This is a genomic window from uncultured Coprobacter sp. (assembly GCF_947855755.1).
Taxonomy (GTDB): Bacteria; Bacteroidota; Bacteroidia; order Bacteroidales; family Coprobacteraceae; genus Coprobacter.
The window spans coordinates 1-57,671 of the sequence record NZ_CANUAR010000017.1; the positions used below are offsets into that span (position 1 = coordinate 1).

The window sequence follows — 57,671 nt, forward strand, 5'->3', positions numbered from 1 at the left end:
TTTCTAATAAAGTCAGTTCTTTCATTTTTGAATGTTGTTTTTAGATTTAAATAGTCTTTATGTTTTTTAATTTAGTTTTTTCAGGGTATCCCAAGTGAGTATAAGTGATAAAGCTAAAATGAAAATTCCCCAAATATATCCCCAAGCGATCTGTTTATTGATTTTAGGGTTATTGCAAAATTTAGGTTTCTTTTTAATGATCTCTTTATATTTGCCTTTTGCGTATAACATGCGGTAAAATATGAAATATAATAAAGGGAGAGGGAATAATGATAAACAAAAAAGAGAAACGTTCTCTGCTAAATTTATGTCATAATATATGCATATAGTTTGTATTACTATAACAAAAAACAAGCTGGTAATAACTGATAATGCAGAAAGAGCCATTATTTCCGGGTCTGGGTTATTTTTTTTATAACTCAAATAACAGTAATAGAAAACCGTTTCGAAAAAGTGCCTCATATCAGTGCATTTAAGGTATTTTGCAAATGAAATAATTAACAGTTCTTTTTCTTCCGGAATTCTTTGATCATGGAGTCGATCTTTTGGGCAGCCGGAGTATCATCGTTTAATTCTATTCTGTATTTCGATAAAAAAGAATATTCGCTTTTCGAGGAGATATGGTCTTTTTGTAACAGAGCCTTTATTTTTCCCTCGAATTCCTGAAGTACGGTTTCTGCCCTTTTTATCTCAACTTCATCGGTTGTTTGGCAGATATAGTCATCGACCATACGAGCTTCCTCGGCATCCCGTATTCCCCGTTTCAGGATTGTCCGTATTTTCCGGTTCATTTTCCATTTTTCGGGAGCTAACCCTTCTCCTTCTCCGAAATTTTCGATTAATAACCGATCTATTTCTCGAAGGTCTTCAGAGTCTTCGATTCTTGTATCGGCAAGTTCGTGCCCATCTAAGAAGTCATGCCATACCATCTCGATTTGTCTTTTTGTATATTTTTTTAGTTTGATATTATTTATGATATCCGTTAAAATGTTTTTTGAGATTGTATCAGATATGTTGCTTATCTCATAAGTCAACAAAATGATTACTTTTTTTTCTAATAAAGTCAGTTCTTTCATTTTTTTGTATTTTTAGTTGTATATTGTTTTTGTTTTCAATATCCGGAATAAGGCGCTAATTGTCCAAAATATTTGTTTGATTGACGATGAAAATATCTTCCATTGGGATTATATTTAGAAACAGCTCGAATAGAATTTCCTAAAAAAGGAGAGCCTATTCCTCCGTAATGATCGATTAACTGTTGTTCTCTTCCTCGTATAGCATGTTTGCCTTCAGTTCCAAATGCAGCACAGTCTAATTGGGGATTTCCATAACCCAAACTTCGTCTATATTGATGATGATAATATCTGTTCATCATTACTTTATAAGGATCTCCGTTCCCACTGGCTCTTCCAACATATTTCATTCCGTCCGGTCGACTTAAAACATAAGTTACATAGGTACGGGTTTGGCGTTCTATGATTTCTTCTGCAACAGATACAACACCATAGGCAACTCCTATACTCGCAAGCTCGTATCCTAAAATCGATTTTTTCGGTAATCCTGCTATTGCCCCGTATCCTGACTGTGGGATCACCAATGCTACGGCAGCTGTTTCCATGTCGGATTTCATGAAGCGTATTTCTTGAAGCCATCTTTCATTACGCTCTGATTGTTCCGGTTTTGGAGCAATGATAGCCATACGGCTTTCACCGTTCAATGTATATCCCACAGAAACACCGTTATCCCAACCGGCATTTATCATATAGTTGTTGTTGAATCCTATACCGGCATTGCCTGATATTTTTCCTGAGGTATTATACCCTGCACTTACGATAATGTTCGTTCTTTTCCAATCCCATTTAAACGGATTCAGCTTGCCGTGATTGGCTTTAACGCCATCGTAATAGACTTTACCCATCATTAGGCCGATACCGATACCTGTGGCTACTCCCAAAAATTCTCCCGATGGATCGTTGAATTGTATGGGATTGTTCAATGCATAGGCATACCGGTTGTATGCCAACGGATTGTCCGGATCGGATATATACGGGTCGGGAGAGAGAAAGCGTCCGGTAAGCGGATCATAGAGCCGCGCGTTCATGTTGATAAGCCCGAACTCGCGGATATGCTCATGTCCGGAAAATCCCCGTCCGAACAGAAGCGGAGCTTCTCTTCCTGCAGGAGAAATGTCTCCGAACTCTGAATCGCGCAATTTCCCCCACGGGTCATAATAATATGTGCCTATTGCCGTATTCCCACGAGCTTGTATTATGCTGCCGAGATGGTCGCGAAACAGCCGGAATATCTGGTAAGAACCTCTGTTCGCCAGATCGATCTCCAGCACATTCGTTGCGGTATAGGGCGTTCCGTCCAAATATACATAGATTTTCTCGTTTCCGGTATCGGTGCGTACATGTTTTTGATAGATGCCTTCGGCAAGGTATTTGTTCTCTTCGGTCAGTACGTCATCTATATACAGCCTTGACGAGGATCGGAAGCAGTCCGGCCCATATCGGAATATCAGTCGCTTATTTCCCATCGACAGTGTGTCGGGACGGTCGAAAGAAGTGTACGACACCGACAGTTGCTGTTCGGGAATCAATCCTTCCGGGTTTTCTGCTTCGGTGATGGCATAGGGATTTGCCCCGTTATAAGACATGTTTCCTGTTTCCGGTTTGAATATTATGTTGCCGAACTTGTCATATCGGTATTCTTTTGTTTTTCCTGAAAGTGCGGCTCTTTGCAGTTGATTAAAGCCATCGTATTCGAAAGTTTCGGGTATTCGGATGTTTTTTTCGATCAACTGTCCGGTATAGGAATCGTATTTGTAGCTGTCCCTCCTCACTATTTTTTTTCCATTGGCAGTCTCTACCAATACCGGTCTTCCCATGCAGTCGTATTCCTGCCGGTGGATATGGTATCCGGTACTGTATTGTTCGGCTTGTCCGGCCGCATTGCATTTATGGAGCGACCATAGGTCTTCGGTTTTGCCGTTAGGAAGAGAGAACCGGATATCGGTCAAGGTAGAGTTATCGCTATATTCGTATAGTAAAGTGCCGATGATTCCCCGGTTATCGGAAAGTTCTTTGGATAGAATCAGCCCGTCTTTTCCGTATGAGAATTTTTCTCGGTAAAACAGACCGTCTTGTTCCCATTTGGTTTCGACAGGTCTCTGCAGGTCATCATAAACGAATGTTTTTTTATCGCCTGTAGAAGATATGATCGAAAGCGGTTGGAATGATTTCGGGTGGTATGAACAGGAGACCGAAAACTCAGGCGTCTGTATATCGGAGAGCAGTCCGAACGAATCGTATTGATAGAGAATCGATTTCCCGTTTCTCGTTTTTTTATATAACTGTCCTTCCCGATTATATTCCCAGAGGGTTTCACCGGCCGAAGTATCGGTAAGTTTTGTTCTCCGTCCTAAGCCATCATATTCGTATTGTACCGTTCCACCGGGAATCGCTCTCTTTATGCGGGGTTGTCCGTCGGGCCTGTAAAAGTGACGGACCGTGATCCCGTTTAAACCGCTTATCATTGTTTCACCGTTCAGGTCTGTCGTGTGCGAGGTGGTTATTCCTCCTCCTGTACTTCGGGTGATATTCCCTTGATAAGATATGGCTTTTGTCGTCAGATCGGGATATATGATACGGGTTATCCGGTCGGCACGGTCATATATGTATTGAGTCCAGTTTATCTCATCATTCTTGCGGTATGGCGTCGATTCGTGCCGTAGCCGTCCGATGTCATCATACCTGTATTGCGTGATGATCGTGTCGTTTTTTTCTATTCCCTCTTTTTCGACGCGTACCGTATTTCCGAAAATATCGGTGTAAGAGGTTTGTGCGGGGAGGTTGGTCTCCCTGACGGTTTCCCTGATAAAATTTTCTCCGTTTATCTCTACCCACATTCGGGATATTTCGGTGCGGGTACTGTCCGGACGCAAGACAAGGGTAGGTTCTCCGGAAAGGTCATGATTCAGGTAAACGGTCTTTTTCCCGAGATTATCCGTCATGCTCAGCAAAAAAAGTTTTTCCCGGTCGTATTCATAAGACTCGGAGTCGTAAACAGTCCCGTCTTCGATTGTTTTCGTTATCCGGTCGACCAACAGCCTGTCGGCATCGGAATAGGAATATACTGTCTTTTTTGCTGATCCGGTGAAATGCCGGGTCTCTTCGGAGATTTTGTTCGAGTAGGCATCATAGGCGGTTTCAGTCAATCTTTCCTGTTCTCCGTTTCGGGTTACGGATTCTTTGATGACATTTCCTTCCGGACTGTATTTATACTCGGTAACTGTTACATCTTTTTCTGAGATTCTGGTAAGTATTGTCGTTTGTTCCCGAGGTAGATTATAGGCGGTAAATTCGTCTTTCGTAAGGTTCGAGTATTCGATTTCCGTTTCGCTGACGATACTTTCGTTTGAGGAGGTCTGTCGTGTGACACGTTTCAGCTCCGGAGCTTCGTTTTCATTATAATTCAGTAATTCCTGTGTTTCCGTTATACGTGTAATGCGGTCGAAGATTTTTTTTGTAGAAGATACGGGCTTTATTGTCTTATCTGTATTGATTACAAAAACGGAAGTCTGATCTATATTCTGGTGTTGAGGCTCATTGGAAATAAAGGACGATCGATTTTGTGTCTCGACCGGATATCTTCCTTGAGAAAGCGCATTGATATAGCCGGACATGTCGCTGTCCTGAATTTCTTCATCGCCCCTTAGTAAGTCGATTGCACGGAATGAACTGAATCCGAGGAATCCCAGTCCTTCTTTATGGAAAACGCCATGTCCGTATTGATACTCAAATGATGAATGAATCTTTTCGTCGGATGTCATTATTGCGTGTCCGACCGGAAGGTATTGGTGAGTAAGGTATGCCGTGAAGGGGTGCGGATATTCTTTGTATCCGGTAGTACTCGAAATCTCGGACAGGCTTTTATATCGGGTTTTTAGGATTCTTCCGTAACTGTCGATTACCGTTGTAATGAGAGATTCCCGAGACAAGTTTTTTTTGCGAGTATATTTGAATACGCGGTAATCGTCGAGAATGTATAGCCCGTTGCTGAATGTCGTTATCCTGAAATTAGGAGAGACGTTGATTTGTTTATTGTCCTCGATATATAATATTCCGCCTTTATAGCAACAATGTATTACTTCGGCGGTATTGTCGCAGTCGATATCTACCGAATAGAAAAGATGAATGTCTTCGGTCGGGGAATTAAATGTTTTTCCGCTGACGCTCATTACGGGCGAACCGGCGCTGTCGTCTGTGTACAAATCTCCGGCAAGATAAGCAATTCCCGGTAATCGGGTGAGGAAGTCTTCCGTTATATAGGTGCCTGCGGATATACCTTCATATCGGCATTGCGTACAGGATTCATGGATGGAGGTATCAGTGGGCGTAAATGTTTCTCCTAAAAAAGTATTATGCTTTTTGCAAAATATCTTATATCTTCTTTGAGTGTATGCGGCTCGTTGCAAGTCGGCACATCCATCACCGTTATAGTCGCAGAAAGAACATCCGTCACCTAATGACCTTGAGGTGCGGGTACGCTCGGTGAAATAAAATTTTCCGTCATTACCCTTTATATAATTGCAAACCGATGTGAAATTATCTCCGGATATGATAATTTCGTGCTTACCGTCACCGTCGAGGTCGGCGGTATAAAATCGTTGTCCGGTAAAGGATTCGTTGATCGGATAATTTCCGGTAGCTACTTGATATCCCGATCCGGTATGGGCATACATATTGTAGTATCCCGTAGAAGCGTCGATTACCCGTTCGATTATTTCTGTTTTTCCGTCACCGTTAAAGTCTCCTGGTAAGAAAACCGGTTTTTTCTGTATCGGGTCTCTCTTATAACTGAAAGCTTCTAACACTTTGTCTCCTTGCATTGTGAACAGGTCGTAAATATGGATTACATATATGTCTTTTTTCGATTTGTTATAGGAGCGTATGAGAATGACTTCGTCTGTGCCGTCGCCATTAACATCTCCGGTCAATATTTGTTCTACTTTACTGTGGCTGTTTCCCGGTATTTCTATTTTTTTTATTTCCCGAGTATCACCGTGGGTAAAGACAAATATTTGTCCGTGAGGTTTGGAATAGACAAGAAACCCTTCTGTCATGGAATTTTTCAAGAAATGCCCGCTTATGATTTCTGCGGAAGGATCGTTATGAGAAGACCCTATATTTCGTTGTTCCAGTGTATTTGTATTATTATTGTACTCATATCTGAAACGGATAGGGATAAGCTCTTTTCCGTTGATCGTGTTATGAATGGATGTCAGTTTCCGGTCATTACCATATTCCAGTTTGTATTCGGCACGGATGTGGTTTTTGAAACGGGAAGTTACCTTGGTCAGTTTTTTCCCGAGCGTAAACTTGGTTCCCATTTTAAAATCGAATCGTGATTCTCCGTTGATATAGTCGAATTGAATGGATGCGAAATGATCGAGATCTTTATTTTTTCCGTATGATATTTTTGAAATGAATAACATGTTGCCGAATGTGATGTATTCGAAATCCATGATGTCTCCCTTGATACTTGTTTTTCGAACGATCGGATATTCTATCCGGCTTTCCGGTCCGTTGGGCGTTTCGTAATCTCCGATTATTCCGTCCGGAAAGAAGACTTTGAAACGTTCTATATCTCCGTTGCTCACGTATCCGGTTACCCTGATATTACCGGAGACGGTGCGGAAATAGATTTCGTTTTCGTTTTCTTCTGTTTTTATCAGTCGTATCCCGTCTAAAGAGAAAGGACAGTCTTTCCCTCTCGAAATAGCTCCGTTTTCTCCGTCATAATAAATGCATTTGTTTGTTCTGGCAATAGAGGACAGTCCTCCGATAGACCACCCTGTACCCATATTATTATAACGGTATATGCTTTGGTAGTTGAACGATAGGTCGGGTTGGAAGCCATTTCTCCCGGGAATTGTCGATATGGGAATATTATATTCCATTATGCCCGATGGCGATACTTGATAATTGAGTGGAATACCTGTCGTCTCTTTTCCTTCGACAGGTAGGGGCGTAAAGTAATCTTCTCCGCTTTCCGGCAATTCGTGTCCCCATATTCCGGCTTGAATAGCTTTATGGTCGGCATAAAACGGAGTAGGGGAGTCGGCGTAATAATTATGGTTTAGTTGTATAGATTTCAGATAATCTCTGCTGTATCCGTTATTGGCTTGAGCTTGGGATACATTACGATAGGGGGTGAATTTTTTGTCCCAGCTCTTTGCGTTTCCTAAATAATGGACCTCGTCAACCAGAGAAAAAAGCGAATTCTTAAGATAGACACTACCTCTTTTGTTGGCGAGTATGAATTTGTCGTGATAGAATATTCGAGATTCTTGCTCTGCACTTATATCGGGAAATAGATCGGAGAGCTTAAATGTTCGGTCTTTTGTGGAGTCTTTGTGGCATATAATGGCTGTTTCTCCTGATTTGAGAATAGAACCTTTTGGAAATTGGAAAGAAAATTGTCGTGCATATCTGTATTTAGAGAGAATACCCCACCCTGACAGATCTACATCATAGGGTTCGAGGTTACAGATCTCTATAAATTCTCCATTATGGCTTACATTGATGCTGTCGTTATCGTCTTCTTCATAAGGAGTGTCGTAGAATACTTCTGATATTTTTATGTTCTGAGCTGTCGAACAAAATGCCCAGATTGACAGTAACAGACATGCTAATATTTTTGATATGTTGTGATTCATGATAATCGAAGATTAAGGTTGTCGAAATATCGGCCGATCAGATGTGGTTATTATTGACAAATCGATCTTGAGGAGACAGAGCGATTATCTTGTTTTTGATTCTCGAGTATCCGGCAGAATCATTTTTCTTTATATAAAGACGGGCTAATGCATAATAAACGGAAAGTATTTCTTGTGTATGCACCGGCTGTTTATCATCCAACCGATGGTAGAATGATATTTCTTCATTTATAAAAGGATCGGGATAGATGTACTTGATGATCGGATCATCGGAGAGCTCTTCGGTATTCGGCTGATGTTTTAGGCATTTTGTCAGTATTAAGTTCAAAATATTTTCAGCTGCTTCATAATTCTCTTCAAATATATATGTCTTGGCATAATGAATCGAGAGTCCACGGGCGATACCGCCTATACCGTTCAGCAGTTCGATCCCTTGCAACAATGTTTCACGTGCACTGCTGTAATTCTTTTCTTGTATAAGGCAAGTGGCTTTACCTCCATATAACGCACCTATTTTTTTAGGTTGTAGTGCCTTGCTTTTTTTCTCGGCTTCTTGGTATAAGACTAATGCTTGGGATGCTGTATCTTTATTTTGTTTTAGTGAGTCTGCATAAGATATGGTTCTCCAGAACGTTTTTGATCGGTTGTATCTGTTTTTGGTCAGTTCGATGAGGAATTTTTGTAATTTGTATTGTTTGGCGTATTTTTTTATCTCTCCGAATAAGGAATCTGTTATTAAGTGCGGAGATAAGGTCGAAATATAGGTATATACAGTTTTGTAAACCGGATTTTGGAGGAGGTTTGATAATGTTATCGTTGTTACCCATTGTAAATGGGCTGTTATTTGTTTTGCCCTAAGTTGTTCTTCTTCAGGGAAAAACATTGTTCTTCTTTTTTTCGGTGGAATAGTGGTCGTTTTTCCGATATGACGGGCTTTATTGATAGGAGAATTCTTTTTTATCGAGGTTCTGCTATGTTCCCATGATTCTTTTATTTCCGATGTAAGTTCCGGAATTTTCGATAAAATTGCAATATCCGGCCGATGAATGGAAACTCGAGAACGGGAAGATGTATATATTCCGATTTTCTTTTGAATATCCAGTAATCCTGTTTTTAAATATTGTTTGTCAGGGAATTTGGAGATGGCTTCTATATATAGTTTTAAAGAGTAGTCGACCGGGTCGATGCCTGTCTCTTGTTCATATTTAGACCTTTGAATTTTATTTCCTCCGGATAGTGCGGTTAAAGCCCGTGCATAACGATCGTAGAATATCGGATTGTCCTGATTCTTTTTTAGACCCTCGGCATAAAGAACGCAAATATCCGATATTCTGTTTTGAGCTCCCAATACTTTTCTTAAACCGTCATAATAGTTTACTTTATCGGGATGGGCTGAGATTAATTTATTAAACAGATTTTCTGCGTTTTTGTATTCTTTTTTATAAAAATATGTAAGAGCTTGTTGCCTTGTAATTTCATCGGTCGGTAGATTGCTTGCCTTGTCTGTTATAGCTTTTCCGGGTGTGGAAAACGTTATGGGGTTTACGTATAATAGTGCGCTACCCCAGAAAAATTGTTTAAGAAAATCTCTTCTTTTTGTTTTTTTCATGGTATCGGATTCTCTTGGTTATAATATAAGTTGAAATAACCTCTTAAAATGGTTGCTTTCATCGAAAAAAAGGATTCCAGGAAGATTTTAACTTCCAACCCCCGGGACAGAGCCTGTCGCTTTTATATAATTTAAGCTATGGAATCCTATTAATGCAAATATATGTATAATTTTATTATAAACAATGTTTTTGATTAAAAAATGCAATTTATTTAAGAATCGGCCTGATTTTTCCCTAAAAGATATTATCAGCTCATCTTTGTATTTTCTTCCGAATCTATAATGATATTGGTGGTATCGACACGCTTCCTTTCTCAAGAGCGGAACTGACTATTCGTGTGTGTTTTATCCAAGCAAAATTTAAACAGGTTCTTAGACAGGCACTTAGTTTTCTGCGTTTTTATTGATTCCCGATTTTGTATTCGGTTTAAATAGCTTTCGTTGCATGAAGAGTACCCATACGGTTATTAAAGTCGCTATTCCGTCGGCAGTGGGAGATGCAGACCATACGCCGTCGAGACCCCATATTCTGGGTAATAACAAGATTGCCGGAATCAAGAATAATACTTGTCGGGAAAGACTTAAAAATATCGATATGGACGCTTTCCCTATTGATTGGAAAAAATTTGTAATGACAATTTGTGCACCGACAATGGGAAACATCATCATGGTAATTCTTAGCCCGACCGAAGAAACATCGATAAGGTGTGAGTCGGTAGTGAATGCTCTTGCAAGGTAATGCGGGAAAAAGGTCGAGCCGATAAATCCTAAAGAAGTAATGATTGTGGCGACTGTTGCCGTTAAGGTCAGAGCTTTTTGCATTCTTTGCAGATTCCCTGCTCCGAAATTGAATCCTACGATGGGTTGCATGCCTTGGCACAGGCCGATGATGAGCATGACAATCAACATACCGTAACTATTGATAATGCCGAATGCCCCGATTGCCGTATCTCCTCCGTATTTTTGTAGCGAAGTGTTCATGAAAACGGCGACAGCGCTTGCCGTGAGATTGATTAGGAACGGAGACATCCCGATAGATACGATGTTGCGTATGATCTGTCCTTGTAACCGGAATGAATGTTTGTGAAAACGAATCGAACTTTCTTTCCCGATAAAGTGGTACATAACGAATGCCGTGGATACGGCCATGGAAATGACCGTGGCGATGGCTGCGCCCTTGATTCCCATTTTGAACCAAAATATGAAAATCGGATCGAGAATAACATTCATAACAGCCCCGATCAACATCGTAATCATTGCTTTTTGGGGATATCCTGATGCTCGCATCATATTGTTGAAACTGTAACATAAATTGGTGAGAGCCATGCCGGGTAACAGATAAAACAAAAATTCCCGTGCGTAGGGAATTGTTTTATCGCTTCCTCCGAATTGCCTCAGTATATCGTCCATAAAAAAAATGAAAAACAGAATATAGCAGGCTGCTAAAGCAAGTGTGAGAACAAGGCTGTTTCCCAATATTTTTTCTGCTCGTACCGGGTCTTTCTGTCCCAGTACGATCGATATGCGTGCAGATGCCCCGGCTCCGACCAACATTCCGACAGCTGCCGTAAGATTCATGATCGGAAATGTCAGAGCCAATCCCGAAATGGCGTCCGGACCTACTCCTTGACCGATGAAAATACGGTCTATAATGGTATAGAGAGACATAACCATAGTTCCGACAATAGCCGGAACAGCATATTGCCATAGAAGTTTCCCGACCGGTTCGGTTCCGAGTTTATTGCTGGGCAGAGTACTTTGTGTCATAATATAATGTGGAGTCGAATATTTCCTACCTTGCTACTTACTTAATTTTATTTATCTTTCCAATCTCCGTTTATTTTTATTAATTCTATCAATTTTTCTACGGCTTGTTCTTCAGGGATATTCTTTTCAATGCATACTTTATTTTTGTACAGGCTGATTCGATCTCGTCCTGCTCCTACATATCCGTAGTCTGCATCCGCCATTTCTCCCGGACCGTTTACGATACATCCCATAATTCCTATTTTCAGACCTTTTAAGTGAGAAGTGGCAGCTTTTACTTTGGCGATTGTTTTTTGCAGGTCGAACAACGTCCGTCCGCATCCGGGACAGGAGATGTATTCGGTTTTGCTGATACGTTGTCTTACTGCCTGAAGGATTCCGTACATACAGCGTATCTCGGCCTCTGTCGAGATATTTCCCTGATTTTGCAGCCAAACTCCGTCTCCGAATCCATCGGATAATAAAGCCCCGAAATCAGCTCCTGCTTTGATCTGCAGGTCTTCATTATCGTTTTCTGTGTAGTTCTGTTGAAGAATTACCGGAGTATTTAAACCCCGACATAATAATTCGTGGAAAAACGCTCTTTGCTCCCCGACCGGGTTTTTGTGGTCGGAGGTCAGAACCGCTACGATGTCGTCATTTTCTTTTAATATCCTCCATAGCGTTTCGTTGAGTTGGGGATAAGAAAAGAGTAGAAATTTTGTCTTTGCTTTTACTGAAGGGATAAGCCCGACGGATTTTGCTGTAAATAACGGATATACGTTCGGTTGAGGAACATAAACATCTGCATCGACAATTCGTGCGGCAGCGTCCGGATATTTCTTCGGGTCATTATTCCCTATGTACCAATAATCAGGATATTGTTCTCCGATTATGCCTATTATGTCGACATTTTTTTCAAGTGCATTGGCTATGGTAACGGGAACATTGTTACCTCCAATATTCCCGATGATTTTACTTTTTCTTCTTTCCATGCGGAGAAAGTCGAAGTGTGGGTATGTTTTCCCTTTAATCGGGGTGTGGTTTTCTCTGTCGGTAATATAATCGACAAGTTTGCGAGCTACCGGAATTTCCGCTTCGGGAGCTTCACTAAGAGAAACCCGTATCGTGTCTCCGATTCCGTCGGCGAGAAGTGTCCCTATACCTACGGCAGATTTTATTCGTCCATCTTCTCCGTCGCCGGCTTCCGTCACTCCGAGATGTAAAGGGTAGTTCATGCCTTCTTGTTCCATTTTTGCAATCAACAATCGTACGGACTTTATCATGATTCCGGTATTCGATGCTTTAATCGATAGTACGACGTCATTGAAATTTTCTTCTTTACATACTCGTAAGAATTCCATACATGATTCTACGATTCCGGCCGGAGTGTCTCCATATCGGCTCATGATGCGATCGGATAGCGATCCGTGATTTACACCTATACGTACGGCAGTATGGTGTTCTTTGCATATATCGAGGAATTGAATAAAACGGGCACGTAATTTTTTGATTTCTTCTGCATATTCTTCATCGGTATATTCGAGATGAACGAATGTTCTGGCACTGTCAACGAAGTTTCCCGGGTTGATACGGACTTTTTCAACGATTCGTGCGGCGGCGTCTGCAACGTTCGGATTGAAGTGTATGTCGGCAATCAGCGGAGTATGGTATCCTCGTTTGTGAAGTTCTTTTTCTATGTTTGCGAGATTTTCTGCTTCTTTTGTCCCTTGAGCTGTCAGCCTGACATAGTCTGCTCCGGCATCGATGATACGAATACTTTGCTCTACACAAGGTAAAGTTTCTTGTGTGCGAGTATTAGTCATAGATTGTATGCGAATCGGATTTTCCCCACCTAACGGTGTATTGCCTATTCGGGTAACAGAACTTTTCCGACGATGATAATTGAAATAGTCCATACGGGTAAGATGATGATAAAGAGCGGAAAAAATCCGGTTAGGATTTTTCACCGCTCTGAAAATCGTTATTTTTAATTTGTTTTGAATTTATATTCTATTTTGGACAATTGTTGGTTGGCATCTACGATCTTTTGGGCTAAACCTTGTTTATACGCTTTTAAGCGGGCGTTGATTTTTTCGTCTCCGAGAGCGAGCATTTGAGTTGCAAGAATAGCTGCGTTCAGAGATGCGTTGATTCCGACTGTTGCGACAGGAATACCCGGGGGCATCTGTACGATAGCATAAAGGGCGTCTATTCCTTCCAGACTTGATTTGATCGGGACTCCGATAACCGGAAGGGTAGTCATAGAGGCAATAACTCCGGGCAAATGAGCTGCCATTCCCGCTGCCGCAATGATTACTTTGATCCCTCTCGACTCTGCATTTTTAGCAAATTGTTCCACTTCTACGGGAGTGCGATGTGCAGATAATGCATTCATCTCGAACGGAATCTCAAAGTCGTTGAGCAGTTGTGCTGCTTTTTCCATGATAGGCAGGTCTGAAGTGCTGCCCATGATGATGCTGACAATAGGTTTCATCTTTTTGTGGTATTATTTTATTGTTTAAGTAATATTAAAGTAAAATGAAATCAGGAGTATCGATCCGAATACCCATACGAATCCGTTCATAGTACCTGCTGCGACCTGCATTAATGTGTGGCGTCCTAAACCGATGCGGGAACTCCCCAATATTCCGGCCAGCATGATGAGGGAACAAAACAGTACGATCGGAAATGTCATTTGTATGCTCGCTAATCCGAAAGCTAATCCTGTCAGTCCGCCTATTCCTGTCAGATGTGCACTGATTTTCCAGCGTATATTTATTAATAGAGCTGTAATTATCGAACCGATGCAGCCGATAAAAAATCCGAGAACCCATATCGGAAGCCGGGTCTTATATAAGAAGTAAAGACAAAATCCATATCCGAACAGATTTATCAGATACGGAATTTCCCGGTCGTTGCGGTCATTCAGTCCTATGCTTTTTACTTTTTTTGTTTTATACATCCATAAAATAGTCATTGCAGGAATAATTGCCGTAAAGAACAGAACGCCGGATGCTATGAATAATTTGAAGGAAATAGGCAGGATATAAAGATAAGAAAAGAAAAAAATGATGCAGATGCCGTAAAACGGCATCAATAACGGGGTCAAGACAGCTGAAAAAAAGTGAGCCAGCGTTTTCATTCTGTATGTTGAGTTTTATAGATTTATATTTCTTTCCTTAAACGGGCTACCGGAATGCCTAATTGTTCTCGATATTTAGCAACTGTACGGCGGGCAATAACATAGCCCTTTTCTTTTAGCAGATCGCAGAGTTTGTCATCTGCCAGAGGTTTTCGTTTGTCCTCGTTCTCGATACATTGTTGTAAAATTTTCTTTATTTCCCGGGATGAAACTTCTTCTCCCGATTCGTTTTGCATCGATTCGGAGAAAAAATATTTCAAAGGAAATATTCCGAAATTCGTTTGTACATATTTACTGTTGCTTACTCGGGAGATGGTAGATATATCATATCCCGTACGTTCGGCAACATCTTTGAGTATCATCGGTTTCAGATTGCTTTCGTCTCCTGTCAGGAAAAAATCTCTTTGTAAATCGATAATTACCTGCATCGTATTCAACATTGTTTGTTGTCGTTGCTTGATAGCGTCGATAAACCATTGAGCAGAATCTAATTTTTGTTTTACGAATAATAACGCGTCTTTTTTATCCCGGGTTTGGTTTTGTTTATTTCCCATGTAATCTTCTAACATGTGAGTATAAGAGCGGTTGACCCTTAATTCCGGTATATTGCTGTTATTAAGGCTCAATGTCAATTCTCCGTCATGAGAATCGACTATGAAATCGGGGATAATATGGCTCATCCCGTCAGAAAACGAGTCGCTCCATGAACTTCCCGGTTTCGGATTGAGCACCGTGATTTCGTGAATTGCCTTTTTCAGTTCTTCTTCAGAAACATTATATTGTTTTTGTATTTTGTCATAATGCTTTTTTGTGAATTCATCGAAAGATTTGTCTATGATTTTATAGGCTAATAGTGCTGCCGGAGTACCTTCATGGCGTTCTAACTGTAATAACAGACATTCGCGCAGATTGGACGCTCCGACTCCTGCCGGTTCGAAATCCTGAATCATTTGTAACAGATCTTCGAGTCGTTCGGTGGAAATGTCTATTCCTACCTGAAAAATGAGATCGTCTGATATTGCAGACAACGGACGTTGCAAATAACCGTTGTCATCGATATTACCGATAATGTATTCTGCTATTTTGGCATCTTGTTCCGACAGGTTTCGTTCTCCTAATTGTTTCAAGAGAAAATCATGAAAAGTCGATCCGCCGGAAAAAGGAATATCCTCATGCTTTTGGTCTTTTGAGAAATTGTCTGCCTCGAGTTTGTAATCGGGAATATCGTCTTCTGTCAAGTAGTCTCCCATGGAGATGTCTTCCGCACTTTCGGCAGATGCATCGGTATCTTCGTTTCCGAATTCGTCGGTATCGGGATTTTCATGTTCTTCTGCTCCTTCGTCAAGTGCCGGATTATCGATCAGTTCTTGTTTGATGCGTTCCTCCAGCTCAATAGCCGTCAGTTCAAGTAGTCGTATCACCTGTATCTGTTGGGGTGACAGCTTCTGTTGCAGCTTTTGTTGTAGTTGTTGTTTCAGCATCGGTTTCCTCTTGAAATTTTCGAACGAAGATAGCTTATTTTATTGGAAAGAGGGAATTTTTACTTAATTTTTAGCCGTTAAAAATCGTGACAACGAAAAATTATCTTTACCTTGAATTTTTGTCTGGAGTTTAGAGCCTGTCTGAATATTCCGATAATGTAATTGGTCCAAATTATCTTTTTTTCAGCCATCCGGGAATGACACATACACCTATGGCTAAATAGAGGTAATAGGTGATGATTCGCCATATAAACGCGATAACCAATGCTGTTCCTGCAATAGGAAAGAAATCTGCATAATATTGATTGAACATATATTCGCTAAATCCGCTTCCTCCCGGAGTCGGACTTACGGTCATAACGATCCATAAGATAAATTGTCTGCCGAATGCCAATAGTTGTTTTCCGGTAACAGGAGAAAATGCAAGAAGCAATGCATTCACGACAAGGTAACGAGATACCCAAGAAAAGGCCGTAGCTCCGAATGCCGAAATCCAAAAAGAAAAGGGCTTTTTTCCTATTGCATGAGAACTAATGACCAGATTGTCTCCTAATTCGGAAATTTGCTTTTTCCATCGTTTGAGCATCCTAATCTTGAATATTTTGTTTAATGAGTCTCGTATCCATTCCGGTTTTTTGAAAAGCCCTATGTACAATATAAACGTCCAAATCACTATGAGTATATAGACGAGAAAAAAAAGGTTCATGATACTTTTAGATAGGATTGTCGTTGTTCCGAAAAGTTCGGGAATAGAGATGCTGATTAGAATTATCGGGATGGAAATTACGAAAAACAGTTCGTCTAAAAATAGACTGGCGAACATCATTGCCGTACTGCGTCCGGCATTGATTCCTTCTTTGTTGAGAAATACGACGATGAGGCTGCTGCCTCCTACTGCAGAGGGTGTGACTGCCGATGTGAATTCGCAAAGGATATTGACTCGTATTGCCTGCCACCAACTCAATGTATTTCCCGATATTTTACGATAACGCCAAATCAGTCCCGCATCTCTTCCCAGCATGAATAAAACAGCTATTGCGACGAATGTTGCTGTTTTGAGGGAAAAAGATACATGCGTAAAAATGTGCGGATCAAACTCCTTCCAAAATAAATAACATATCACTGTCAGTCCGATAAGTACCGGTAATAAGATATAAGCAACAGTTTGTAGCGGCTTTGTTCGTATATCGGTTATTTCAGGCATAACGTTTTAGTAAAGATTTATATCGGTCTTGTACTTCTTCTGTTACATTCTCCCATGACCGAGCTATTGTATTGGATGCTGTTATTCCTGTCTGACGAACTTTTTCTGGGGATTGTATGAGGTCTGTTAGTTTTTGTGCAAATTCTGAAACAGATCGTCCCGATAAAAATCCGTTTTGCATGTCTTTAACAATTTCGGCAGAGGTTGCTCCGGATATTAATAGCGACGGAGTTTGCATGGAAGCGGCTTCTCTAACGACTAAGGGTGCATTATCGTATAGTGACGGGAATAAAAAAAGATCGGCGGCGGCATAGTATCGCTTTAATTGTTCTCTGTCGGTGAGATTTCCTACAAACTTGATTTTGTCGGTTAGTTTAAGGTTTTTAACTTGTTCATGTAATTCTTTTTCGGCATATCCTGATCCGATGAAGAACATTTTAAAAGGCTTTTCTCTTATAAGTGATAGTGCGTCAATGATCAATTCCGGATTTTTTTCTCTGATATGTTGTCCGACAAAAAGAAACATTAATTCACGATCGGTAATATTTAATTCTTTTCGCATGTCGAATCTTAGAGTCGGAATGTCTGTCGATCCTGAAAATTCAGTTCCGTTGTCCACTATTTCTACTTTCCCTTTATATCCGTATTCCCGTATTGTGTCTTCTACGGCAGCTTGGGGTATCCATACTTCGTCTGCAGCTTCGTAAAAACGGATTATTTTGCGAATGAGCAGGGCTAAAAGAGTTTTATTGGGGATGATTCTTTTGAAATCATCCCGGTATTTTGAATGAAAAGTTGCAATTATAGGTATATGCTGGCTATGGGCTATACGCATGGCCAGCTCTCCCGAAGAAAAAGGACAGTGTGCGTGTACTAAAGAGAAAGGCTTTTGGCAAATATGCTCATAAAAAGGCAGGTCGATACGAGGAAATCCTAATCTATAAGGTTTTCTCATAGGTATCGGGATAGATGTGTAACTATATATCGGGTATTTTTCTGTGTATCGAGTTCCCGGTATTTTAGGTGTTACGACACATACATTTTCATTTTTTCGATTCAGCCAGTAAGCATAATTTTTGACGGTAAGAGATACTCCGTCCATAATGGGCGGGAATCCGTCATTAAAAAGTCCGATCAATCGTTTATCCATATCAATTCATTAGTCTATGCTAAATAAACAATGAAATGTTACGATCGTTTAACGAAAGGGTGACAATTTAAAGACTGTTTATAGTTAGACAGCTATTTTAGATAAAGAACATGAGAATTACTTGTGCGATAATTACCCGCAAAAACATACATAACGGATATACCGTGGCGTATGAAACAGCGGGATTGTCTCCCGGAATAGTATCGTTTGCATAATTCAGAGCCATCGGATTCGCCATGCTGCCGCACATCATTCCGGCTACCGATCCGAAATCGAGCTTGGTAATGCGCAAAGCAATTAATGCAACGATGATTACCGGAATAAACGTAATAGCGAATCCGAGAAGTATCCATATTAATCCTTCCGGGCGGATTACCGTTTCGAAAAAATGTTGTCCTGCATCCAGTCCCAGACATGCCAGATACATAGATAATCCTAATGCTCGTAACATTAAGTTAGCGCTGCGGGTAGTATAAGTGATCATGTGTAAACGCGGTCCGAAACTTCCGATAAGGATTCCTATAACGATAGGTCCTCCTGCAATTCCCAGTTTTACGGGTGTACTTATACCCGGAATCGAGAATGGTATAGCTCCGAGAGCTAAGCCCAATACGATTCCGATAAATACAGAGATCAAATTAGGTTCGTTTAAGCTTTTGACAGCATTCCCCAGAACTTTTTCTACATTTTGTATGGCGGCTGCTTCGCCTATGACCGTCAGTCGGTCTCCCATTTGCAATATAAGATCCGGAGTGGCTAACAATTGTACTCCCGAACGATATACCCTACTTATATTTATACCGTAATGATTTCGTAATCGTAAGGAGCTGAGTCGTTTCCCGTTAATTTCAGGGCGAGTTACGACGATTCTTTGAGAAATGAGCTGACTGTCGATGGCATTCCAGTCTATATCTTCTTTATTCCAGTCTTTATTTTCGTGCTCTCCGAAAAGAACCGTAAGTGCATCGACATCTTTTTCGGAAGTGATCACCAGCAGCCGATCTTTAGCTTCCAGTTTTTTTTCAGATGTGGGAATGCTCACTTTGCCATCTCTCCAAAGTCGGGAAATAACGAATTTTTTTTGACTGAGAGATGCTGCTTCTCGTATGCTTTTTCCTATAATACCGGGGTTGTTGACTTGGAACTCTGCGATATATACAGGTTTTTTCTTGTCTTTCTCTTGCTCGGGAATATCCGATGCCCGTGTAAATATTTTTCGTGTGGCGAATATTGCGAGAATTACGCCTAAAACACCTAAAGGATAGGTAACCGCACAACTTAGTGCCGGAGAATTAGACGGCAACCCCATTTGCTTCAAAGTTTGTTGCGCCGCACCTAAAGCCGGAGTATTGGTTGTTGCGCCACATAGGATACCGATCATGTCGGGTAGAGAAATACCGCAAGTGAGATGAAAAATTACCGTCATGATAGTACCAATGAACACGACACCTAAAGCGAGAGCATTGAGCGTAATGCCTCCTTTTCGAAATAATCCGAAAAATCCCGGACCGACTTGCAGACCTAAGGCATATACAAAGACGATGAGTCCGAAACTTTCTGCATAATTGAGCATTTGCGGATCAACCGTGATTCCGATGTGTCCGGCCATGATTCCGATGAAAAAGACGAATGTCACGCCTAAAGAGATGCCGGCTATACGGATTTTTCCTAATACCAATCCTATGGCGGATATTAAAGATACGACAATAACGGCCTGCATTGCCGAATGTTCGGAAAATAGACTATATAACCAATTCATCATTCTTTTTGCTTTTAGGCAAGAGCTTGCAAAGATAGAAACAAAATCTTTGCTTTTATATAGAAATACCGTTTAAAAAAGGAAATAGTTTTTCCCGTAGATTGTCTTCCGGACATACTTGGCATACTTGAAAACCGGCTTGTCGTGCCCCTTCGATATTTTCTATTTTGTCATCTAAGAATAACGATTCGGATGGATTTACTTTTGTGTCATCGATTACTTTGCTATAAAATTCTGCATCGGGTTTTGATGCGCCTATCTTGTAAGACAAATATAGCTTATCGAAATAGTCGTCTATGGTGAGCCCGTTTTCCCGGAACAAAAATTTTCTTGTATATTCGATGTGAGTTATATTCGTGTTACTAACCATATAAATGGGGAAATTCTCTTTTAAAGTGCGAAGAATTTTTAGTTTATAAGTCGGGATCGTTTGTATGATCTTGTTCCATGCTTTCCGTATCTCGTTATCTGAAGCTTTTATGTTCAGAGAGATCCTTAATTGTTCGAAGAAATCTTTTTCTTCTGTTTGCCCGTTTTCAAAATCTCTGAGGATTTTATGGAAACTTTTCGAATTAAAGGTTTCGGGAACAGTTGCACCTAACTTGCAGAATGCCTCGATTGTTCCGTTAAAGTCTAAATCGACTAAAACTCCTCCGAAATCGAAAAAAAATTGTTTTACCGGTATCATAATGGAATTAATATTTGAAACTGCTGCCTCCTAAAAATTCTCGTAATAAAGATGTCGGGGGAATTTCATGCTCGTTAAGAGGCAAAAAGAAATCCAGAAACTTGAGTAAGCGGTTTGCTTCTCCATATTCGGTACAATCTCTGGGGACGGCGTTTAGGATAGGCATTGCCCTCCGTTTTAAAACGGCGAGTTCAAATAATAGCGATGAGTTGAACATGGCGTCGGCATTCTCCTGATAAGGAAAAATCCATTTTTCTTCACCTCTGCGCACACTCGGCCAACGGGCTATTGTACTTTGTGCCGTGCTTCCTCGATATTTTGCATCTCTGATGATGCGACGCAATAGCCGATTGTCTGTTGTCGGTACCCAGTTATGGTCATCTATGGATATAGATGTCAGTGCCGATACATATATTTTGAACTTTAATTTATCTTCGATTTGTGGGGTTAAATCCGGATTTAAAGCGTGGATACCTTCTAATATAAGAACTTCCGATTCTTTTAATCTTAGTTTGTTTCCTCGATATATTTTTTTACCTGTTTCAAAATTATAAGTGGGCAGGTCTATTTCTTCTCCTTTTAAAAGTCTGTTGATGTCGTTATTGAATAATTCCAGATCGAGGGCATATAAAGATTCATAATCGTATTCTCCGTTTTCATCGAGAGGAGTTTCTTCCCGTTCTACGAAATAGTTGTCCAGAGAAATGGTTACCGGACGTATCAGGTTTGTCATTAATTGTATTGCCAGTCGTTTTGAAAAAGTTGTTTTACCAGAAGATGAGGGTCCTGATATTAAGATAATTCGTGCTCCATCTCCGTTTCGGTTACGTCTGGTTATTTCATCGGCGATATTGCTGATTTTCTTTTCATGTAAAGCTTCCGAAACTTTGATCAAATCTGTTGCCTGACGGTTTTCTATGGCGAGATTTAAATCACCGACGTTATTCAATCCGATAATGGAATTGAAATGTATATATTCTTTGAATGCAGCCAACATTTTATCTTGCTTTACTACAGTGCCCAAAACCGAAGGATTTTCAGCCGAAGGGGGAACTAACAATAACCCGCCGTCATATTTGATCAGATCAAATAAGTTCAGGTATCCGGTAGAAGGAACCAGACAGCTGTAATAGTAGTCGATGAGGTTATCGAGTCTGTAAAAAGTCGTATATAAAGATTTTGAAGTTTCCAGTAAGTCGACCTTATCCAACAGATTTTGTTCTTGGAAAAGTTTTATGGCATCAGACGTTTTACATTCGATTCGCTGGAAAGGCAGATTATCTGTTATGATTTTTCGCATTCGGGCTTTTATGCGATCGGTGGTCTCTTGAGAAATTTCTTGTCGGTTGTTGATCCCGCAGAAATAACCTCTCGATATAGAGTGCTCGATCCGTAACCGAGCTCCGGGCATTACGTCTTCCAACGCTTTATAAAAGACAAAGCAGAGAGAGCGTACGTACGTTCGCATACCGGATGGATGAGAGGCATCGATAAATTCTATATCTTTAGGACGAAATACTCGATAATCGAGATCTTCGGTTTTATTATTGACTCGTGCACAGAGCACTTGATATGGCAGTTTTACCCCTGATTGACCATATATTTGAAGCAGAGAATCGCCTTCGTTTATTTCAAGAATTTGGTCGGTGTTTTTACAGTGGACCAGCACTTTATTACTCATAGTTTATTTGTTATAGTATGTTTGATTTGCAACAGAGATTGAATAAATATTACATTCTCAAGAAAATTCAATGATCTACTCTGTCGTAAATTCTCTTATTTTTTTTATTTTTGCCTCAAATTTGCATTCAGCTATTATGCACGCTAAATATATTATATTCTTGCGGATTAAACAAAATATCAAATAAAGTAAATCGAGATGGAGTACACATTTTTTGACTTTTTGACGCTTATTGGCTCATTGGGTTTATTCTTGTACGGGATGAAAGTTATGAGTGAAGGGCTTCAAAAAGTGGCAGGAGACCGGTTGAGAGGAATTCTTACTGCGATGACTACCAATCGGGTGACCGGTGTGCTTACCGGAGTGTTGATTACCGCTCTTATACAATCTTCTTCCGCAACGACGGTGATGGTTGTCAGTTTTGTAAATGCAGGCTTACTTTCTTTGACACAGTCGGTGTCGGTTATTATGGGTGCCAATGTGGGTACTACCGTAACGGCGTGGATAATTTCTATTTTTGGCTTTAAGGTAAACATCAGTTTATTCGCTATTCCATTGATCGGTTTGGCGATTCCTTTTATTTTTTCCGGAAATAGTCGGAGGAGATCTTGGGGAGAGTTTATTATCGGTTTCGCTTTTTTGTTTATGGGACTTGAGTTTCTTAAAAATTCAGTTCCTGACATTCAAAATAATCCGGAGATACTTTCGTTTCTTACCGAGTACACCAATATGGGCTATCTGTCGGTATTGCTTTTTCTATTGATAGGGACGATTGTTACTATTGTCGTTCAATCTTCCAGTGCGACAATGGCAATTACTCTGATTATGTGCAGTAAGGGTTGGATTTCGTTCGATATAGCTGCCGCAATGGTTTTGGGCGAAAATATCGGAACGACTATTACGGCTAATCTGGCGGCTTTGTCGGCTAATGTTTCGGCAAAGCGTGCAGCTTTTGCGCACTTTATGTTTAATATTTTCGGAGTATGCTGGATGCTTATTCTCTTTTTCCCGTTTACTCATTTTATCGGTTTTTTGGTAAAAGAACTTACGGGGGGATCTCCGACAGACTTGATGACTTTTATTCAACATCATAGTCCTGCAGTTGTGAATCGTATTTCTGCAGAGAGTGCAGCCGGACTGTCTGCTGATGAGTTGGCATTGCGAGCACAATATCAAGGAATGCAGGTTACAGTGTCTTATGCTTTGTCTCTTTTTCATACGGTGTTCAATATTCTGAATGTTTTGGTGATGATTTGGTTTGTAAACTTGTATGTGAAAATCGTTACTCGGGTTATTAAACTGAAGCATAGTGATGATGAAGAGTTTCAACTTAAATTCATTTCCGGCGGAATGCTTTCTACATCGGAGCTGTCTCTTTTACAGGCGAAAAAGGAGATTGCTTTATATGGGCAGAGAACACAGCGGATGTTCGGAATGGTAAAAGATTTGATTCACGAAAGGGAGGGGAGCGAGACTTTTTCTAAGATATATAGTCGGATCGAAAAATATGAGAAGATCAGCGATAGGATGGAATTGGAGATTGCGGCATATCTGAATCAAGTTGCAGACGGGCGTTTAAGTTACGATGGAAAATTGCAGGTAAGCGCGATGTTGACGATGACTACCGAAATAGAAAGTATCGGAGATAGTTGCTTTCATTTGGCTCGGACCGTGATTCGGAAGCAGGAAGCAAAAGTCGAATTTAATGAAGGTATAGAAAAAGATATAGATTTGATGTTCAAACTGGTAAGCGAAGCTCTTGATAATATGAATGTTATTCTTGATAAGAATGACATGGCAGAATCTGATTTGAATAAATCCTATAATAAGGAGATGGAAATTAACAATTTCCGGAATCAGCTCAGAATGGAGAACATCGAAAATATTAATTCTAAAAAATATGAATATCAGTCCGGCATTTATTTTATGGACATTATCTCGGAATGTGAGAAATTAGGGGATTATGTGGTTAATGTAGTCGAAGCAGTGAAAGAAAAAAGGAGAATGAATTAATCATAACTTGACTTGTATATAAAAAGCGAAAAAAGGCCGAAATATCTTGCATTTCGGTCTTTTTCGCTTTTTATTATTTTTTTAGTATCTCGATCAATTCTCTCATTCCTTCGGAAGCTCCTTTTCGAATAAAATGGCTTACTCGTCCCGAAGGATCGTGAACATCATTCGGATCAATCAGGTATATGGGAACATTTGTCCGGACATAATTTAGCAATCCTGCGGCCGGATATACGTTTAAAGAAGTTCCGATGATGACAAAAATATCTGCTTCTGATACTAAATCTATTGCCGGCTCTATCATGGGGACAGCTTCTCCGAACCATACGATATGCGGACGTAATTGACCTCCGTCCTCAGCCTTATCTCCAAGATGAATTTCACAATGTTCAGGTGTGAGTGTATAAATTAGTTTTTCGTTCCGTACCGAACGGACTTTCATGAGTTCCCCGTGTAAATGTATTACGTGAGAACTGCCTGCACGTTCGTGTAGATTATCGACATTTTGAGTGATAATATGTACATCATAATCCGATTCCAATTCCACTAATCTTTTATGTCCTGCATTGGGTTCGGATTTAATGAGGGCTTTTCGTAATCCGTTATAAAAATCAAGAACCAGTTCTGGATTACGATACCAGCCTTCAGGTGTCGCTACATCCTCGACGCGGTGGTTTTCCCAAAGTCCATTACTGCTCCGAAATGTTGATAATCCGCTTTCGGCACTCATGCCGGCACCGGTTAATACGATCAGCTTTTTCATTTTGGATCTCTATTTTTAGCATGATAACGTTTATTTTCTTAAAATATTTGTTCAACAAAATATATCGTCTGAGTGTTATACATTTACTTTTAAACGATTATGCTGTTTATTAGTTGCAAATTTATGTTTTTTTTTAATAGAAAATAAAAGAACTATACAATAAAAACTCTATCTTCGTCCGGTAATTAAAAACCGGATGGAGATACGGGAGGTTAAGAGCCTGTCTGAATTTTACTCGGGTCAGTTTTGAGAATTTCTTCCGAGGATGTTTCTCTGATTTTACGAGGAAGATAGCGGGCTATCTGACGAGAGAAAACGGGGAAAAAGACCGGAAGAAAACGCAAAAATGACCTGATAATATTTTTTGTCGGAAAATTTAGACAGCTCTAAGAAAACTTCCGTTAAAAACAACAATTATATATGGATAAATTAAGCTATGCACTGGGGCTGAGTATGGGTAACAATTTTAAAAGCTCAGGTATCCAGACTCTTTCGGTTACGGATTTTGCTAATGGAGTAAAAGCTGTATATGAAGGTGAGAAACCCGAAATGACTTATGACGAAGCAAAACAGGTGATTAATGATTTCTTTACGCAGATGCAACGAGAAGTCAATGATCGTAACCGAGCAGAAGGAGAGGCATTTTTGGCTGAAAATAAAAAGAAATCCGGAGTGGTGGTCTTACCGAGCGGGTTACAGTATGAAGTGTTGACCGAAGGTAAAGGAAAGAAACCTGCTGCAACAGATCGGGTACAGTGCCATTATCATGGAACATTGATCAATGGAGAAGTGTTCGATAGCTCTGTTGAACGGGGAGAACCTGCGGTTTTTGGTGTAAGTCAGGTAATACCGGGTTGGGTAGAGGCTTTGCAATTGATGCCGGAAGGCTCTAAATGGAGACTATTTATACCCTCTGATCTGGCCTATGGAGAGAATGGTGCGGGAGGCAAGATTGCCCCTAATTCTACTTTAATATTTGATGTCGAACTATTAAAAGTATTATAAATAATATCACAAACACAATGAAAAAAACAGTCTTATGTTCAGTCTTGGCTGCAGGTTTAGTAGCTATGGGACTTACTTCTTGTAATAAAAAAAGTGGTGCTGCTTTAGCAGACGGTGTGGACAGTCTCAGTTATGCTTTTGGTGTACTGAATGGTACGGATTTGGCTATGGGATTGAAGCAATATCCTAAAAAAGTGGATATAGATCAGTTCATCAGAGGTATGCAATCTACCGTAAATTCGGACAGTGCGAAATTTTCTTATGAATTTGGAGCAGCTATCGGTTCGAATATGAAACAACAGATCGAACAGATGGGAAAACAGGGTATCGAGATGAATAAAGAAGAAATCTTATCGGCATTGTTCGCTACATTAAAAGAAGATTCTACTTTGATTTCAAGAGCTCAGGCTGAAGAAGTTTTCCGTAACGGAATGCAAGCTATACAACTGAAAAAACAAAAAGAGGAAGCTGAAAAATTGGCGAATACTCCTGAAGCAAAAAAGAATAAAGCTGACGGGGAAGCATTCTTGGCAAAAAAAGCTAAAGAAGCAGGTGTGCAAAAAACAGCTTCAGGTTTGTTGTATAAAGTAGTCAAAGAAGGTAAGGGAGAAAAACCCGTTGAAAATGATAAAGTAACTGTAAGCTATAAAGGAACTTTGATCGATGGTACTCAATTCGATGCCAGTGAGAAAGTAGCGATGTCTGTAGGACAATTGGTTCCGGGATTTAACGAAGCATTGATGTTAATGACTCCGGGTTCGAAATATGAAGTATATATTCCTGCAGAATTGGCTTATGGAACAAATCCTAATCCACGTATTCCGGTTAACTCGACATTAATTTTCGAAATCGAATTGCTGAGCGTTGATAAATAAACTTCAATAGTATAGGATAAAAAAAGAGGACTGAACGAAATGTTCGGTTCTCTTTTTCTTTTCAAAAATAAATTAGATAGTGATATAATATTATGAGAACATTGAAATTTCTGTTGGTTATATTGTTGATAATTTCAGTAGTACCTGTACAAGCAAGGCGAAAAGCTTCTAAAAAACAGCAAAAGGAACAGATACAGTTACCGGCAAAGGTAGATAGTATCAGTTATGCTTTTGGTATAGATGCCGGGAACGGAATTAAGGCTGCATTTAAAGATATTAAAGAACGAAGTGACTTTGAGTTGAAGCCGGAAATTTTCGTACAGGCGTTCAATAATGTTTTATTGAATGATTCTACGGTATTTACAAAAGAGGAAGCAACCGATATCTTGAATAAATTCGGGGCGGAGATGCAGCGTATTGCCCGAGAAAAACAGAAGATTGCCGCAGAAAAGAATCTTGCGGAGGGAAAAGCCTTTTTGGCTGCCAAAGCATCTGAGACTGGGGTACAAAAAACGGAGAGCGGACTATTGTATGTAGTAGAGAAACAGGGAACAGGAGAAAAACCGACTATAAATGATAGAGTAAAAGTTCATTATACGGGAAAGTTGATAAACGGGAAAAAATTTGACAGTTCTTATGATCGTCAACAACCCCTCGAGTTGTCTGTTGGTGGGGTTATTGCCGGTTGGCAAGAAGGTTTGCAGTTGATGCCGGTAGGGTCTAAATATATTTTTTATATTCCGTCTGAGTTGGGATATGGAGAACGTGGAGCAGGAAAAGATATTCCGGCAAATTCGGCATTGATCTTTGAAGTCGAATTGCTTGAGATAATTCGTTAAAAGGGATAAATGTAGCACAATGAAAAATTGTAACTTTCTTTTTGCTGATTTCTTATAGTATTTCGAGGTTTATTCAATAATAAACCTTACTTTTGCTGTCAAAATGATTTGTTATAGCTTTTGAATATGGAAAAGATAGATAACCTTGACAGGCAGATATTAGAAATTATTATGCGCAATGCGCGTATTCCGTCTAAGGATGTGGCTGCAGAATGCGGAGTTTCGCGAGCAGCGATTCATCAACGTATCCAGAGAATGATCGATATGAATGTGATTGTCGGTTCTGGATATCATGTAAATCCTAAAATACTTGGATATCGTACCTGCACTTATATTGGGGTAAGATTGGAAAAGGGGTCTATGTATAAGGATGTAGTTCCTGAATTGGAGAAAATTCCCGAAGTTGTGGAATGCCATTTCACGACTGGTCCATATACGATGTTATGTAAGCTTTATGCCCGGGATAATGAGCATCTTATGGAGTTACTGAATGGCCGCATTCAGGAAATTCCGGGGGTTACGGCTACTGAGACGTTGATTTCTTTGGAACAAAGTATGAATCGAGAGATTCCTATTAGAAAGAGAAGTGAAGAATAAGGTATAATACCCTAACACGGAATAGAAGAGTTAAGGAGTATGTTCATAGCATGCTCCTTATCTTTTTGTAATTGATCGGTCAATTCTTTCAATCCGTTCATTTTCTTTTCAGAACGGAGACGGGCGATAAATTGTATTTCGATGTACTGTCCGTATAGGTCGCCTGAGTAATCAAACAGATGGGCTTCTATACAAGTTTCTCCGTCTGAATGTACCGTAGGACGTTTTCCGATATTTACCATTCCATTATAACGCTGTTCTCTATTTACTATTATTTTGACGGCATATACTCCGTTTGCCGGAATCACTTTTTGCGGATTGTTTATGGCTATGTTTGCGGTAGGAAACCCTATCTTTCTGCCTATTTGGTATCCTGGAATGACATATCCCTGAAGTGCATACGGATGACTCAACAACTGAGTTGCTTCGGATACATTACCTTCATTAATTAGTTTACGGATTACGGAAGAACTTACATTTATATGATTTTTTTCGGGTATATACATTTTGGCTTGTAGAACATCTATTCCTAATGTTTCTCCGTATTTTACATAATCGTCAAAGCCTTCACTCCTATTATGTCCGAAACGATGATCGTATCCTATGAAAAGACATTTCAACGAATAATTTTCTATCAGGAATTTAATAAATTCAAACGCAGACATTTGAGATATTTCCGGTGTAAAATCAAGCACGATGCAATAATCCAGTCCGGTTTCAGAAAGGTTATCGATTTTCTCTTCGAAAGTATTAATCAGTTGAGGACAGTAATCGCTATGTAATATTTCTCGGGGATGATTACGGAATGTAATTACGGCCGATGACATATTCCGACTCCGGGATGTAGAAATGATATCGGAGATTAGAGATCGGTGTCCGGAATGCACTCCGTCGAAAAAACCGATTCCGGCAACTATCTCGGTTCTGATAATAGTATGAGATTGTTCTATGATCTGCATTTGAAGTTTTATAAGCCGAAAATAAATGAAAAATCTTCTCGGGGAGCAACTAAATAGGTTTGAAATCCGAATTTACGGGCAGCGTCGATATTCTTTTGTGAGTCGTCGAGAAACAACGTCTCTTGTGGTAATATTCCGGAATCGGCAATGATCTTTTCAAAAATTTTCGGAGAGGGTTTCGTTACGCCGAGTTGATATGATAAATATAATTTATCGAAATAATCAGGAATATTTAGCCCTTGTATCCGGAATAGTTCGGGAATCCGGCTTTCGAACATAATAGGGTTTGTATTACTGAGCATAAAAAGCCGGTAAGATTTATGCAGTTGATGTAATAATGTCAGTTTTTGTTCTGGTATCCCTACAAGAAAACGGTTGAATGCTTCATCGATTTGTTGGTCTGTGATTGCTTCACCGATATGTTTTCGAACTTCATCCCGAAATTCGGTTGCAGAAATAGTTCCGTCTTCCAAGTCCATGAACATTCCTTTCTGTTCATATTCTCCTAAATATTCAGTAATATCGGAAAATCCCAGATCTTCGAATGCGTCGATACATCGTTGTTTATCGAGATCCATTAGAACACCGCCTAAATCAAAGATAATAGTCTTGATATTTTTCATTATACCGGTAAATTTTTATTAATGAAATTGCTTACAAAAATAAGCAAACTTTATCGATGAGATATGAAACGTTTCTCTATTAACGTTTATTTCCAATATTCGAGAGAAAAGTGGTAGAACTTTTTCATGTGTTAGTATATTCGGTATCAATTGTTTTAATATTACGAATTTAGACAAGTTCTATAACTTGAGTCAGCGATAAAGATTTTCGGAATATTATTGAACAGCAGATAAAGTTTGTCTGATTTGGAGTGATAATTGAAGTATGAATGCAGATACTTGATGTAAAAAACAAAAAATAATTTTGGTGATTCGAAAAAAAAAATTACTTTTGCAATCACTTTCGGGAATGCTCCGAATCGGTCCTATAGCTCAGTTGGTTAGAGCATCTGACTCATAATCAGGGGGTCCTTGGTTCAAGCCCAAGTGGGACCACATTTATAGTTTAAATCGTCTGTTAGATTTGTATCTAACAGACGATTTTTTTTTCATATATCAGATGTCTGATAATGAATTGGTAAAAAATATTTTAGATCGATATGTAATTTTGTTTTTAATATTTTATTATTTCACTGATATTTATTTCATTTGCATAAATGAATAGTATATTTCTGACGTTTTTTCTTTTGTAAAGAACTTCTGATAAGAAATTTTTCCTTTTTATCGACTGTATTAAAAAGCATGATATGCGCAAGATATTGCTTTTATCTTTGTTATTTATATTCCCCTTTTGTGCTTATGCACAATTTGGGCTGATTTCAGATGCTGTTTCTAAATCAAAACAAAAGAAGATCGCCAAACAGAAAACTTTACTCATACAGCGTTATTTGCGACTCGATACTATCGGTGATACGTTATCGATTTTGCGCGTACCGCAAGATGAATTGGATAAGGTTCTTGATTCTAAAGTTGCCGCAACAATCTTTCGCTTGCAGAAAGATCTCGATATTGAGAATAAAAGGTATCATGAAAATAAGGACGTTGTTCTTAATAATATTTCAAATGATTTGTCTTTGTTGAAAGTAGTGAACGACGGATGGGATATTTCTTATTATCAGCGAGAGAGAGATGCTTATGATAAATATCAAAAGGTTCGGGAATTAGAGAAAAGAAAGAAGCTTGTTTTGGAAAAAGCCCGTCGAGATAGTTTGAAAAAAGCCCGGATTGCTTTAGAGGAACTTCAACGCAAGGAGCGATTGTTTCGTCAAGATAGTATTAATAAAGTAGCGGCACAAAAAGCCGATAGTCTTGCTTTGGTAGAAAACCCTTATCTTTATTTGAGCCGGGCAATGGAAGAAGTTGCTCCTCATAGACAATTTACTGTTTTTTATGGTATCGATCTCGATTTTGCAATGCCCCGTTTGTCGTTGTTTTTGCAAGGAGACCTGATGAAACTGACACCGGTTGATTTTAAAGCTGTTCAATCGGGGGTTATGGAAAGATACGAACCTCGTATTTCAACAGAAAAAGAGTATTTAAATGTGAGGTATTATATAAAAAAAGAGGGTAGACACAATAATATAACTCGTTGTGAGATTGTCGGTACTGCAGATTTGGCGGTCCGGCTTTATATTCATTTTTGGCCTCAAAAATTAAAAATCGGAGGGTATAAAGAAGGAGAAATTGCACATTATGAATATTTAGGAGACCGTGTTTCTTTATATGGGATATCTCCGAATTTATATAAAATTATAATTACTTCAGGTAATATGAAAATAGATTATTATAAAAATTTCCGCATTAAATAAAATTAGGAGAGAGTATGAGACAAGTAAAATTTTTGATTTGTTGTGTATTTTTATGGGGGATGTCTTGTCTGTTACATGCCCAGATGTTGGTTGTATGTGCACCGGAATATATGGAAGAAATGAAACCTTTTGTAACATGGAAGATACAGAAAGGAATTCCGACGCAAATGGTTTCTATGTCGGAGATCGGAGAGACGTATGAGGATTTAGGGGATTATGTAAAGGATTATTACCAAACGCATCATAATCGTTATCTTTTGTTGGTGGGAGACGCAAAGCAGATACCAATTAATTATCTTCCCGGTTATGACGTAACACCATTTACACCTTATACCGATGCTGAATACGGATATGTTTCCGGAACATATCCCCCTGATATTTTAGTCGGCCGTCTTTCTGCGGAAACGGCAGATGATGTCAGAGCCCAAGTCGAGAAGATTATCTTTTATGAAAAGAGTGTAGATGAGAATGCGGTCTGGCTTTCGCAATGTGTAGGTATTGCAGATCCTTCAGCTGTGGATAAAGGAGACAATGACGAGACGGATATTCAGCATATCCGTCAAGTGAATTCGGTTTTGGAGCAATATGGTTATACGGCGTATGAGACAAGTACGAAAAAAGAGTTGACGGATTTGTTGAATGCAGGTTGCGGAATTGTGAATTATGCGGGACATGGTTTTATGTCGGGTTGGGCTACTTCAGACTTTTCGGTTTCGGATGTAGCGGCATTGTCTAATGAAGGAAAATTTCCTGTAATTATTTCTACCGGATGTGATAATGGAAAATTCGCTACCGGGACTTGTTTTGCCGAATCGTTTTTGCGGGCTTGTAATAGTGCTGGAGAGCCGATAGGGGCGGTTGGAATGTTGGGATTTTCAGCTCAGGTTACTTGGAATCCACCGATGTTGGGACAAGATGAAATGGTCAGAATCATGACTTCTTCGGATATTCCCGATTCCCGGAAAACTTTTGGTGAAGTTGCGAATGAAGCATATCGGAAAGTGATTGAAAAATATAAAGGTAGTGGAGAAGATGCTACAAAAGAGTGGATATTGTTCGGAGATCCGAGTATGATGTTACGCACCCGTATTCCCGGAAGAATGGCCGTTTCGCATATCGGGGCGGCAGATAATGGAATTACGTCTTTATCTGTCGGTTGTGATAAAGATGGTGCTGTCGTAGCCTTGTCGGAAGGGAATAATTTATTGGCTGTGCAGCCTGTTGAAAACGGGAAAGCCATACTTGATTTTCCGGCGGTAACAGGAGATAAGATATTGACTGTTACGGTGACAGCTTTTGATAAGGTTACTTATATGGGACAAGTTGTTATCGGAGATGGTTCTGGTTTAGAAGTTGCTGATAATGATGCTTCTGTGACGATCTATCCTAATCCGTCACGGGGAGAAATTCATATAGACGGATTATCTGCTTCTTCAGCTGTTATTTCAATATATTCTTTAGACGGAAGCCTTATAAGAAAAGCCGAAGTCGATCTCAGTACTTCTATTCCTTTGAATGTAGAGCCGGGCACTTATTTCTTACATTTGCAAAGTGACGGAAGATATATTGTCCGTCGTATTTTAGTAGCGGAATGAAAATAATGTAGTTATTTAGATATTTATGGGAGATAATCTGTTGAAGTTCGATAGATGATTAATTTTTTATATTTGTAGTATTAAGTTCAGAACGAAAATAGATTCTGTTTGAAATTCAATAGCCTGTCTAAATTTTTCAATAAGATTTAGGCAGGCTATTGAATTTTTTTGATCATTATAATTTCGATTTTGGATATGGATATGAACTGAATATTTTTATTTTTTGAAACAGAAGTATTAGAGCTTGTCTAAATTTTCCGATAAAAAAATATTATCAGGTCATTTTTGCGCTTTCTTCCGGTCTGTTTTCCCGTTTTCCCTCGTCAAATAGCCCGCTATTCTCCTCATAAAAACAGAAAAATATCCTCGAAAGAAACACTCAAAACTGACCCGAGCAAAATTTAGACAGGCTCTTAGAAATTCGCTTAATTTCTTTTTTTCGGGGGAAAATTTCTCTATTATGTTTTTTCTAATTGATACGTTAAGTCTATTTTACGAAATTATTAATTATGTGCGTCTATCTTTGTTTTTGTAATCGTGTAAAAGGTGTCTGCATATAAAGCACATTACAATAACTGTATATCAAAAACAAAAATAGTTGCACATGAAAACAAAAATGCTGTTCGCTGCTGCACTTGCCGGTGCGGTCTTTTTTTCTTGTAAAGAACAAAAAGCTCCCGTAGAAGAGCTTTATAACCGAGTTGATCCGTATATAGGTGCGGGAGGTCATGGGCATGTATTCGTCGGAGCGAGTGTTCCGTTCGGTGCAGTACAAGCCGGACCTAATAATATTCATAAAGGCTGGGACTGGTGCTCCGGATATCACTATTCTGACAGTATTATTATCGGATTTTCTCAAACTCATCTGAATGGGACAGGCTGTTCCGATATGGGGGATATACAGTTAATGCCTTATCCGGGAGATGTGAAGATCGATCGGGGAGAGCAAGATAATATCGAGGGAGCTTATGCTTCTACTTACAGTCATGATAATGAAAAAGTTGAACCTGCTTATTATTCTTTGTTGATGGATAATGGCGTAAGGGCTGAATTAACTGCTACCGCACATGCTGCGATGCACCGTTATACTTTTCCTACCGACCGGACGGCAAACGTTATGATCAATTTGGTAGAAGGTAATGGTGATCGGGCAGACTCTACTTATATAAGGCTGGTGGATCGTAACACAATAGAGGGGTATCGTTTTTCTAAAGGATGGAGTCCCAGACATAAAATCTTTTTTGCAATTAAAAGTAATGTCCCTGTAGATCAGTTGGTGGTTTTTGATAAAGATCAACTTGTTAAAGAGGAAGAAGGTTACGGTCTGATTAAAGGTGTGGCTCGTTTTGAAAAAGCCCCTTCAAATGTAGTTTGGAAAATCGGAATCTCATCGGTTAGTTGTGCAAATGCTATGGCTAATTTGGATGCAGAAATGCCGTCTTTTGATTTTGACAGTGTTGTTATTGCCGGTAAAAAACTGTGGGAACGGGAACTTTCACGAATTGCGATTAAAACATCGAACGAAAAATATAAGAAAGTTTTCTATACCTCCCTTTATCATACGGCCATTGCTCCTACAAGATACAGTGATGTAAACGGCGATTTTCGGGGACATGATGATAAAGTATACAGTAATGTGCCTTATACCAATTATTCGACACTTTCCTTGTGGGACACTTATCGTGCATTGAATCCGTTGTTTACGATTATTCATCCGCAAATGGTCTCGGATATTGTAAATTCGATGTTGGGTATTTACGATCAACAAGGACGCCTTCCTATTTGGCCTTTGGCAGGTGGTGAGACGAATTGTATGCCGGGTTATAGTGCCATACCGGTTATTGCGGATGCCTATTTAAAAGGGTTTGGGGGATTTGATGCTGAACGGGCTTTTGATGCATGTGTCAAATCAGCTACTAATCCGAATCAAAAGGGTATTTCTTTCTTGATGAATCGTCGTTATATTCCTTGTGATTCTGTTCATGAAGCTCCATCTTTTGCCATGGAATATGCTGTCGGAGACTGGGGTATTGCTCAAATGGCGAAACGTATGGGAAAATTGTCTGATTATCGTGTTTTTGCCGAACGGGCTAACTATTTTGAAAATTATTTCGATAGTTCTATTGGGTTTATTCGTCCCAAAATGGCTGACGGAAGTTGGCGGACTCCTTATGATCCGTTCATTAATGTTCACGGGCGGGGAGATTTCTGTGAAGGAAACGGTTGGCAATATACTTTCTTTGTTCCTCAAAATCCGGAAGGGTTGATTTTGTTGTTTGGTGGAGATGAAGGCTTTACAAAAAAATTAGATGAATTTTATGTTGCAGAGGGAGATCTCGGAGAGTATGCCGCTCCTGATATTTCGGGATTGATCGGACAGTATGCGCATGGAAATGAGCCGAGTCATCATGTGGCCTATCTTTATGCGTTTGCAGGACAGCAGTGGAAAACTGCTGAAAAGGTACGCTATATCATGGATAATTTCTACACAGATCAGCCGGACGGAATTATTGGAAATGAGGACTGCGGTCAAATGTCAGCTTGGTACATACTCTCTTCTATAGGCTTTTATCAAGTGAATCCGTGTAATGGGGTGTTCGTGTTCGGAAGTCCTTTGTTTGATGAGGTGTCGATCACATTGCCTGAAGATAAAACATTTATTGTAGAGGCGATAAATAACGGTCCGGAAAATATCTATATACAAAAGGTTGAGTTGAATGGAAAACCTTATTCTCGTAGTTATATCCTTTATCAGGATATTATGAAAGGCGGAAAACTGACTTTCTATATGGGAGATAAGCCGAATTATGATTTCGGAACAGCAAAAGAAGATCGACCTGTTTCTTTGATTTTCGATAAAGAGTAGAAATCCAGTTAGTATAGGAATATAGAATAAAAGCTGCCGCAGATTTCTATTTTGCGACAGCTTTTATTCTATATTTTAATCGAAAAGTGTAGGTTATCGGTTTGTTAATTGATTATTAAGTGCCAGTTATAAGGGTGGTTAATATTCCGCATTTACCTTTGTCTTGTAATCGTTCATTTATATATATCATGAAAAAAAATTCATTGCTGCTGTTTGTCCTTTTGGGTTTTTCTATTTCGATAGAGGCTCAGAAAACAATTTGTAATCCGCTCGACCTGAGTTATGGTTGCGGAGGTAAAGATGCCAATAAGCCTTATAGAGAGTGTGCAGACCCGGTTATTGTGACGTTTAAAGGGAAGTATTATTTGTTTACGACTCAAGATCGGGGAGGGTATCGTATGTCGGACGATCTTATTCACTGGAAAGATATGGAGTTCAGCGAGAATGTCCGCAAAGAAGCTATTACCGACGGAATGCGCTATACCGCACCTGCTGTGGCTGCTGATAGTAATTATGTATATTTTTTCGATTTCAACGGAAAACGGAGTCCAGGGTTGATAATCCGGTCTTCAGATCCTTCTACCGGGAAATGGGAATCTTTCGGGAAAATCCGTATGTCGGCAGATCCTCATTTTTGGATAGAGAACGGAAAGATCTATGTATATAATGGTTTAGGCGGGCCTGGAGAATGTTTTGAATATGATATGCAGAAAAAGGAGGTTATCCCTCAATCGCAAAGCATACTGCGCCCCCGCATAACGAATATGGACACGTGCGCCGGGTATCATTTCGGGCAACATGAGCTTGCCCGAGAGCTGGAAGCCGGGAAGTGGAAATATAATTTCAAACGGCAACCCTGTCCTGAGGGTAGTTGGATGGTAAAACACGACGGGAAATATTATCTTCAGTATGCAACACCCGGAACAGCATCCCAATGGTATTGTGATTTTGTATTGGTAGGAGATAATCCGAAAGGACCGTTCGTAGAACAGCCTTATAATCCTATTTCGTTGAATGTCGGAGGATTTATGGGAAGTGCCGGACATAGCTGCGTTTTTCAGGATAAATATGAAAACTGGTGGCAGGTTTCTACGATGTGGGTAGGTAAATATACCGGATTCGAACGTCGGGTCGGGTTATTTCCTGTGAAGTTTGATAAAGAAGGGCGAATGAAAGTATATACTCGTTTCGGAGAATATCCCGCATATATCCCGCAAAAAAAATTCGATCCTGATAAAATCAATTGGACTGGTTGGAATCTTTTGTCCAAAGATAAGGAATGTACTGCCTCCTCATTTGAAAAGGGTAGAGAACCTTCCAAAGCTGCCGATGAGGATATTCGTACATGGTGGGCTGCTCAACATAAGAACCCGAATGAATGGTTATGCATGAATTTGGGAGGAGTAAAGACCGTGCGGGCGATACAGGTCAATTTTACCGAAATAGAGATCGATAAAAATTTAAAAGATGCCGATGATTATAATTTGTATAAGTTATATGTATCGAAAGATGGGAAAAATTGGACATTGTTGATCGATAAGAGTAAAGAAAAAGCCTTTACTCATGATTATGTAGAATTGGAAAAGCCGGTAAAAGCCGCATATATCAAAATAGAAAGTATTTATAGTGCTAAAAACGGAAAGTTCGCTTTATCTGATTTGCGGGTTTTCGGAGAGGGCAACGGAAAGTTGCCGAAACGGCCGGAAAATGTTTCTGTGTTACGGGATGAAAAGGATGATCGTTATGCAACTGTAAAATGGAATAAATCCCCAAATGCTGACGGATATATCGTACAGTTCGGATATCGTAAGGATTTCTTGAATCAGACAATTCGAGTGAAAGATAAAAATAAGACATCTTTAGATATTCATATTCTTATACCCGGGCAAAAGTATTATTATCGAGTAGATGCTTATAATGAAAACGGAGTGACTGAAGGGAGAAATATTGTCGCAGATTAATATGAAGAGCTTGTTCATTTTTTTTCGATAAAAAATGCCTGCGCGAATTTAGATAGACTTTAAAGGTGATTTTGAAAGTCTGATTTAAAGAGATAAACGCCATGTTTGCCAAACATGGCGTTTATCTCTTTATTGGTTATGTTGTGACATGATTTTCTATAAATGAGCATTTGGGTTATAGTTCATTTCTTTGGTCGCTTCTTTGACTTCTTCTGTTGTCGTTTCTCTATTATCGGCTTTATCTATCGCGATTCCGGCAAATTTCTCACTGGGAGCAATACACTTATTGATGTATTCAGCACCACTGTCTTTCAGTTCATCTCTGAATGTTTTTGCCGGGCAGATATTAAGATTCTCATCGTAGCCGACTAAAGCGATCTTTTTTGATTTGAGATCTGATTTTTTTAATAAGATGATAGCGTTCTTCCATTCATCAGACAATTCTCCGGCTTGCCAGTTGGGAGATATGAAAACGAAAGTATCATAATTATTTAATTTTTCTTTTGTCATCGATACCAGAGAAAAAATGTCGGACTCTTTGACACCCCATTTTTCAGAAGTTTCATTAATCATATTTCCCCTTTTTTCGATATGTGAATCATAAAATATTGCTGTTTTTCCCATAAACTATATTTATTTTTTTTTGATTTATAGTGAGATATGATAATTTATATATCAAAACAAATCATCTGTACAAAATGTTTCCCTCTATCGGGAATCCATAGCAATATTTATGGGAAATAGCATTTATTTTCCTGAAGATAACTGTTCTGTTAAGAATGTTTTAACTTCCTCTATTTCTATATCTTTCGATATTATACGTCTCTCGGAGTCCAGAATATAGAAAGACGGGGAGAGAGGGGTATCGTAAAAACTATCATATCGGGATATATTCCGGTCAGGATCCCATAGGTTTGTCCAGTCTTGAAGTTTGTGTTTCTGTATGAAAGAACGCCATAAATTTATGTCATCGGATATATTGAATGCGACAATACTCAGTTCTTTCGGTGTATATTTCTTATAAAATTTGTGTAAAGAGGGGATTGCTTCTTTACAATGAGTACAGTCGGGATCATAGAAACAGATAACCATATATTTTCCGTAAAGATCTTTTAAATTTAATGTGTCACCCTGTGGAGTTAAGGCCGTAAAGAGTACGGCTTTTTCTCCAATTAGACAGTGCTTTTTCAATTTTACAGTATATTTTAATCGTTCTATCCATCCCGGATCTTCATTGCCGAACGGCTGTTTTAAATAATACTGTTCCGCCAGTTTTATCCAGACGTTTTCCATCCATGGTATTTGACTGTCGATTGCCCGGTAAAATAAAAAATCCAGAGTCCATTGCTTTGCTTTATCGGACGAACAATTGTCGATCAATCGACAGCTTACATTAAATATTGTGTCTGGTTGCTGAGTGATAATAGAATCCATAAAATACGCAAGTCTGCAAGAAAAGTCGGGAGTATTGAAATCTTTATGGTTCAAAAAATCTATGAGTGTTTTTATATTATCTTGAGATACTGAGTATTTGTCGGAAGATTTCGATATTTTATTCTTTCCGTTTGCTTTCGGTACGAGTAGGAAAGAAAATAAACAGATGAAAAATCCGACAAAAGAAATCTTTTTCATATCCTGTTAATCTTTTATAGACTGATATATGACCGATTGAATACGCGGGCGAATATTCAGAGACATTAAAGCTGTATTCCAACGATGAGCATAGACTCGGTTGCTTAGAAAAATGAAAATCAGATCGTTTTCCGGATCAACCCAAAATGCTGTTCCCGTATAACCTGTGTGACCATAAACACATTCCGGAGCTTCTTCGCAGGTCGGGCTTTTCTTTGTGTTTTGCACATCCGGTTTGTCGAACCCCATTCCTCTGCGACTGTTAGAACTTTTGGTTTGAGTAAAAAGTTTGACAGAATTTTCCGTTAAAATACGTTTCCCCCCATAAGTACCCTTGTTGAGCATCATTTGCAGTATTTTAGCCATATCGGTCGAATTGGAAAACAATCCCGCATTTCCACTTACACCTCCAAGAAAACAAGCCAGTTCGTCATGGGGATATCCGATCATAATCTGTTTTCGTAAAAACTCGTCGTTTTCGGTAGGTGCGATTTCTGATCTGTTTATTTTCAATAATGGTCGGAAAGTGGTTCTGTTTGCACCTAAAGGTGCAAAAAAGTTTGTCATCAAATATTTATCAATACTTTCTCCTGTAATATTTTCCACCGCTTTTTGAAGCAGGACGAAATTGAGGTCACTATACCTGTATTTCTTATTTTCGAACGGTTTTATTCGATAAATAGCATTTAGAATTGTATCCTTTAATGCCGGAGATGCAAATAAATTTTCAGCGATAGGTATAGTAAAATCTTTTTCTTTTACTGAAGAAAACAAGTCCGAACGAAGCTTACTGTCTTTATGAGCGAATAGTTTTTTCTCAACTTGAATCCGGTAATTGATGTCCCGACTACCTTTATATAAGGGGGCTTTACCCGGAAGAGTATCTGTCAACAGCTTTGCGATCGGAATACCCGAAGGTAATCCGGTTTCGTGGAACAGAACTTTACGGATTGTGATATTCGGAGAAAATGTTTTTCGGATTTCCGGGATATAACGGCTGATTCCGCTATTGATATTGATTTGGTTTTTATCATTTAACAACATGATTGCCGGAACTGTTGCGATTGCCTTGGTTATCGATGCGACATCATAGACATCTCCGGAATTAACCGGGTGAGTGTGAGCGTAGTCGAAATAACCGAAAGTGCGGTCATAAACGATTTTTCCTTTTCTGGCGACCAATACCTGACATCCGGGAAATGCCTTTTGTTGAATTCCGTCTTTTATGATAGTATCGATCTTTTGTAAAATCCGGCTATCCATTCCTGCTTCTTCCGGAGAGGCATATCCCAATCGGGTTATCGGAGTTTTCAATCCTTCTCCCATAGCATATAATCCCTGTATATTAACCGGTAATTTGCCTTTTGCTTCTATACCCCCGAATAATAGCTCGGCTGCATATTCTTGAGCTAACGGCGTACTTTCGTAAGCCATTATTACGGCTTCTGCATCGGGTAATATGTCTTTATACGCATTTAAAGCATACGGAGATACGAAAAAGACAAGGATGGGGCGTTTCCCTTTACAAGCTCGTTTTACGAGTTCGATATTTTCCTTTTTTTCAGAATATATGCCGATGATTATCGTATTATATTTTGATAGTTGCTGAATCGTTTCGTTGGTTAATGCCGGTTTCATACCTGCATATAGTAGCGATGGGACAACTTCTGCATAATTTTGAAGCATGTTTTGGAAAGAAGTTTTGGCTTTTACACCTACCGAGACAGCTCCGAATGTCCGTTTCTCGAGATCTGAAAGAGGGATCGTATTATTCTTATTTTCTAATAAGGTCACTGAACGTGCGAAGAGCTGGCGTGTGATTCGTTCTGCATTGGGATTATTAAGTTCTTCGATAAGGTTTTCTGTTCTGACCGGTCGGTATTGGTTTAATCCGAGTATATATTTGTAACGCAATATCTTAAGACATTTTTCCTCAATTATCTGGTGAGATATTTCATTATTTTCCAACGCTTTTTCTAACCGTTCGATTTGAGTTCCCGGAATAACCGGTTTCAACAGCATATCATTCCCGGCTAACAGTGCGGTAAGGGCTTGGTCAGGATAGGATGATGCACCCTTCATTTCTAATGCATCGGTAAAAGTAAGTCCTCGAAATCTAAGTTTTTGTTGTAATAGAGTGTCGACAATAGCCGGAGAAAGAGAGGCCGGCAACTCTGTTGTATTGTCTAATGCCGGGATGAGTAGGTGTCCGGTCATCATTCCGGATAATCCGGCATCGATATAACGTTTGAAGGGCAATAGTTCGTTTTTTTCGAGATGTGTTTTGCTATGATTGACAATCGGGAGTGTGTGATGGGAATCTTCGGAAGTATCGCCGTGTCCGGGAAAATGTTTCCCGACAGCCATTACACCTTCGCTTTCGAGACCTTTGGCGTATGCAATCGCTTTACGGGCTACTTGTTCCGGGTTTTCACCGAATGACCGTCTTCCGATTACCGGATTCTGCGGATTGGTATTGACATCAAGAACCGGAGCGAAGTTTACTTGTATTCCCATTCTGCGACATTGACGTCCCATTTCTTTGCCGTAAGCATAAATAAGGCTGTCATTGTAGATTGCTCCCAATGTCATATTGATCGGGAATTTAGTCGTATTTTTTAGCCGCATGGCAAGTCCCCACTCTCCATCCATGGTGATCATGAGCGGAATTTTTGCCAGAGATTGGGCGTAATTGGTTAATTCCGCTTGTTTTTGTACATCCCCGCTTGTAAATAACAGACCTCCGGCCTTGTATTCTTCAACATATTTGCGTATCAGTTCTTTGTTCTTTGCGGATGTGTTGACATCGACTGCTAACACAAAAAGTTGCCCGATACGTTCTTTTACGCTCATTGAGTCGAAAACCGAATCTACCCAATGCTCCATTCTTTGGGAATCTGCTTTTTTATAGAGATCCGGTTCCCGTTTTGCTCGTATGGGAAGTATAAAAAACAGTATAAAAAGAATTGGCAATATTCGGTCTTTCATTGATTTGTTTTTTATTTTTCTTGAATGAGTCTGTTGTCCAACGAGGCTTTCAGTTTTTCTCCTTTAGCAGTTTTGTCTGCTATATATTGCAACATGACGTCTCTCAACCGCAAATCCAAATCGGTGCGTGACACTGAATTTTTAAACGGGACCAGTTCATCGTTGCCATTGGCTATGTAATCGATTGTAGCTATTGTATATAACCGGGAATCATCGATTTTTTCTCCGTTGATTTTTAGTCCGTATGCTTTCCCGTCTTTCCCGATTTTTACTTCTACCTGTTTGCTTACTCCTTCACCTCCGCGACGGGCTATGATATCAAAAAGATCTTTTACATCTTTTCCTTTCAGAGTAATTACGGAAATGCTGTTTTCGAACGGGAAAATACTGAATATATTTCCGACCGTAATATCTCCTTCAGGTAAAGATGTGCGTATTCCTCCTATATTCATGACTCCGAAATCACATTTCTTTCCGGTATTTTTTTCTGCAGTTTCCACTAACAAATCGGAAGTGAAATTCGACAGACAGCTCTGAGGACGTTCTACATCCATTGCTATTTCCGATTGTCCGATTATACGGGATGTGATACTATCTACTTTTGTTTTGTAAATATCTATAATTTCAGCGACAGCCATATTAGGGGAAGCGTCGAGTCTTGCTGTTACGGGAATAGTATATCCTTTGCTTTCTGTAACTGTATAGTGAGTTGCGGTACAGGCTGTAATAGTGTATAAAACGACTCCGCCGATAATATATTTCAATGTATTCATAAATTCCATTTCTTTTATTCTTTTTCAACAGTTAACTCTATGATTCCGATATTCAGACCGCTTTTACCGGTTTGTCCGATGATGACATCTTTCCCCAATTTGTTTTTTACTTTTTTTGCCATAGGCAATAATGTATGCGTATGTCCTCCGATAATAACATCTATATTTTCGCTTTGTTCTGCTAATTTGATGTCATCAGGCACGTTTCCCGGCTCTTCAAAACCTATATGCGACAAGATGACAATGACGTTTACCCCTTTTTCTTTTAATTGTACGGCTATTTTATTGGCTGTCTCGATAGGATCATGAAAAATGATGCCTTTAAAATTTTTTGCTTCGATAAGACTTTTCGGATTTACCCCTAACCCTATAAAACCGACCGTAATGCCATCTATTTCTTTGATGACGTAAGGTTTTATTTTAGAAGCCAGAGCTGTTTTGCTGACGTCGTAATTTGCATTTATAATATCGAATTTTGCAAGAGAGTACATTTGTGCGAGGGCTTCCACTCCGTTGTCGAATTCGTGATTTCCTATCGTCCCTATTTCATAGCCTAAAGCGTTCATCAGTTCTATTTCAGGTTTTCCTTTGAAAAAATTGAAATAGGGAGTACCCTGAACGCAATCTCCTGCATCGACTAAAAATACGTTTTTTTCAACACTACGAATACTATCTATAAGAGCCTTTCTTCTTAAAATTCCTCCCATATCGGGATTTTTAGAGGCTGATTTTGATGTCGGCTCTATCTGACTATGAGTGTCATTTGTGTGTATAAATACAATTTTTTTTGTTTCCGCCTGTAATGTCAACGTGATGAAACTCAAAAAAAAGAAAGCGGATAGAATTTTTGTTCGCATGATTTTATTGTTCCTTTGTTCTTATTCTGGTGACTTTTATTGCGAAAATAGCAAACTTTATCGGGGCGATGAAACCCGATGCCGTTATTAACGTTTATTTGTTGTTACGGAAGTTTGTTTATCCTACCTCGTTTGTAAAAAAAATCCCTTTGATTTGGTTATCTGGCAAATATATTGTTACTTTGCACCGCTTTTCGTAATCTCTGGCAGGAGAAGAGTACCCTGTTACATTACGTTTCAATACAAACATTTTAAATAGCTATTAAAAATGGATCTGATTAAAGTTGCAGAAGAAGCGTTTGCTACCGGGAAACAGCACCCGAAATTCAAGAGCGGGGATACGATTACCGTAGCATACCGTATCAAAGAAGGTAACAAAGAACGTATTCAGTTGTATCGTGGCGTTGTTATCCGTATTTCAGGACACGGTGATAAAAAGCGTTTTACAGTTCGCAAAATGTCTGAAAATGTGGGAGTAGAAAGAATTTTCCCGATCGAATCTCCGTTTATCGACAGTATTACTGTAAATAAAATCGGTAAAGTGCGTCGTGCTAAATTGTATTATTTGCGTGCACTTACCGGAAAGAAAGCCAGAATCAAAGAAAAGAGAGTGTAATTATTCTCAAGGAAGGCTATATAAAAACCGCTTCGGAAATACGAGGCGGTTTTTATTTTGTATTAGTCGTGGTTTGAATAAAATCTGAAAGTTTCTTTCGAAGATATTTTATCGATTTTACGAGGAAGATAGCATGTTATCTGACGAGTGAAAACGGGAAAACATACCAGAAGAAAACGTAAAGATGGTCTGATTGTATTTTTTATTGGAAAATTTAGATAGTCTCTAAATAATTCAAAATCTCCGGGGAATCACTTTTGTTCTGTTTTTAGATAAAATTTTAAGTAGGAATAATAACATATAACGACATTCTGTGTATAAAAATACTTTCGTTTTTCGTACCTTTGTGGTGCGTTCAGAAAACAGGTTATAATTATAAAACAAATACACAATGAAAAAGAAGGCATTTCTTATGATTTTGGATGGTTGGGGTATTGGCGATCATGCGAAAGATGATGTTATTTTCAATACTCCGACACCTTATTGGGACTATTTATTGGCGACTTATCCTAATTCCCAATTGCAGGCTTCCGGTGAAAATGTAGGTTTGCCCGATGGACAAATGGGAAATTCGGAAGTCGGTCATCTTAATATCGGCGCGGGACGTGTCGTATATCAAGATTTGGTGAAAATCAATAGAGCTTGTGCGGATAATAGTATTTTGAAAAATCCGGAAATTATTTCTGCTTTTTCGTATGCGAAGGAAAAAGGGAAGAATATCCATTTTATGGGATTGACTTCTGATGGAGGAGTACATAGTTCTCTTGATCATCTTTTTAAACTTTGTGATATAGCTAAAGAATATAATCTCGAGAATGTATTTATCCATTGTTTTATGGATGGTAGGGATACCGATCCGAAGAGCGGAGAAGGCTTTATAAGACAACTTTATGCTCATTGTGAAAAAAGTGCCGGAAAAATAGCGTCTATTATCGGACGTTATTATGCTATGGACCGGGATAAACGCTGGGAACGTGTTAAAGAGGCTTATGACTTATTGGTAAACGGAGTAGGTAAAAAGGCCGATTGTATGGTGAAAGCTATGCAAGAATCTTATGATGAGGGAGTAACCGATGAGTTTGTTAAGCCGATTGTCAATGCGAATTTTGACGGGACGATCAAAGAAGGAGATGTGGTTATATTTTTCAATTATCGGAATGACCGTGCAAAAGAGTTGACCGTTGTTCTTACTCAACAGGATATGCCGGAATTCGGGATGCGTACGATTCCTAATCTGCAATACTATTGTATGACTCCGTATGATGCATCTTTCAAGGGGGTACATATCTTGTTCGATAAAGAAAATGTGGTGAATACATTAGGCGAATTTTTAGCTTCGAAGGGATTGAAGCAGCTTCATATTGCCGAAACGGAAAAATATGCACACGTAACATTCTTCTTCAACGGAGGACGTGAAACTCCATTCGATAACGAGGACCGCATTTTAGTACCTTCGCCGAAAGTCGCTACTTACGATTTAAAACCGGAGATGAGTGTTTACGAAGTAAAAGATAAACTCGTAGCAGCAATAAATGAAGATAAGTATGATTTTATCGTCGTGAATTATGCAAATGGCGATATGGTAGGACATACCGGAGTATATGAAGCTATCGAGAAAGCTGTCGTTGCCGTAGATGCTTGTGTAAAAGACGCTATCGAAGCAGCTAAGGCAAACGGATATGAAGCTATTATTATCGCTGATCACGGAAATGCCGACCACGCTTTGAATAGTGACGGCACACCAAATACGGCACACTCCTTGAATCCCGTTCCGTTTGTATATGTGACGGAAAACAAGTCTGCGAAAGTGGAAAACGGAATTTTGGCAGATGTAGCTCCTTCGATTTGTCATATTTTGGGAATTGTTCCTCCTGCCGAAATGACGGGCAAGTGCTTGATTAACGATTAAAAAATTTGAAGGTTCGGAATTTTATATGCAATGGATAATAGGTATGTTCCTGTTATCCATTGTCTTTTAAGAAAGAAAATTTATGTTGCAGATACAAGATACGTTGGTTAGTTTTGATGTAGTCGAAAGAGAATTTATCTGCGATCTGGAAGCCTGCCGGGGTGCTTGTTGTATTGAGGGTGATGCCGGAGCTCCGATCGATGAAGAAGAACGGCGGAAGCTGAAAGAAGTATTACCGGTGATATGGAATGATTTGACTCCTGCCGCCCGTCAAGTAATAGAAGAGCAAGGAGTTGCTTATATCGACGAAGAAGGAGATCTGGTCACCTCTATTGTCAATGGGAAGGACTGTGTATTTACCTGTTATGAACCGGGCGGTATGTGCCATTGTGCCATAGAAAAGGCATATCGGGAGGGGAAGACCGATTTTTATAAACCGGTATCTTGCCACCTTTATCCTATACGTCTGACGGCTTATGATACTTTTACAGCAGTGAATTATAACCAATGGAAAATTTGTAAAGCTGCTGAGGTTTTAGGTAGAAAAGAGGGGGTAAAAGTTTATCAGTTTCTCCGCGAGCCTTTGATTCGCAGATTTGGTCAGGAGTGGTACGATGAATTGTGCCTGACTGTTGCCGAATACGAAAAACAAAAAGCGGAAAAATAATAAAATCGTGTGGATATTTGGAATTGCTTTATAGGTGGTTCGATATGGTATATAACTGGATTTTCGGATATCTGATGTTGTTATATTTTGTCCGGGAATAATATTTTGTAACAAAAAAAATAAAAAAGTGAGAACTGTAGGCTTGTAATAATAGCATGCTTGTGTAGTTTTATTGTAAGATGTGTCATTGATCTTTATTTTATGAATTTCTGTACTATTCTTTTCCCCGATTCGTCTTTTGCCGATAATATGTATATTCCTTTAGGCAGTTCTTTTATAGAAATGATGTTTTCATTTAGAAAAACCATCTCCGTATGGCCATTGGTGTCGGTAATAGTTCCCCTTATTTTATTATTCGAAATAATTGTCTCATTTGTGATTAATGTATATCTTTCTTGTTGCTGAGTAGCTATTGTATTATTTGAAATGTTTAGTCCATTGAAATGTAATGGGTCGGATTTAATGTTCCCTCGTGGGCTGATAGCTGTTACGAAGATAGTATAATTTCCGTTAATGAACAGATCGTTAATAGTATATGTTACATAGCCTTGCTGATCAATGGGATTTTCCCAAATAGAATGAGCGTCTTCATCTATTATTTCAATAGTGTAAGATTCTGCTCCTAAAGAGGAAAACCCTATTTTTAAATTGCAGCCATAATTTTCAGTAGGGATCATTTCAATGATTTCTAATGAGGGTTTTGACGGAGTGTATTGGATAGAGAGGTTATAAAGGGAGTTCTCTATCGGTCTATAATATTTTGACAGATATCCAAAAAACTTGATCCGGTATGATGTACTTGATGGAAATTCTCCTTCAAATTCAGTAGTTTCTTGCGCTTGTAGAGTATTGCATAAAGAAAATACGATTAATCCTGTGAGAACAACGATGAGTTTTTTCATGAGATTATATATTTGTGGTTAATTTTTTTCTTGGTATGTGTGAAAAGTATAAAATATTTTATGTATAATCAAGAAATTGTTAGGATAATAATGTTGTTTTAATATATTTTTGTTATATTGGTCGATATTTATATTTGGGGGGGAGTGCCTATTTTAATTTAGAACTGTTCGTTGTTTTCTTATTTTGGATAATCAGAATTTTCTGAAAATTATTTTTTGTTTATTGGATAAGGGGGTAATATATAGTTATCTTTTAAATATTTTCCATTGGAAATTTGTTCTTGTTTAAAATATATTTATCTTTGCGGTTGTTTTCCAATGGAAAATATTATCGGAAAGAAATAAATAAGGATAATATGAAATATTTAATTGTAGGAGGAGTCGCCGGTGGAGCGACAGCAGCAGCTCGGCTTAGACGGAATGATGAACAGGCCGAGATTATATTGTTTGAAAAAGGTAAATATATATCTTATGCCAATTGCGGATTACCTTATTATATAGGAGGTATAATACAGGATAGAGAAAAACTATTTGTACAGACTCCTGAAATATTTGGCAAACGGTTTAATTTGGATGTCCGGACAGAATCTGAAGTCGTTTTTGTGGATCTCGAGCAGAAAAGAGTCTTGGTACGTAACAGTAAAGGAGAAGAGTATGCCGAATCTTATGATAAGCTGCTTTTGTCTCCGGGAGCAGTCCCCGTACGTCCACCTCTTTCGGGGATCGATTCGGAGGGTATATTCACTTTGCGTAATGTCGATGATACCGATGACATTAAGAAATTTCTCCAGACTCGAGACGTGAAAAAGGCGGTTGTTGTCGGTGGCGGATTTATCGGGTTGGAAATGGCGGAGAATCTTTGGCATAATAATATACGTGTTTCTGTCATCGAAATGGCAAATCAGGTAATGACTCCGGTCGATTATTCGACTGCGGCTATAATACACGAACATTTGCGCCAAAAGGGTGTAGAATTGTTGTTGAATGAGAGTGTAACCTCTTTTGAACGAACGGCTTCCGGATTAAAGGTGAATTTTAAAAGCGGGCGGGTGGTAAATACCGATATGGTAATTCTGTCTATCGGAGTTCGTCCGAATAATTCGTTGGCTGTCAGTGCCGGGTTAAAAGTCGGGGAACGAGGAGGTATTGTCGTTGATAAATATCTCCAGACTTCGGATGAGAATGTGTATGCCGTAGGGGATGTTATCGAGTATCCGCATCCGTTGACCGGAAAGTCTTGGATGAATTTTTTGGCAGTTCCGGCAAATCGTCAGGGGCGTATTGCGGCCGATAATATGAGTAGAGGAAATGTTGTTATGTATGAAGGCGCTATCGGGACTGCAATTGCGAAAGTCTTTGATATGACGGTGGCAACTACCGGTTTGCCGGCTAAACGCTTGGTTCAGGAGGGTATTGACTATTGTTCTTCTGTTACCCATTCGGGCTCTAATGCCGGTTATTATCCCGGGGCAGCACCTATGTCGATAAAAATCACCTTTGACCGGCAGACGGGAAAATTGTACGGTGCTCAGGTTGTCGGATATCAAGGTGTGGATAAACGGATAGATCAGTTTGCTCAAGTCATTAAGCATGATGGGACGGTGTATGATTTGATAACATTGGAGCATGCTTATGCACCGCCTTTTTCTTCGGCGAAAGATCCTGTGGCTATTGCCGGATATGTCGCCGGAAATATTCTGGAGAAAAAAATGAATCCGTTTTATTGGAGAGAGCTAAAGACTCTTGACCGGAATAAAGTGACGTTGCTCGATGTCCGTACTGCCGATGAGTTTGCATTGTGTTCTATTGAAGGAGCTCGAAATATACCGTTGGACGAACTTCGGGAACATTTAGACGAAATTCCTCGGGAAAAACCGATATATGTATATTGTGCTGTCGGTTTAAGAGGGTATTTGGCTTCTTGTATGTTGAAAGGAAACGGATTTAAAGAAGTGAAAAATCTTTCGGGAGGATATAAAACTTACGGTACTGTAATGCATTCTCTTTATCCTGAAATTCCGCAGTGTGAACCGGATGCGGTCATTCAGGATATCGATAATCAGAAAATGCAAAAGTCGGTTGGCGTCTTGACCGTAGATGCGTGCGGATTACAATGTCCGGGTCCGATACTCAAACTGAAGAAAACTATTGATGAGATAGCGGCAGGAGAGCGTGTCGAGTTGATTTCTTCTGATCCGGGTTTCTTGAGAGACAGTGCTGCATGGTGTAAACAGACCGGTCATAAACTGATCGCCCAAACAGAGACATCGGGGAGATTTTCGACCGTAGTTGAAAAGAGTGTGAAAAAAGCTTCCGATATTCAGTCGGTATGCAACACTCCGAAAGGGAAAACTTTTATTCTGTTTAGCGATGATTTGGATAAGGCTTTAGCTACATTTGTATTGGCAAACGGTGCGGCTGCGACAGGGGGAAAAGTGACTTTGTTTTTCACATTCTGGGGATTGAATGTCATAAAGAAAGAGATAAAACCAAAGGTTAAGAAAGATATTTTTGGCAGAATGTTCGGATTTATGTTGCCTTCGGACTCTTTGAAACTCAAGCTCTCCAAGATGAATATGGGAGGATTGGGCAGACGCATGATGCGCTTTTTGATGAGTAAGAAAGGTGTGGATTCGTTAGAATCTATGCGACGTCAGGCTTTGGAAAACGGAGTCGAGTTTATTGCTTGCCAAATGTCTATGGATGTTATGGGAATACATCCCGAAGAGTTGTTGGATGAGGTTTCTGTAGGCGGGGTAGCTACATATATGGCTAAGGCGGATGAATCTAATGTGAATCTTTTTATTTAAGGAGTTATGAAAAATATATGTATTATGCGGGATATATACCGGGCGTTGAACGATTTTGAACAGGACTTTGAAAAAGTTCATGGAGTAGGGTTGAATGAAGCGATGGTACTTTGCTGCTTAGAGAATACGACGCTTTCTTCCGGGGAAATTGCGGAGAGCACGGGAATGACTTGTTCCCATACTTCGAAAATGATAGGTTCGGTTGAAGGAAAAGGTTTGATAGAACGTGTTTTAGGAGAGCGGGATAAACGTCAGATGTATTTTCATCTGACGGTAAAAGGTCGGGAATGCTTGCAGGGAATGGTCTGCGGAAGCGTTCCTATACCGGATATTTTACAACCTATATTTGAGAAAAATTGTAATAGAGAATGATAGTCTGTCTGAATTTTCCGATAAGGAAGTTCATTCGGGTTCATTTTAATTATAAAGCAGAATTAATTATGAAAAAAATCATGTTTGCGCTTTTGAGCATTTTTTTATTTGTGGCTTGTAACGGACAAGGTAAATCTGAAAAAGAGAGTATTTCGGAAATGAAACAACCAACCTTAAGTAACGGGTCGGAAAGTGTCCCGATTCATCTGACTAAAATGCAGTTTTTGGATAAGGTGGCAGATTATGAAAAGAATCCGGACACATGGGCATATCGTGGAGATAAGCCGGCAATCATAGATTTTTATGCCACTTGGTGCGGTCCGTGTAAAGCTGTTGCTCCGATTTTAGATGATTTGGCAAAGGAATATAAAGATCAGATTTATATTTATAAAATCGATACAGATCAAGAACAGGAGTTGGCTGCCGATTTTGGTATTCGTTCTATTCCTTCGCTGTTATTTATCCCGATGAATGGACAACCGCAGATGATACAAGGTGCTATCGGAAAAGAAGAATTCAAGAAAATTATCGATGAATTTCTTTTGAAAGAATAACCAAGAGACTGTTTAATTTTGATCGGATCGGGTTTGAGAGCTTTTTTCAAGGATGTTTTTCTGAGAGTGAAAACGGGAAAGCTGTCCAAAAGAAAACGAAAAGATAATCTGATAAAATGCTCTTATTGGGAAGTTTAAAAAGACCCTGAAATTTTGTAATGAAAAGAGCCATATCCTTACTCAAAAATAGAGTTCGATATGGCTCTTTTATGATTGTTGATTTTCAGTTTTGAAAATATTTCCGATTTCTCCTTTCGATAGGAGTGTTGATCTTAGTCGATAATATCGAAACCCGTATAAGGAATTAATGCTTTGGGGATGCGGATTCCTTCCGGAGTTTGGTTATTTTCGAGCAGAGCCGCTACGATACGAGGTAGAGCCAAAGCACTACCGTTAAGAGTATGCACCAATCGGGTTTTCTTATCATTGGTACGGAAACGGCACTTCAGACGGTTTGCCTGATAGCTTTCAAAATTAGAAACCGAACTTACCTCTAACCACCGTTTCTGTGCGGCGGAGAATACTTCGAAATCATAAGTAATGGCAGAAGTAAAGCTCATATCTCCTCCGCAGAGGCGCAGGATATGCCAAGGTAATTCCAACTTTTCGACCAGGCTTTGAACATGAGCGATCATTTCGTCTAAAGCCTCATAAGAGTGGTCGGGATGTTGTATCTGTACGATTTCGACTTTGTCGAATTGGTGCAGACGGTTCAACCCTCTTACGTCTTTCCCGTATGAGCCGGCTTCACGGCGGAAGCAAGCAGAGTATGCCGTATTTTTTATCGGCAAGTCTTCTTCATTGAAAATTACATCTCGATAAAGATTGGTAACCGGGACTTCTGCTGTCGGAATCAAATATAAGTCGTCTTCGTTACAATGGTACATTTGCCCCTCTTTGTCGGGTAATTGCCCTGTCCCGTATCCCGATGCCGCATTAACGACATAAGGCGGTTGTATTTCCAAATATCCGGCTTCCCGAGCATTATCCAAAAAGAAACTGATCAGAGCCCGTTGCAGACGTGCTCCTTTACCTTTATAAACCGGGAATCCTGCTCCTGTAATCTTTACACCTAATTCAAAATCGATCAAGTCATATTTTTTTGCCAATTCCCAATGGGGGAGAGCGTCTTCTCCTAAATCGGGCATAGGACCGCCTTCTCGTACGACAACGTTATCTTCCGCGCTCTTTCCTTCCGGAACCATGTCACATGGAGTATTGGGTACAGACAACAGGATTTCCGTAATTTCCGCTTCAGCATTTTTCATATTTGCTTCGAGCGTTTTATTGTATTCTTTTAATTCGGAAACTTTATTTTTAACCGTTTCGGCTTCAGCTTTTTTCCCTTCTTTCATTAGCTGGCCTACTTGGGCGGAAAGAGTTTTCAATTCAGACAGACGAGTATCCAATTCTGCTTGAGACGTCCGTCTTGTCTTGTCCAGATCCAGCACTTTTTCGATCGCATCTTTTGCGTCGAAATGTTTTTTTGCTAATTTCCGAATGATTTCTTCGGGATTTTCTTTAATAGCAGCAAGTGTTAACATATAACATAATGTTTTGTTCGTGAATAGATTAGGCAAGTAACTCCTTTACTTTTGCCGAGATAGTTTTTCCTTCGGCTTTCCCTGCCAATTGTTTGGTTGCTATACCCATGACTTTGCCCATATCTTTTGCCGAAGTAGCACCGGTTTCGGCTATGATAGCTTTTAATGCTGTTTCCAGTTCTTCTTCTGTCATTTGTTGCGGCAAATACTCTTCTATGATTTTAGCTTCCGCTAATTCTCCTTCTGCTAATTCCGGACGGTTTTGCTCGATATATATTTGTGCGCTGTCTTTGCGCTGTTTTACCATTTTTACTAAAATCTTCATTGCTGTTTCATCGGGCAAATCTCCGTCCGATCCTTTTGCCGTTTTAGCTTCCAGAAATTCTTTTTTTACACCACGCAGAGCTTCCAGTCTCTGTTTGTCTCTTGCCAGCATAGCAGCTTTTATATCGCTGCTGATTTGATCAAATAGGCTCATTTGTTTGTAGTATTTAAGTTCAATTTATTTTAAAATAATATTCTTCCGTTCGGATTATTGTCTTTTTCGGAAGTTTGTACCGAAATTACGGTTTCCTGCTCTTCTGTTTTATTTTCCATTGCTTTTTCCAGCTGGGATTTGAATTGCGGGGTTCTGTTGTAAGTCGGGGATTTATCGATCATTTCCAGTATCGTGTCGTTATCCATTTGATCGATCGACAAGATGGCGAATGAAGCCCGAGCTTTGGTACGTTTCATCTCATCGGCAGCCTTTTGCCCGTAGATTTGTTCTATAATATTTTCTTTATTATTCGGAATCTGTTCGTTTTTTTCTTCCGGGTGTTCATCCGAAGGAATCTCCCAAGGATTTTCTATCTCTGCGTATTGCGGTCGGCCAGGTAATGCGCTTGATCCGAATCCTGTTGCCAGAATCGTAATCTTCATCGTATCCTTGAGGGAATTGTCGAATGCCGCACCCCAGATGACTTCGACATCATCGTTAAATTTAGACATGAATTCATTCACTTCATTCATCTCCTCCATTTTTACCTGATCTTGGTCTTCAGGGCTGAAATAAAGGTTGAACAATACCCGTTTGGCATCGAATACATTGTCATCGTTTAGAAGAGGAGAGTTCAAGGCATCTTCGATCGCTTTGGTTACACGTTTCTCTCCTTTACCGTATCCGCTGCTCATAATGGCTACACCACCATTTTTCAATGTAGTCTTTACATCAGCGAAATCGAGATTGATCCGTCCTTCTATTGTAATGATTTCCGCAATACTTTTTGCTGCGATAGTCAACGTGTCATCGGCTTTGGCAAAAGCATTCATAAAATTTAAATCCGGATAAATTTCCCGAAGCCGTTCGTTATTGATTACGAGCAGAGCATCCACGTTTTTCCGCATTTCTTCGACACCGACCCATGCCTGCTGTATCTTTTTTCGACCTTCGAAAATGAACGGAATCGTTACGATTCCGACGGTGAGAATACCCAAATCTTTGGCGACTTTGGCTACGATCGGAGCTGCGCCTGTTCCTGTTCCACCGCCCATTCCGGCCGTAATAAAAGCCATTTGGGTTCCATCATTGAACAGTTCGGTAATTTCGTCTATACTTTCTTCTGCAGCTTCTCTTCCTTTAGGAGGAATGCCTCCAGCACCCAATCCGGCTCCCCGGCCTTTCCCGATTTGCAATTTTCGGGGGATATCCGAATTCGCTAAAGCTTGTCGGTCGGTGTTACAGAGAACGAATGTAACATCCTCTATTCCGGTTTTGTACATGTGGTTTACGGCATTGCCGCCACCGCCGCCGACTCCGATCACTTTAATGATCGAAGGAGAAGGATTTCCTCCCTCAAAGGGAAGTGTATTATTTATGTCGATAGTTTCATCCATAACCGTTGTAATTTTAATTTCATGAATGGTCGGAGATTAGTACTCCGTATTAATTCTTTTTTCGAGGAGGGTTTGCATCTTCCTCATCGGTTAAAAAGTTTTCAGTAGAACTGATGACTTTATCGGTCATTTTTTCAATAGCTCCGAAAATATTCCATGATTTTTTCGGTTTTTTCTCATGTTCTTTCTTTGTCTTTTCGTCAGCAAGTTCTTTATTTTCAGGTTTCTCCGGTTCTTCTGCGGTCGGTTCGGTTTTTTGAGCGATAGGCTTTTCTACACAGTTCTCTTCACCTAATAAAAGCAATCCTATCGATTGTGAATAAGCCGTCAAACCTCCTTCTTGATGCCCTGAGAATGTAATACCTTTTTGTAGATTTCCCCGTTGTACAGACATTTTTGTTTCCCGGGCAAGAAGCTCGGGAAGTTCTTTCAATAGCGACGCACCACCGGTTAAGATGATACCTGCCGATAATTGGTCTTTATATCCAGATTCTTTAATTTGTTCGACGATATTGGCAACGATTTCCTCGATACGTGCTTCTGTTACACGGCATAATTCTTGATAATTGATTTTAGACGAATCAATACCTTCTATACCGATACCTTTGGGTTCTTCTCCATTGTTGATAGCGCATCCGAAAGCCAATTTCAATCGTTCGGCTTCCGACATCAAAATATTCAGGCTGCTGATGTCCTGCGTAATATTGCGTCCTCCGAATGGAATCGTCACTACATATCTCAAAAAATTGTCTTTATAAATGGATAGCGTAGTTGTTCCTGCTCCGAAATTGATTAAAGCGCAACCCAGACTCTTTTCTTCATCGTCTAATAAAGCGGCAGCATCTGCATGTACAGACATTATATAGCCGGCTATGGGCAATTTCAGCCGTTCGACGATGCAACGGTTTATATTTTTCTTTATGGACGGGCGTCCCACTATAAGCTGTAAATGGGCTTCGATTTCTGAAGCGTAAGTGCCTTTAGGTTGAGTTTCCAAATGATTATCGATTGTATATTCATTCGGAATGACATCCATAATTTCTGCATTGGCGACCGGGAAACTCCGGCTCTCGGCATGCAGGGAGTTGATGATCATATCGGTGATAGGCGTATCCTCTGCCAATTGCCGGAAAACGGAATGACTGATCGAGTGCACCGATTGTCCGCCGACACCGACATATACTTTTGTGATCTTGAGAGAAAGTCTGTTTTCCAGCTTTTTGATGATTTTCTGTATTTTAGAGGCGGTATCTTCGACGTTGAAGATGCACCCTCGTTTTATACAGCCGGCGGAGTCTTCTTTCTCCGTAGCCAGAATATCTAATCTGCCGTCTTCGTTTTTAACTCCGACAATCCCGACTATCTTTGATGTTCCAAGTTCTATTGCTACTATGTATTTCCCTGCTTCCATAACGGTTTATTTATCTCTTTTTGAACAAATCACCTGATTGTTATATTTCAGATTGATTGTGTCGTATTTGTTCCATCCTACTTTGGAAAGTGCTTGTTCGTATAAACATTGCAGATTCTCGAGTTTTTGTTCAAAGTTATCAATTTTTCCCAAAAGTATCAAGTTATCCCCGATACGAGGAATTAATTCTATTTCGTTGTTTTCCGTAACATATATTTGTTCGATCTGGGCATCCCAGAACGGGTTATTTTTCAGATAGACGGCCATCGGATATAGTTGCGATTTTGCGTAGGAATGGGTGATATATCCTGTTGCTAAAGGCAAATATGCTGTAAACGAAGATGTTGTCGGCATAATATCTCCGTTTTCATCGATGTAATACGATTCAAATCCGCTGATAATCCGCATAATCGGCACACGCTGTTCTATATCTATGCGAATGATCCCCGACGGAGATTTATAACATTCGGCACGGGCTATTAGTTGATTCTTTTTGAGAATCTTTTCCATTTTTTCGGTGTTGATACTGCCTAATGGTTTGCCCGTAGGATCTATGCCTTCATCTTTGATCTGTTTTCTGATTTCCTGAACAGATGTAAAATGGGTATCGGTGCTGTCCAGCAAAGTGATTTCTATGCGCGAACATCTCTGCTCGTCATGTGCTGATGCATAAAAAACAAGGCTGACAATCAAATATGCCGGCAATAATGAAACAAGTATGTATTTAAAAA

General features: G+C 39.5%; 42 protein-coding genes and 1 tRNA gene (1 of these 43 running past the window's edge). 16 read left to right on the top strand and 27 right to left on the bottom strand.

What is annotated here, in order from left to right; translation table 11 throughout:
- Window positions 1–497: 497 nt before the first annotated feature.
- The 13 genes from Q0093_RS09705 to Q0093_RS09765 all read right to left on the bottom strand — a co-directional run bounded on the left by Q0093_RS09705 (window position 498) and on the right by Q0093_RS09765 (window position 22,186).
- On the bottom strand, window positions 498–1,076 hold the full coding sequence (locus Q0093_RS09705; protein WP_297929975.1) for a hypothetical protein: 579 nt from the start codon (window positions 1,074–1,076) through the stop codon (window positions 498–500).
- 35 nt (window positions 1,077–1,111) lie between these two features.
- Window positions 1,112–7,723 (bottom strand): RHS repeat-associated core domain-containing protein, encoded by a 6,612-nt coding sequence (locus Q0093_RS09710; protein ID WP_297929977.1) that lies wholly within the window; start codon window positions 7,721–7,723, stop codon window positions 1,112–1,114.
- Between the two features lie 37 nt (window positions 7,724–7,760).
- On the bottom strand, window positions 7,761–9,332 hold the full coding sequence (locus Q0093_RS09715; protein WP_297929979.1) for a hypothetical protein: 1,572 nt from the start codon (window positions 9,330–9,332) through the stop codon (window positions 7,761–7,763).
- Window positions 9,333–9,716: 384 nt separating this feature from the next.
- On the bottom strand, window positions 9,717–11,099 hold the full coding sequence (locus tag Q0093_RS09720; RefSeq protein WP_297929981.1) for an MATE family efflux transporter: 1,383 nt from the start codon (window positions 11,097–11,099) through the stop codon (window positions 9,717–9,719).
- Window positions 11,100–11,146: 47 nt separating this feature from the next.
- The gene (locus tag Q0093_RS09725) at window positions 11,147–12,997 is read right to left on the bottom strand and encodes a 4-hydroxy-3-methylbut-2-en-1-yl diphosphate synthase (protein WP_297930054.1); all 1,851 of its coding nucleotides are present in this window, start codon (window positions 12,995–12,997) and stop codon (window positions 11,147–11,149) included.
- Between the two features lie 71 nt (window positions 12,998–13,068).
- Window positions 13,069–13,575 (bottom strand): 5-(carboxyamino)imidazole ribonucleotide mutase, encoded by a 507-nt coding sequence (purE, locus tag Q0093_RS09730; protein WP_009318161.1) that lies wholly within the window; start codon window positions 13,573–13,575, stop codon window positions 13,069–13,071.
- Window positions 13,576–13,599: 24 nt separating this feature from the next.
- Window positions 13,600–14,223, bottom strand: a complete 624-nt coding sequence (locus Q0093_RS09735; protein WP_297929983.1) for a hypothetical protein — start codon at window positions 14,221–14,223, stop codon at window positions 13,600–13,602.
- A gap of 23 nt (window positions 14,224–14,246) precedes the next feature.
- Window positions 14,247–15,704 (bottom strand): RNA polymerase factor sigma-54, encoded by a 1,458-nt coding sequence (gene rpoN, locus Q0093_RS09740; protein ID WP_294176487.1) that lies wholly within the window; start codon window positions 15,702–15,704, stop codon window positions 14,247–14,249.
- A 172-nt stretch (window positions 15,705–15,876) separates the two neighbouring features.
- Entirely contained in the window at window positions 15,877–16,908 is a 1,032-nt protein-coding gene (locus tag Q0093_RS09745) for a lysylphosphatidylglycerol synthase transmembrane domain-containing protein (RefSeq protein ID WP_297929985.1), read from the bottom strand.
- Window positions 16,901–18,046, bottom strand: coding sequence for a glycosyltransferase (locus Q0093_RS09750; RefSeq protein WP_297930056.1), 1,146 nt, complete (start codon window positions 18,044–18,046; stop codon window positions 16,901–16,903). The genes Q0093_RS09745 and Q0093_RS09750 overlap by 8 nt, the downstream gene beginning before the upstream one ends.
- Before the next feature lie 109 nt (window positions 18,047–18,155).
- Window positions 18,156–19,817 (bottom strand): putative transporter, encoded by a 1,662-nt coding sequence (locus Q0093_RS09755; protein WP_297930058.1) that lies wholly within the window; start codon window positions 19,815–19,817, stop codon window positions 18,156–18,158.
- A gap of 55 nt (window positions 19,818–19,872) precedes the next feature.
- Window positions 19,873–20,505, bottom strand: a complete 633-nt coding sequence (locus Q0093_RS09760) for an HAD family phosphatase (RefSeq protein ID WP_297929986.1) — start codon at window positions 20,503–20,505, stop codon at window positions 19,873–19,875.
- 7 nt (window positions 20,506–20,512) lie between these two features.
- Window positions 20,513–22,186, bottom strand: coding sequence for a nucleoside kinase (locus tag Q0093_RS09765; protein WP_297929988.1), 1,674 nt, complete (start codon window positions 22,184–22,186; stop codon window positions 20,513–20,515).
- 198 nt (window positions 22,187–22,384) lie between these two features.
- Here Q0093_RS09765 and Q0093_RS09770 point away from each other — a divergent pair, with 198 nt between their 5' ends.
- Window positions 22,385–24,199: a Na/Pi cotransporter family protein gene (locus Q0093_RS09770; RefSeq protein WP_294176478.1), complete on the top strand. Its 1,815-nt coding sequence runs from the start codon at window positions 22,385–22,387 to the stop codon at window positions 24,197–24,199.
- Window positions 24,200–24,272: 73 nt separating this feature from the next.
- Here the strand turns inward: Q0093_RS09770 and Q0093_RS09775 are convergent, their stop codons facing one another.
- Window positions 24,273–24,962 carry an NAD-dependent deacylase gene (locus Q0093_RS09775; protein WP_297929990.1) on the bottom strand — a complete coding sequence of 230 codons (690 nt, stop codon included), beginning with the start codon at window positions 24,960–24,962 and terminating at the stop codon, window positions 24,273–24,275.
- Window positions 24,963–25,382: 420 nt separating this feature from the next.
- Here Q0093_RS09775 and Q0093_RS09780 point away from each other — a divergent pair, with 420 nt between their 5' ends.
- The 4 genes from Q0093_RS09780 (at window position 25,383) to Q0093_RS09795 (ending at window position 28,278) form a co-directional block, all read left to right on the top strand.
- Window positions 25,383–25,967 (top strand): FKBP-type peptidyl-prolyl cis-trans isomerase, encoded by a 585-nt coding sequence (locus Q0093_RS09780; protein ID WP_294176476.1) that lies wholly within the window; start codon window positions 25,383–25,385, stop codon window positions 25,965–25,967.
- A 17-nt stretch (window positions 25,968–25,984) separates the two neighbouring features.
- Window positions 25,985–26,842, top strand: a complete 858-nt coding sequence (locus Q0093_RS09785; RefSeq protein ID WP_294176474.1) for an FKBP-type peptidyl-prolyl cis-trans isomerase — start codon at window positions 25,985–25,987, stop codon at window positions 26,840–26,842.
- Between the two features lie 92 nt (window positions 26,843–26,934).
- Entirely contained in the window at window positions 26,935–27,681 is a 747-nt protein-coding gene (locus Q0093_RS09790) for an FKBP-type peptidyl-prolyl cis-trans isomerase (protein ID WP_297929992.1), read from the top strand.
- 126 nt (window positions 27,682–27,807) lie between these two features.
- Window positions 27,808–28,278, top strand: a complete 471-nt coding sequence (locus Q0093_RS09795; RefSeq protein WP_294176470.1) for an Lrp/AsnC ligand binding domain-containing protein — start codon at window positions 27,808–27,810, stop codon at window positions 28,276–28,278.
- Between the two features lie 11 nt (window positions 28,279–28,289).
- Here Q0093_RS09795 and Q0093_RS09800 read toward each other — a convergent pair whose 3' ends face one another.
- Window positions 28,290–29,237, bottom strand: coding sequence for a bifunctional riboflavin kinase/FAD synthetase (locus Q0093_RS09800; protein WP_297929995.1), 948 nt, complete (start codon window positions 29,235–29,237; stop codon window positions 28,290–28,292).
- An 8-nt stretch (window positions 29,238–29,245) separates the two neighbouring features.
- Complete coding sequence (locus Q0093_RS09805; RefSeq protein WP_297929997.1) at window positions 29,246–29,860, bottom strand: HAD family phosphatase; 615 nt, start codon at window positions 29,858–29,860, stop codon at window positions 29,246–29,248.
- 361 nt (window positions 29,861–30,221) lie between these two features.
- On the opposite strand from Q0093_RS09805, the gene Q0093_RS09810 reads away from it, so the two are divergent.
- The 5 genes from Q0093_RS09810 (at window position 30,222) to Q0093_RS09830 (ending at window position 38,030) form a co-directional block, all read left to right on the top strand.
- Window positions 30,222–30,295 (top strand) — tRNA-Ile (locus Q0093_RS09810).
- Window positions 30,296–30,546: 251 nt separating this feature from the next.
- Window positions 30,547–31,608: a hypothetical protein gene (locus Q0093_RS09815; RefSeq protein ID WP_297929998.1), complete on the top strand. Its 1,062-nt coding sequence runs from the start codon at window positions 30,547–30,549 to the stop codon at window positions 31,606–31,608.
- A gap of 14 nt (window positions 31,609–31,622) precedes the next feature.
- A complete protein-coding gene (locus Q0093_RS09820; RefSeq protein WP_297930000.1) occupies window positions 31,623–33,203 on the top strand; it encodes a C25 family cysteine peptidase in 1,581 nt (526 codons plus the stop codon).
- Window positions 33,204–33,807: 604 nt separating this feature from the next.
- A complete protein-coding gene (locus Q0093_RS09825) occupies window positions 33,808–36,069 on the top strand; it encodes a GH92 family glycosyl hydrolase (RefSeq protein WP_297930002.1) in 2,262 nt (753 codons plus the stop codon).
- A 188-nt stretch (window positions 36,070–36,257) separates the two neighbouring features.
- Window positions 36,258–38,030, top strand: coding sequence for a family 43 glycosylhydrolase (locus tag Q0093_RS09830; protein WP_297930004.1), 1,773 nt, complete (start codon window positions 36,258–36,260; stop codon window positions 38,028–38,030).
- A 156-nt stretch (window positions 38,031–38,186) separates the two neighbouring features.
- Here Q0093_RS09830 and Q0093_RS09835 read toward each other — a convergent pair whose 3' ends face one another.
- From Q0093_RS09835 to Q0093_RS09855, 5 genes are all read right to left on the bottom strand, one after another.
- Window positions 38,187–38,654, bottom strand: coding sequence for a hypothetical protein (locus Q0093_RS09835; RefSeq protein WP_297302852.1), 468 nt, complete (start codon window positions 38,652–38,654; stop codon window positions 38,187–38,189).
- Between the two features lie 123 nt (window positions 38,655–38,777).
- Window positions 38,778–39,662, bottom strand: coding sequence for a peroxiredoxin (locus Q0093_RS09840; RefSeq protein WP_297930006.1), 885 nt, complete (start codon window positions 39,660–39,662; stop codon window positions 38,778–38,780).
- Window positions 39,663–39,668: 6 nt separating this feature from the next.
- Window positions 39,669–42,650: a glycoside hydrolase family 3 N-terminal domain-containing protein gene (locus tag Q0093_RS09845; RefSeq protein ID WP_297930008.1), complete on the bottom strand. Its 2,982-nt coding sequence runs from the start codon at window positions 42,648–42,650 to the stop codon at window positions 39,669–39,671.
- An 11-nt stretch (window positions 42,651–42,661) separates the two neighbouring features.
- Window positions 42,662–43,423 carry a 5'-nucleotidase C-terminal domain-containing protein gene (locus Q0093_RS09850; protein ID WP_297930010.1) on the bottom strand — a complete coding sequence of 254 codons (762 nt, stop codon included), beginning with the start codon at window positions 43,421–43,423 and terminating at the stop codon, window positions 42,662–42,664.
- A gap of 14 nt (window positions 43,424–43,437) precedes the next feature.
- Window positions 43,438–44,280, bottom strand: coding sequence for a metallophosphoesterase (locus Q0093_RS09855; protein WP_297930012.1), 843 nt, complete (start codon window positions 44,278–44,280; stop codon window positions 43,438–43,440).
- 268 nt (window positions 44,281–44,548) lie between these two features.
- On the opposite strand from Q0093_RS09855, the gene rplS reads away from it, so the two are divergent.
- From rplS to Q0093_RS09870, 3 genes are all read left to right on the top strand, one after another.
- Window positions 44,549–44,896 (top strand): 50S ribosomal protein L19, encoded by a 348-nt coding sequence (rplS, locus tag Q0093_RS09860; RefSeq protein WP_009318129.1) that lies wholly within the window; start codon window positions 44,549–44,551, stop codon window positions 44,894–44,896.
- Window positions 44,897–45,287: 391 nt separating this feature from the next.
- Window positions 45,288–46,805: a 2,3-bisphosphoglycerate-independent phosphoglycerate mutase gene (gene gpmI / locus Q0093_RS09865; protein WP_297930014.1), complete on the top strand. Its 1,518-nt coding sequence runs from the start codon at window positions 45,288–45,290 to the stop codon at window positions 46,803–46,805.
- An 82-nt stretch (window positions 46,806–46,887) separates the two neighbouring features.
- The gene (locus tag Q0093_RS09870) at window positions 46,888–47,472 is read left to right on the top strand and encodes a DUF3109 family protein (protein WP_297930016.1); all 585 of its coding nucleotides are present in this window, start codon (window positions 46,888–46,890) and stop codon (window positions 47,470–47,472) included.
- Between the two features lie 194 nt (window positions 47,473–47,666).
- Here the strand turns inward: Q0093_RS09870 and Q0093_RS09875 are convergent, their stop codons facing one another.
- Complete coding sequence (locus Q0093_RS09875; RefSeq protein ID WP_297930018.1) at window positions 47,667–48,374, bottom strand: T9SS type A sorting domain-containing protein; 708 nt, start codon at window positions 48,372–48,374, stop codon at window positions 47,667–47,669.
- A 356-nt stretch (window positions 48,375–48,730) separates the two neighbouring features.
- On the opposite strand from Q0093_RS09875, the gene Q0093_RS09880 reads away from it, so the two are divergent.
- The 3 genes from Q0093_RS09880 to trxA all read left to right on the top strand — a co-directional run bounded on the left by Q0093_RS09880 (window position 48,731) and on the right by trxA (window position 52,110).
- Window positions 48,731–51,184 (top strand): FAD-dependent oxidoreductase, encoded by a 2,454-nt coding sequence (locus tag Q0093_RS09880; RefSeq protein WP_297930019.1) that lies wholly within the window; start codon window positions 48,731–48,733, stop codon window positions 51,182–51,184.
- Between the two features lie 6 nt (window positions 51,185–51,190).
- On the top strand, window positions 51,191–51,556 hold the full coding sequence (locus tag Q0093_RS09885) for a winged helix DNA-binding protein (protein ID WP_297930021.1): 366 nt from the start codon (window positions 51,191–51,193) through the stop codon (window positions 51,554–51,556).
- A 68-nt stretch (window positions 51,557–51,624) separates the two neighbouring features.
- Window positions 51,625–52,110 carry a thioredoxin gene (gene trxA, locus Q0093_RS09890; protein ID WP_297930023.1) on the top strand — a complete coding sequence of 162 codons (486 nt, stop codon included), beginning with the start codon at window positions 51,625–51,627 and terminating at the stop codon, window positions 52,108–52,110.
- A 272-nt stretch (window positions 52,111–52,382) separates the two neighbouring features.
- Here trxA and serS read toward each other — a convergent pair whose 3' ends face one another.
- The 5 genes in view from serS to Q0093_RS09915 are tightly spaced (at most 49 nt apart) and all read right to left on the bottom strand, a layout consistent with a single transcriptional unit that may run on beyond the window.
- A complete protein-coding gene (gene serS / locus Q0093_RS09895; RefSeq protein ID WP_297930025.1) occupies window positions 52,383–53,654 on the bottom strand; it encodes a serine--tRNA ligase in 1,272 nt (423 codons plus the stop codon).
- A 28-nt stretch (window positions 53,655–53,682) separates the two neighbouring features.
- A complete protein-coding gene (locus tag Q0093_RS09900; RefSeq protein ID WP_297930027.1) occupies window positions 53,683–54,132 on the bottom strand; it encodes a GatB/YqeY domain-containing protein in 450 nt (149 codons plus the stop codon).
- A 29-nt stretch (window positions 54,133–54,161) separates the two neighbouring features.
- On the bottom strand, window positions 54,162–55,529 hold the full coding sequence (gene ftsZ, locus Q0093_RS09905) for a cell division protein FtsZ (protein WP_294176433.1): 1,368 nt from the start codon (window positions 55,527–55,529) through the stop codon (window positions 54,162–54,164).
- 49 nt (window positions 55,530–55,578) lie between these two features.
- The gene (gene ftsA / locus Q0093_RS09910) at window positions 55,579–56,940 is read right to left on the bottom strand and encodes a cell division protein FtsA (RefSeq protein ID WP_297930030.1); all 1,362 of its coding nucleotides are present in this window, start codon (window positions 56,938–56,940) and stop codon (window positions 55,579–55,581) included.
- Window positions 56,941–56,946: 6 nt separating this feature from the next.
- A protein-coding gene (locus tag Q0093_RS09915; protein ID WP_294176429.1) for a cell division protein FtsQ/DivIB crosses the window boundary here: on the bottom strand, window positions 56,947–57,671 show its 3' portion. It continues 10 nt past the right edge of the window; only the last 725 of its 735 coding nucleotides appear in the window; its start codon lies beyond the right edge, outside the window; the stop codon is at window positions 56,947–56,949.

Coding starts and splice junctions, on each gene's coding strand:
- Q0093_RS09725 (WP_297930054.1), bottom strand. CDS start 12,997: ATGGACTATTTCAATTATCATCGTCGGAAAAGTTCTGTTACCCGAATA.
- gpmI (WP_297930014.1), top strand. CDS start 45,288: ATGAAAAAGAAGGCATTTCTTATGATTTTGGATGGTTGGGGTATTGGC.
- serS (WP_297930025.1), bottom strand. CDS start 53,654: ATGTTAACACTTGCTGCTATTAAAGAAAATCCCGAAGAAATCATTCGG.
- Q0093_RS09780 (WP_294176476.1), top strand. CDS start 25,383: ATGGATAAATTAAGCTATGCACTGGGGCTGAGTATGGGTAACAATTTT.
- purE (WP_009318161.1), bottom strand. CDS start 13,575: ATGAAACCTATTGTCAGCATCATCATGGGCAGCACTTCAGACCTGCCT.
- Q0093_RS09790 (WP_297929992.1), top strand. CDS start 26,935: ATGAGAACATTGAAATTTCTGTTGGTTATATTGTTGATAATTTCAGTA.
- ftsZ (WP_294176433.1), bottom strand. CDS start 55,529: ATGGATGAAACTATCGACATAAATAATACACTTCCCTTTGAGGGAGGA.
- rpoN (WP_294176487.1), bottom strand. CDS start 15,704: ATGCTGAAACAACAACTACAACAAAAGCTGCAACAGAAGCTGTCACCC.
- Q0093_RS09820 (WP_297930000.1), top strand. CDS start 31,623: ATGAGACAAGTAAAATTTTTGATTTGTTGTGTATTTTTATGGGGGATG.
- Q0093_RS09840 (WP_297930006.1), bottom strand. CDS start 39,662: ATGAAAAAGATTTCTTTTGTCGGATTTTTCATCTGTTTATTTTCTTTC.
- Q0093_RS09760 (WP_297929986.1), bottom strand. CDS start 20,505: ATGATACCGGTAAAACAATTTTTTTTCGATTTCGGAGGAGTTTTAGTC.
- Q0093_RS09900 (WP_297930027.1), bottom strand. CDS start 54,132: ATGAGCCTATTTGATCAAATCAGCAGCGATATAAAAGCTGCTATGCTG.
- Q0093_RS09815 (WP_297929998.1), top strand. CDS start 30,547: ATGCGCAAGATATTGCTTTTATCTTTGTTATTTATATTCCCCTTTTGT.
- ftsA (WP_297930030.1), bottom strand. CDS start 56,940: ATGGAAGCAGGGAAATACATAGTAGCAATAGAACTTGGAACATCAAAG.
- Q0093_RS09870 (WP_297930016.1), top strand. CDS start 46,888: ATGTTGCAGATACAAGATACGTTGGTTAGTTTTGATGTAGTCGAAAGA.
- Q0093_RS09735 (WP_297929983.1), bottom strand. CDS start 14,223: ATGAAAACGCTGGCTCACTTTTTTTCAGCTGTCTTGACCCCGTTATTG.
- Q0093_RS09885 (WP_297930021.1), top strand. CDS start 51,191: ATGAAAAATATATGTATTATGCGGGATATATACCGGGCGTTGAACGAT.
- Q0093_RS09875 (WP_297930018.1), bottom strand. CDS start 48,374: ATGAAAAAACTCATCGTTGTTCTCACAGGATTAATCGTATTTTCTTTA.
- Q0093_RS09825 (WP_297930002.1), top strand. CDS start 33,808: ATGAAAACAAAAATGCTGTTCGCTGCTGCACTTGCCGGTGCGGTCTTT.
- Q0093_RS09850 (WP_297930010.1), bottom strand. CDS start 43,423: ATGAATACATTGAAATATATTATCGGCGGAGTCGTTTTATACACTATT.
- Q0093_RS09705 (WP_297929975.1), bottom strand. CDS start 1,076: ATGAAAGAACTGACTTTATTAGAAAAAAAAGTAATCATTTTGTTGACT.
- Q0093_RS09765 (WP_297929988.1), bottom strand. CDS start 22,186: ATGAGTAATAAAGTGCTGGTCCACTGTAAAAACACCGACCAAATTCTT.
- Q0093_RS09755 (WP_297930058.1), bottom strand. CDS start 19,817: ATGAATTGGTTATATAGTCTATTTTCCGAACATTCGGCAATGCAGGCC.
- rplS (WP_009318129.1), top strand. CDS start 44,549: ATGGATCTGATTAAAGTTGCAGAAGAAGCGTTTGCTACCGGGAAACAG.
- Q0093_RS09775 (WP_297929990.1), bottom strand. CDS start 24,962: ATGAAAAAGCTGATCGTATTAACCGGTGCCGGCATGAGTGCCGAAAGC.
- Q0093_RS09855 (WP_297930012.1), bottom strand. CDS start 44,280: ATGCGAACAAAAATTCTATCCGCTTTCTTTTTTTTGAGTTTCATCACG.
- Q0093_RS09880 (WP_297930019.1), top strand. CDS start 48,731: ATGAAATATTTAATTGTAGGAGGAGTCGCCGGTGGAGCGACAGCAGCA.
- Q0093_RS09715 (WP_297929979.1), bottom strand. CDS start 9,332: ATGAAAAAAACAAAAAGAAGAGATTTTCTTAAACAATTTTTCTGGGGT.
- Q0093_RS09770 (WP_294176478.1), top strand. CDS start 22,385: ATGGAGTACACATTTTTTGACTTTTTGACGCTTATTGGCTCATTGGGT.
- Q0093_RS09845 (WP_297930008.1), bottom strand. CDS start 42,650: ATGAAAGACCGAATATTGCCAATTCTTTTTATACTGTTTTTTATACTT.
- Q0093_RS09830 (WP_297930004.1), top strand. CDS start 36,258: ATGAAAAAAAATTCATTGCTGCTGTTTGTCCTTTTGGGTTTTTCTATT.
- Q0093_RS09795 (WP_294176470.1), top strand. CDS start 27,808: ATGGAAAAGATAGATAACCTTGACAGGCAGATATTAGAAATTATTATG.
- Q0093_RS09835 (WP_297302852.1), bottom strand. CDS start 38,654: ATGGGAAAAACAGCAATATTTTATGATTCACATATCGAAAAAAGGGGA.
- Q0093_RS09805 (WP_297929997.1), bottom strand. CDS start 29,860: ATGAAAAATATCAAGACTATTATCTTTGATTTAGGCGGTGTTCTAATG.
- Q0093_RS09720 (WP_297929981.1), bottom strand. CDS start 11,099: ATGACACAAAGTACTCTGCCCAGCAATAAACTCGGAACCGAACCGGTC.
- Q0093_RS09710 (WP_297929977.1), bottom strand. CDS start 7,723: ATGAATCACAACATATCAAAAATATTAGCATGTCTGTTACTGTCAATC.
- Q0093_RS09800 (WP_297929995.1), bottom strand. CDS start 29,237: ATGCAGATCATAGAACAATCTCATACTATTATCAGAACCGAGATAGTT.
- Q0093_RS09785 (WP_294176474.1), top strand. CDS start 25,985: ATGAAAAAAACAGTCTTATGTTCAGTCTTGGCTGCAGGTTTAGTAGCT.
- trxA (WP_297930023.1), top strand. CDS start 51,625: ATGAAAAAAATCATGTTTGCGCTTTTGAGCATTTTTTTATTTGTGGCT.
- Q0093_RS09745 (WP_297929985.1), bottom strand. CDS start 16,908: ATGCCTGAAATAACCGATATACGAACAAAGCCGCTACAAACTGTTGCT.